Source organism: Flavobacterium sp. ZT3R18, assembly GCF_007097385.1.
In the GTDB taxonomy this organism is placed as follows: Bacteria; Bacteroidota; Bacteroidia; order Flavobacteriales; family Flavobacteriaceae; genus Flavobacterium.
Window position 1 is genome coordinate 1 of the sequence record NZ_VJZS01000008.1, and the last position, 57671, is coordinate 57671.

Genomic DNA, 57671 nt, shown 5'->3' on the forward strand with positions numbered 1-57671 from the left:
CGACCATTTGATATTTGAGAGGTATTCTCTACAATCTTGATCGCTAGTGAAGCGTTCAGTAAACTCTATGAGGTTTTAGACCTTTGAATATTTCCATTTTTCCTATGTTTTATAAGACTTTAAAGATATGAAATTAAATGCCTACCTCAAATCTTCTTTATTGTTACTTTTTGAAATTGCCCGTGCTTTAGCTCTTCTGTATGAACCCATTTGTCATTTTCATTCCAAATTTCTACGCCAGAATCTGTTTTATTTTCAAGAGTGAGATTTTTATTTTTTATATTTGAAATATCACTAAAAGTGGGTATTGTGTATGTGGAAATGAAGGCTTATTATTGCGCGTTTATATTATTGAAGTAATAACAATACAAAATTTAAGTTAATAGATCTATAATTTGGAAGATAAGACTTTGAAAAATTAAAAGATAGGTGTTTCTGTACTACTATTATTGGTTTCTTTTTACAGCATTAAAAATATTATTAATTAAACATTAAAGAGTAATTCTATTGCTTTTTAAATAAACTCCTTTCGATTGAAAATAAAATTACTTTTTTTATTAATTATTTCGTCCTCATTAGGTTATACTCAGACAAGCAGCGTAAAGGTAAATGCTAGAGCCCAGAAAGATAAAATTTTAATTCGTTGGGCAATAGATACACCAAGTGAGTGGAAAAAAGCTCATAAAACAGGTTTTATAGTCACTCGTTTTACTGTTCTGAGAAACGGGCAAATACTTCCTAAACCAGAAAAACTACTGTTAACACCAAAACCTTTGCTTCCAGAACCATTAGATTCTTGGATGGATTTAGCTCAAAAAGACAATTATGCTGCCATAATTGCGCAATCTATCTATGGAGAAAATTTTGAGGTAAGCGGGGCCAAAGAAGGAGCCTTGTCCAAAATAGTCAACATGGCGGAGGAATTGGATCAGCGTTATACTTTCGCGCTTTACGCTGCCGATATGAGTTTTGAGGGAGCCTTAAAAGCGGGTTGGGGCTTGGTGGATAACAATGTAAAACCAAATGAGGTTTATACGTACCAAGTTAGTGTTTTTGAAAATCCTAAAGTAAAGTCGGCTTCTTTTGCTATTGGGCTTAAAAATTATGGCGCTTTGCCAGAGCCAACGGATTTTGTAGCTGTTCCCGATGATAAAAAAATATTACTTTCTTGGGATTATGAAACTTTCAAAACTATTTATTCATCGTTTATGGTCGAAAAATCTTCGGATGGAGTAAATTTTACTCCAATATCCAAGACTCCGCTTGTCAATATGAATGATAAGGTAGATCATCCTTCTAGAACGATGTATTATATTGATACGTTGAGTGTAAATGACAAAATGTATCAGTATCGACTTTATGGTATAAGTTCTTTTGGCGAAAAAGGACAAATGACAAAACCCATAGCGGCAAAAGGGATTGCAGCTTTAGTTACCGCTGCTAGATTGATAGACTACCATATAGAAAATTCGAATAGTGTAAGTTTGGAATGGGAATACCCAAAAGAAGCAGAAGAACCTATTCAAAGTTTTGAAATCAATTTGGCCGAAAAAGACAAAGGACCTTATAAAGTGGTTTCGACAGGTTTACTTCCTTCGGATAGAAAATTTGAATGTAAGAAACTGTTTCCATCCAATTATTTTACAGTAACAGTGGTAGGCAAGAATAATCAGCGTCTAACTTCCCAAAGTATGTTGGTACAGCCTATCGATTCTATTGCGCCGTCTAAACCTATGGGATTAGAAGGAACAATAGACAGTTTAGGAGTAGTTCGATTAAAGTGGAAAGTAAATGAAGAACGGGATTTGTTGGGATATAGAATATTGAAAGCCAATAATAAAGACGAGGAGTTTGTAGATATTTACCAGAAATCGTATGTAGGGAATGACTACGTGGATAATACCATTAGTTTGAAGATGTCGAACAGCAAAGTGTATTACCGTATTGCTGCAGAAGACAAACGATTTAATATTTCAGAACCATCCGAAATACTGGTTTTAGAAAAGCCCGATAAAATACCACCAGCCGCTCCTATTTTTAAAGATTATGATACTAAAGATGGAAAAGTATTTCTGAAATGGATACGAAGTTATAGCGATGATGTAGTGAGCTACAGTTTGAGAAGAAGAGAAAAGGGGCAAGAAAAATGGGAAGAACTCAAACAGATAAACGACACTATACAAGAGTTTATTGATGACAAAACAGAAAATAGAAAGATTTACCAATATGCTATTTTGGCCAAAGACAAAAGTAATTTATGGTCTTCACTAGATCATTCTACGATTACGGTAACGGTTCTTGATTTTACTCCAGTAAAAACAATCCCTTTTTTACAAGGTTTACCAGACAGGGAAAATAAAAAAATTACTTTGAGTTGGGATTATATAAAAAACAAGGACAAAGTAGTTGGTTTGAGTATTTATAAAAATATAAAAGGAGAAGCTCCCGCTTTATGGAAAGAGCTTTCTGGAGATGTTTTTACACTGGAAGATCACGATTTAAAAATAAACATAGAATACGAATATCATTTTAGCCCAACACTACAAAGCAACAGTCCTGCCAAAGTGGAAAGCATAACCGTAATATATTAAGATTATGAGAAAAATTTACTTTTTGCTTTTATTGGTTTATGGTTTTGGTTTTGGACAGGCTAACCTGTCGGGTACAGCGCGTTATCATCTGAGTATTACAGGATATATGGGAAGGGGAAATGATGGATGTGGTGATATTGATGGATTACGAAATATAAGTTTTAAATATATAAACAATTCTGGTTTTTCTACCTTTTGGGATGGAAGAGTTATTGATAATTCTATTAATCATAGTATAGATTATTATGAGAACAATAAGATAACAGATATTTTAATCCATAAAATAATTCGATGGAAAAATTGGGCAGGAAATTGTGATGGAGGACCATCCGATAGGGATAATAATATAAGCATTACTCCTGATTTTTCTCATTTTTTTGGCGATGTCGGTGATGGTTTACGTGGTCTTAGCATCACATCAACGCCAATTATTGATTTAAAAAATTCTCAACTTGCAAATAACATTTTAGGAACTGATAGTCCATTAAAAATTTCTACAATTGATGGTGTTGCAGCTGAATTTTTTCAATGGGAATATTATATATTAGGAGATGATACCCCATATACTGTTTGGGTTCCTGATCCAGATTGTGAGGGAGGTTCTCCAATTCTTTTGAATGCTAGAATTATTGATCCGGATTATCCACCGATTGATTGTCCAGATATACCAGAAACGAGTTATAAACCCAATTGGCGTAAATTTCCAGCCCAATATCAAGGAATTAATAGTCTGTCAATTGATTTATGCAAAAATGTTTTTCCTACTTCAGCACTTGGGAAAACTATTACAATAAGAGCTAATAGTAATGCTAAAGGAACTAATTTAATTTTTAAATATAATACTTCGGCTCCACATATTGTTTCTGCAGATCCTGTTCAAACAAAATGTTTCGATAGTAAAGATGGAAGGCTTAAATTAAAAATTAGTAGAAAATTAGTTAGTGGAGAAACATTGACTTGTGCAATAAAGGAAATTCTTACTGATACTGAAGTCTATTCTACTCCTGATGGAGAATCAATTACAATAGGAGATGATTTAACTTATGAAGTTCCATTTGATTTTATGAAAGGAAATTATAATTTCAAACTATTAGGATGGTATAAAAATGCTGAAGGTTACGGAGCTAATACGTATGTGATGGATCCTGAACACCAAGCTAATTTCACAATTAGCTCTCCTACAGCTGTTGGTTTTTCTATTGCAAAGAAAAATGACATTCGTTGTTTTAATGGTAAAGATGGTGAAATTGAGGTTACTGCTTGGGGTGGAACTGATGGAGGAATTTATCAATATTCAACTGATCGTGGTACTACTTGGAGCAATTTCACTAATGGAACGAAGCATACTCTTTCTGGATTATCCCTAGGTTATTGTTATGTAAAAGTAAGAAAGTTAAGAGATGCAAATGATACGGCTGGTTGTATTGCTAAATTACCTAACGAAAGTGTAAAAGAACTCTCTGAAGAGATAAAGCAACCACCTGCTCTTGTTATAATCAGCTATACTTCCTCAGTTGAACCTACTTTTCACGGTGGTGCAAACGGAAAAATTGTTGCTTCTATAACTGGAGGTACCCTAATTAATGGAAACTCTTACACGTATCAATGGAAAAGAGACGATGTAATAGTGGATCAAAGTAAAAGCTCGACAGAATTTAGTGGAGGAATATATGCTATTACTTTAAATAATATTCCTGCAGGAACCTATACCTTGACCGTTCAAGATAATAATTACAGTACTGCAACTGATAAAGCGGGTTGTACTTTGAATCCTGACCCTCTTGTAACACCTTCTTTTAAAACTGTTTTGGGTGAACCTGATGCAATTGTTATAACATTAACAGAAACACAATCCATTTCATGTAATACCGGTAATTTAGATCCAATTACGGGAAATCCAAGTAAATTGTCGGACGGAGTTATAACAGCTTTAGTTAAGGGAGGAGTTCCATTGGCAATAAATGATAATAATGGACTACTATATTATTATACTTGGTCAAAGCTAAATGCAATTACAAATCAATGGGAAGTTTTGACAGATTTTACAGGAGTATCTGCTACTTCTCTTTCTAAAGGAAGTTATTCCTTGAATGTTAAAGATAAAAAAGGAATTACACAAGGAACTTATAATACTACAGAATTAGTAACTGCAATTCCTACTGAGAAAACCCTTGTAGAACCTATCCCATTAGGATTAACATTTGCAACAGAAAATATTTCTTGCCATAATGGAAATAACGGTACGGCTACGGCTAATGTTTCAGGGGGAACGGGAGGTTATCATTATAAATGGTCTACCGGTGCTACGACCCAAACAATTAATGGATTAAATGCTAATGATGGAAATGAGTATTATGTAACAATTACAGATGATAAAGGATGTAGTACACAAGGTGGCATATTAATAACAGAACCTGCATCACCAGTTTCTTTGAACTACACTACAGTTACAAACCCTACCTTTTCAGGGGCCACTAACGGAAGAATTGTGGTGGAAGTTATAGGTGGAACTCCAAAAGATGATAATTCTTATGGATATGTTTGGAAAAACAAAGCGAATGCAACCCTAGCAACTACTTCTCAATTTATTAATGGAAAATTTTCCATTACATTAAATGGTGTTCCTGCTGACGAGTATTTTTTAACCGTTTGGGACAAAAATTATGATGTTTTAAAGGCAGGTCAAGTTGTGAATTGTTCTGTGTTGAATTCAAGCAAAATATTAGAACAACCCAAACCGCTTGTAGTAACCTTTGAAGTGGTACGAACTATTTCGTGTAATGCAAGTAATGAATTTGGTAGCACAAAAGATACGGCTCCTGCAGACGGAAAACGCGATGAATCACAAGACGGAATTCTTGTTGCACACGTTACGGGAGGAATTCAACTATTAACGGGAGATAATAATGGATTGCCTTATTTTTTCTATTGGAAAAAACAACAACCCAACGGGATTTGGGTTGCTTGGGACGACCAAGATGAAACAGCAGAACATCTTTCTCAAGGGAATTATGCTTTGAATATAATAGACAGAAACGGAATTGTATTGGGTAGCTATGGTGTAAATAATGAATTAATTACTGCAAAAGATAGTATTCAATTCATGAAAGAACCTAGTCTTTTTGATGTAAGCATTGCCAAAGGAGATGTGTATTGCAACGGCGGAAATGACGGTTGGGCTACAGCTACTGTTGTTGGAGGCACTACTCCATATCAATATGATTGGTCTAATGGAGAAACGATTTCCGAAAATACGGTACTGAAAGCAGGCGACTATTCGATTGTAATTAATGACTATAAAAAATGTATTGCCAAAGATAAAGTTACCATATTAGAGCCTATAGATCCTATTACATTGAATTATACCGATGTTATCAACCCTACCTTCTACAAAGCAACCAACGGAAAAATTGTGGTTGAAGTAAAAGGAGGAACTCCATTTGCTAATAAATCCTACGGGTACGAATGGAAAAATAGTGCGGGCAACCTTCAAACTGCCACTTCTCAAGTTATAAATGGAGTTTATACACTCACTTTAAATGGTCTTGCAGAGGATGTTTATACCTTAACTATTAAAGATGCAAATTATAATCTAGCTACCAATAAAATAGGGTGTACTATCATAAACTCACAAAAAACACTAGACGATCCCGATCCTATTGTTGTAACATTTGAGGTAAAACGGACTATTTCCTGTAATGTTTCCAATGAATTTGGAAACGAAATAGACAGAACCCCAAAGGACGGACAACGAGACGAATCGCAAGACGGAATTCTAGTGGCGCATGTTTCAGGCGGAATACCTTTAACCGCTGATCAAAATAATGGACTGCCTTATTTCTATACTTGGAAAAAACAAGTAGTCAATAAATCTTGGATTTCTTGGAACGACCATGACGAAACTGCCGAAAATCTTTCGAACGGGATTTATGCCTTAAACATTGAAGATAAAAACGGAATAAAACTGGGTACTTATGTCAATAATCTACTGACTACAGAAATAGATGTTACTCAAGCTATGCCAGAACCACCGAAATTAGAGGTGACATTCACAAAGTTTGATGTGGGTTGCACTGTTGGAAACGATGGATGGGCCAAAGCCAATGTTACTGGAGGAACAGCTCCTTATACGTACCAATGGACCAACGAAGGGACTACCGATAAAATAGAGAACTTAACGACTAATAATTATTTTGTAATCATAACCGATGCAAAAGGTTGTAGTGTACAAGGCAGTGTTTTTGTAGGAGATCCAAACGGAATCATAGCTACCGAAACGACTAAAAACCCAACCTGTTTTCAAGGAAATGACGGAACGATCAACTTGGATGTAAAGGGAGGGAATTTACCCTATACCTATAAATGGAATACGGGTGCTACTACCAAAGATGTGAACCAACTCAAAGCGGGTAATTATGAGGTTGCCATTACTTGTCCGGATTGTTGTGTGTATAAAAAGTATTTTACCCTAAAAGATCCCGCCCCAATTGTTGTGAATCTTGGTTCCAACAGGACTTTGTGTAATGCGCAAAGTCTAGACTTAGATGCTACTATTCTAGATACAAAGGCGCAGTATAGTTGGACAGCGACCAATGGATTCACTGCCAATACGCCAAAAGTGAACTTGACCAAAGCGGGTATTTATCATGTGAAAGTAACTTCGGGACTGGGGTGTATTGGAGAAGATGATATTGAAATAAAAACCAATAATATCGACATTAACTCGGAGTTTTTCTTGAGTTCTCAAGCTTATCTCGATGAGGAAGTAATTCTGGTAAATGCCAGTAATCCTTTTGGCGAAAATACCCAATGGATCCTACCCGATAATGTGAATGTAGTTGAACAAAAGGAAAAATTCATAACACTAAAATTTAACAAAACAGGCGTTTATACTATTGCATTGAAGCAAACCCAAGGCGACTGTTATGCGCTTTATTCAAAAAATATAAGTGTAGAGCCTAGAAGTACTTTGCCTAATGCCACAACTACAAATACTCATTTTATATCTGATTTTATTGTTTCGCCAAATCCCAACGATGGTAATTTTAATGCTCTTATTAATCTAGAAAGCAATAGTCCTATAAATTTAAGATTGTTTTCCTATAATGGGCAATATACTTTGGTACAAAAAAAGGATTCCGGAAAGAAAAATTATGCAGTCGGGTTTAATGTAAAATTGGCATCAGGAGTGTATGTTTTGGTATTGGAAACAGCACAACAAACCTTAGTTAAAAAAATTAGCATCTATTAAAAAATGAAGAACTTTTTCAAAAATATAATTTTACTTATTTTACTCATCCAGTGCTCCCCCTTCGGGGGTTGGGGGAATGTCTACGCCCAGTTATACCCTGTGCAGTTAACTCCCGTATTTAATAGTCCGTACAGTGTCAAGCTATCCGATTATGCCACGAGTATGGATACCAAGATGCAACTTCTCATTAACCCAACGGATATTTCGATAAACAACAGACAGGTACGCCTAAAATTGTCTATTCAGGGCAATGGAATCAATGCACAAAGTAGTGCTTTTATACAAGGACAAAATCCGATTTTTATCAACGGAGGCGAATTGCAAACGCTTACCAATGTAGATATTGCGGCACTTTTTAGACTGGAGAATTTAGAGGGAATTTCGGCTGTACAATATTCCAATCCGTTGCCCGAAGGGATGTACAACTTTTGTTTTGAGATGTATGATTTTATAACCAATCAAAAAATATCCCAAAAGAGTTGTTCGATGTTGTATTTAATACTCAACGACCCTCCATTATTGAATACCCCACAGCGCAATGAACAGATTGCCGCCAATGATTTCCCTAATATTCTCTTTACCTGGACGCCTCGCCAAATCAATGCGACCAATGTGTCCTACACCTATGAATTAAAAGAATTACTAGATCCTAATTTAGACCCGCAATATGGATTCCTAATGGCACCGTTGTTGTATCAAGAAACCGATCTGCACAGTACGGCATTAGTTTACGATTTAGGCAAACCCAATTTGGTTCCCGGTAAACGGTATGCATGGCGTGTAAGAGCCGTTTCTACCAGTGGACTTTCTGAAAATTCAGTATTTAAGAACGATGGCTATAGTGAGGTCTTTCCTTTTAAATATACGGGCTATTGTTTAGCTCCCACTTTTTTATTAAGCGAAGCCCAAGGACCGAAAAGTGTTAAAATCAGTTGGCAAGGCGTTCCAGAACACACTCGTTATCAGTTGCAATACAAGAAACAGGATGTTGCCAATGCACAGTGGTTCTCGGTTTATAGCCAGAATACCCAGAGTTTGCTTACTGATTTAGAAGCAGGAGTAACCTATCAGTTTAGAGTGGGTTCGAGTTGTGATCCTGTAACAGGAGGGCGACAATCGTTTACCTATTCTGGAATCAATACGTTTATCACCCCCACACAGACTAATAGTGTAGCCGCCTATAATTGCGGAATCACGCCAAAGATTTCGATACAAAACCAAAAGCCGATAGACAACCTAATCGAAAGCGAAACGTTTACAGCTGGTGATTTTCCTGTAACGATTTTAGAATTAGAAGGTCACGGTCCTTATTCTGGAAAAGGGTATATCATCGTGCCTTATCTAGCGGACACTAAAATTGCGGTAGAGTTTAAGAATATAACCATCAACACTGATTATCAATTGATAAACGGGATTGTAGAAACGAGTTATAATCCGAATTGGAAGAATGTTACCGATATAGAAGATTTTACAGGAGAAGGTCAAGGCGGACAAATAGAGGAAACAGTTCCTTTTGGGATTGCTAGTGTTAGTATTGATAAAAATGGAGACATTGTAGTAAACGGTAAGAATAATGAACAAATTATAATACCAGGAGGTAAAGACACTGTTATTATTGGTAAAGTAGGCGAAAATGGAGAGCCTGCAAAAGTATATACAGTAGATAGTAATGGTACAATTAGTGGGCCTACTGATTTGGCAACAGGAGGAAAATCAACCCCTGAAAATACGGACGGTGTAGATAAAAGTGGTCAAGCTACGGCCTATACTGCCAAGGGTATAACTATTCAATTTACGGGTAATGGAAGCAAATACGCTTTTGATGTAATGCCTGAGAACGCACCAAAGGATGTTCAAAAATTATATGTAAAAGTTGGTTCAACACCCTTGCCGTATAAAGCTGTCCTTAACGGCGACAGTGATACTTTATTGGCCTCGGTAACCCTTACGGATACTGCTATAAAACGCGAAGACATAGTTTTTAAAACTCAAAATGGAGCATTAGTAGAGTCTAAGAAAGATGGCAGTGGTTTCGTTCTTACCGTAAAAGGAAATCAGACATATGCCGAAGAGCAAATACTAGCCACTATCAAACAAGGCGACAAGTGGAAAGTAATTGGCGCATTTATGTTGGTGCATATTTCTTCGAAAGAAGTTAATGTTTCATTAGTTCCAACAGATGTAGCTTCGCAAACAAAGCTTGATGATGTAATAAAAAATTCACAAGCAATTTACAACAAGGTCGGTGTAAAAGTAAACTTTAAAAAAGAGAACATTCTTGACATAAGCAGTGTAGTTTCTGGCAACAGCATTCAAACCGAAAAGAATACTCTTACCTCTACTTACAGCACGGATCAACAAAAAATAAATGGATTGTTTCAAGGAACTGGAGCATCAAGTTATGTGCTTTTTGTAACAGATAAGACCTCAAGTACAGGACAACAAGGGTATATGCGATTGAATGGTCAGTTTGGATATGTTTTTAAATCTGCAGTTCAAAAAACTCCTGCACATGAATTAGGTCACGGAATTTTTAAATTAGAACATCCTTTTGAACTTTACAAAACAGCTGAAAAAAGTACTGATTTATTAATGGATTATAATGATGGAACTGTTTTGAATCATCAGGATTGGAAACAAATTAATGATCCTGCTTTTAAATTGTATGCATTTCAGAGTCAATCTAGTGGGGAGTTTGCACTAGCTCAATTAACCCCTAATTGGGAACCATTCACTTATGAAGATTCAAATACTTATGTAAGCTTCAATAGAAGTAGTCCTTCATTGAATGGTACGGTACAGGGGATATATTTGAATGATATTGTATATAAATGGAATTCAACCAAAAATAATTATTTTAGAGAAGGTTCAATTGAACCATTAAAAATTAAAATAATTGATAAGCCAAATCCTGATTTAGTTGTACAATTATTTTGGATGAGAGATAAATGTGGATATGATGAAAGATACAGCTCTAAGTGGAGCTACCTTTCTGATAAAAAAGGATTTAATATAGATGATGTCAAAGAAAAGGGCTATGTGACTTTCAATGACAGAATTCCATGTAAAGTAGAGGGTGTTAATCAAGGAAGTGATTCAGCAGATACGAATTGCGATGGTAAAGATATTGCAATTTTAAATAAACAGAAAGAAGATATTGTTGCTCTTATAAAAACTGCTGATATTGACGTAGTAACTAAGAAAATAAATGAAGTTGATATTTGTGCTGTTAGAAAACTCACATATGACCAAATTGAGAGTTTGGTCATTAAAATTTCATCGTTAAAAGATATAGATGACGAACACGAAAAAGCTTTATTGAGGCTAATGAATAGTGTAAAAGAAGAGAAATATGGCTCTTTATATGATTTATTAGAAAATGGTAATAACAAATTAATAAAGCATTACATTGATGAATTTACTGATCACTCTATAAATCCTTTTGATGGTGATAATTATACATCATTAAATAGGATGTTATTAAAAATGTATCAGTCTAATCCTAAAGCATGGATTGACAGAATGCCTGCTAGTGATTTGCCAGAATATTTTGTAGACAAATATTTTACAAAGCCAACAGTAAAAATACTTTCCCTGAATGATTTGATTTCAGGTACCTCTGAAATATATGAGCAAGGTTTTCAATATAATCCAGATAGTGGAAAAATAAGAATAACTCACACCGCCACAGCAATTCAAGCCGTAGTGGGTAATGGTACTGGTGCATACTATGCTCCAGTAGGTATACCACGAATAATCAGTACAATAGAAGTGGATCCACTTACTCCTGTAATGATTGATTTTAATGATGATTTACAGGTGATAGAAATCGCTTTGAATAATGCAGGATATCAGAAAGGTCAGGAGATTGTTATACCAGCATTATTTTTAAAATTTGGTTTAGATAAATTGAAAAGTAATACTATTCAAAAGTCCTCTTTACTCGCATTAAATGGATTGACAATAGTAACGGGTGTGCCTACAATTATTCAAGGAGCAACTCTAACTAAACGTTTATGGGCACTTGCAGAAGTAGCAGGAGCGGCAGGAGATATAGCTGCAAATACAGAATATGTTCAAAAAAATTATCCTAAATTAACTACCGCTACCAATGTTTTTAATGGCGCTATGGGAGTTGTTGGGTTAAAAAATTTGATAACAAATACTGGAATTAGAAGTTTTGCAAAAAATTTACCCTCTCAGGTAAAACAAGCTTTTAATGATAGTAAAGAGATAAAATCAATACTTGCAGCTAAATATCTAGATTGGAAAATTGCCGTTACAGAGATTATAGACCTAAAACCTCTTGAACAAGAGCTTATTATTAAACAAGAAAAAGTTTGGAAAGTTCTTGGATTTGCTGACAAGCTGGGTGACATGATTTATAAAAATGTAAAATATGAAAATTTCACAAATACTGTTAGTGATTTTGCAAATGGAGCTAAATCAGAAATAGCACAACAAGCTTACATATTGTGGGGAGAAAATAAATGGGATGAACTCTACAATTTATTCAGGAATAATAAGCTAAACGATTGGAATGGTATTAACTGGCCTCCATACAGTGGTTTTGCAAAAATAAATGAAATAATTACCGCAAAAAATTACAAATTTAGAATAGATAGATTCCAAAAAGAATCGAGTTTAGGAGGAGGATTTGGAAGTCCTATTTTGAAAAATTCTGAAGGAATAGATAATTTGGCTTATACTTATGATTCAAGAATGTTAAGTGATAAAATTAGTGAAGGATCATATTATTTTATTTTCCAAATGACTGATAAGGCTGTTGATGTAGACCTTAAAATAGGTGATGTAGCACCTTGGTTCAACAAGCAAATGAATCTAGCGGGAGAACAAATCGAATTTTCAAAAAAACTGCATACTCTGGATCCCACCTACTTTAAAAATTTAGAAGCTAAAGTCTTTTTTAATGGTAAATGGAGAAACTGCGTTGTAGAAGGAAAAGGAGTAATAACTGAATTGCAGGTAGCGTTTAATAAATTACCAATTGATGTTTCTGATGATTTGGTAGATTATATAAATTCTTCTTCCAAGGTTCTTTCAGACTTCAAAGAAGCTCAAAAAGCTGGGAAATTAGATGAGATGGTAGCATCGTTTGAGATTTTCAGAAAAAATAATATTAAGAAACCATGTTTATGAAATTAGATAGTCAACACTCGTATAAAGCTTTAAAAAGTAACACGGAAATTCTTGCTACAGAATTAGAGGAACTTAATTATGGCAGAATGTTTTGGAAATTCGATTTTCTTATCGATAACCAAAAAATTAATAACCCATTATTAGAATGTGAATTCGAAGGACTTTTTGTAGATCTGACCCATTTTAAAATGGAATCGGAAAACGGAAAATATATTTACATACCAAAATATAATCCTGTAATATACAATATAGAGTCTAAAGATTTTAAGGAGTATAAATCCCCCATTGAACCACAAAATAATGGTTTTGTGAGAAATTATTTTTTTGATTCTAATTTAATTATACTTCATGAAAGAAGTGTTTATAAAATCAATTTAGAAAATGGGGATACTACAAATACTGCTTTTGAATTTGGAAGTGTTGTATTGAATAATATTCATTTATTAGATGGACGGTTTATGCTGGTATATAAAAATCTAAAAAACTATGAAGATGAAGAACAAGAAATTAAATTGTAGTATAATGAAAAGAATAATAACCTTATTTCTTGTTTTCTATTCACTTCTCTCTTTTGCGCAATGTCCTCTTAATTTATTGGCCGATGATTTATCAAAGACCAATAAAGAATTTAAAGAGTTCGTTAATGAGAGCTCTGGTTTCAGAGCTTGGCAAATTTTAGAAAAAGAAGCTCCAGCACTTCGCACAGACATTAGTGAGCTGAACTTGGTTTCTAAAAATTTAGACGCTATTGAAAAAGCTGGTGGATATACAAAGTGGAAAAGTTTACAAAGCGGAGCAAGACAAAGCTGGAATGGGGCTACTAATATATTTAAAGCAACGACAGATGAGATTGCAGAAGCTACTGCTAAAATTAAGAATCATAGATTGGCACAAAATGCAGGCACTAATGGGAACTATGGTTATCTAGAAGGAAAAATAGGAACCATTAATAAGAATGGAGAATTGATTAGAAGCGGAGAACCAGATAAAATTAATGAAATATTTGAAGCTTTAAAGGTTAACCCGCAACAAGAAATAGGCGGTACCAATTCTTGGCTAAGAAATACAGATAGTGAATATAAAATGCTAAATAGATTGGCAAATGAATTAAATGGTGTAAAAGGAAAAACATATAAGGAAATAACCGGAGAACTTAAAATTGCTTCTGAAAGACCTTATTGCCCTTCATGTCAAGGCGTCATTCAACAATTCAACGAGATGTATCCAAATGCAAAACTAATATTAATTGATGGAATCAAATAAAATAAAAATAGCTACAGGGAATCCTACTATAGTAAAAAACATTATAGGCGATTTTAATAAAAAATATAAAACTGATTTCACAATTGAATCAATTGAGGATTGGGATGGAGTTGAATTTGTATTTGTAAATATAAACTCTGCCTCATTAGATGAGATTTATCTTTTAGGTTTTTTTCATGGAATGGAAATTCAAGAGCTTCGTCAAAAAGGTGAAATAGATTGGTAAAATAATCTTATGAAACAATTATTAGAAAATTTAGAAAATATCAATTCGAGAGAAGCAAAACTCGGATATATATAATTTTGGTTCTTTCATAAACGATAGCCCGAATTAGCAATCCGTACCCACACAGTACATTGACAAAATGAGAAAATGAGAAAAAAGAATGATTAAAATATTGGACTTGATAATTGTAATTGACACTTATTGTAAATCCGCTATAGGAATACAAAAGGTTATAAAAAAGAAAGAACTTTTAAGAATGAATTATTAATAAAAAAATAATAAACCCCAAAATCGAATTTATATGAAAAGGATAGTATTGACAGCAGTAGCTGTATTAATTAGTATTTGCGCTTTTTCCCAAAAAATTAAGATAGATAAAGGGCAAGTTTTGTTGGATGGAATACCAATAGCAAAAGTTGAATCTCCAGTTATTAAAGAATATAAAATTTCAAATCTTGATGGTACTAATTCCATAATGGCTTATATGAGAATTGGAAACCCATATACTTTTATAGAACTCAATAATGAAGCTATAAACAAAAGCAACGAGATGAATTTTGTAAAATATTCGCCGTTCAATGTTGACAGGAGTATAATTCAAACTTTATTTTCGAAAGGATTAATGACCGCAAATGGAATTGACATAGAAAAAGTGAACGCTTTCCTGAACGAAGCGCCGTCGGGTTTGGCTGCAAAATATGGATATGTTAAAGAGGAGGTTCTTGATGCCGAAGCCCAAATTGCTAATAGCTACCAATTAAGCGTTGATGATAACGGTGCAATTTATAGTCAAAAGGTAATGAAAGAAAATCAAGCCTTGACAGCAAATAGTATCCCTGCAGTTCAGCAAATGGATAATGGTTCGAATGGGATTATTGGGTATGTAAAAGTGACTTTAAAAAACGGATCGATAGATAAATACGAAATCACCGATTTGGATAATTATCTAATAGGATCTTGGTTTGTGTATCAAGGTAGCGTATCAGGATATGATAAATTTTTGAATCAAGAATTAATCACATTTAACAAAAAAGTATTTGTCGTTAAGCTGGATAATAGTATTGTTCCAACAGATTATAGGATGAGTAAAGATGCCACGGCGATGAATGTAGTGAGAAAATTAATTGGGAACGGGTATACTTTACAACATCAAGGAAGCATTGCAGCAACGGAGATGAGAGCAGAACAAATTGAAAAATCTATAGCCAATAGAAAAGCGACTATATTGAATTCAAAAAATATTTATAATAAGAATGGTTATGTGATAAATGAAAAAGGTGAGAAAAGAATAGGCACAATAACAGCCGAATTTGAATCTACAAAAGATTATTCCAACCAAATTACAGATATTGGTGTCTATGGCAAAACTGTGGTTTTAAAATTTATCGACGAAAAAGGACAAGGCAAAACAGAAATTTTTAAATCAAAAAATGGAATTCGATTTTGTATTGAAAAGGAAGGTAAAGAGGAATGTTATTTCGGATTAAAAACCATCGGAAACAGTATGGCTGCAGCAGAAAGTATTGGTTCTTTAAGCTTTGATTCTACTAATTTTTATAAAATTCTATATGAGAATACGGGATATTTAGTTCTAGTAAACCCAATTGTTCCATCGGATTTTATTATAAAAATTCCAAATCAAGAAAAGGGATTGTATACCAATAATTCAAGTATTGAAAAAGTAAAGAAAAATGTAACTGAATATGCAAAGTGCGATGCATTCGTATTTGATAATTATGATTTTAAAACATTGGATGGTCTCATTAAAGTTTTAGAAGATTACAAAAAAAATTGCGTAAAATAAAAAATTAGTATAAACGAGATTGCACATGAGAAAAGTGTAATCTAAAATTGAAATTGAAATGAAAATAAAAAAAAGAATTGCCTTATTAATTGTTTTACAAATTACCCTTTTATTCAACAGTTGTAGCTCAGATTCAGGAGATGCCCAAGTTGTGGTTACACCTCAAGTACCTGTAGTGATAAATACCACTATAAAATCGTATTCAAAAGATTACGGAACCACAGGAGAAACAATAACCATGACAGGTGAGAATTTCTCTACCAAAATGAGCGAGATAAAAATAACCTTTGATGGAGTTGCGGCTACAATCCTTTCAGCTACAGCAACCGAGATAGCGTTTACCTTGCCCGCTACAGAAAAATTATTGCCCAAGTTGGTTGTAACCATAGAGAACAGAACAGTCACAAATGCTGTAAAAAACAATTATGACAAGTGCATTGGTATTTTGCCAATACCTACTGTTGGAGCTTGGTTTACTATTGATAATGGAATGAAAAGTGATTTAGGAATCCCTCATATTCAAATACTAAGTGATAAAATTTTGTATTATAATACAAATAATACTGGCGCTTCTGTTGTTAGAACATTGGATGGTGGGATTACTTGGAAAAGCTGGGCTCTAAACGGTTTTAAGGCTGGGTTTCATGCGACCATAAATGATGAGGGATGGAGTAATACAGGCTTTGGTTATTCAAAAATAGCGGTAGGAGGATATACAGGTATAGATACATTTACCAATTTTGGGAACGCTACAGTAGAAACTTCATATTGTATTTATGTAGATGCTAATATGAAAGACGGAACAATTGTCACGCAAGTTGGAAAGGTCTTTAGTACAACAAATGGAGCTGATTTTGCAAAAGTTTATGAGACAATAGGAGACAGAACTAATCTTTTTCAATCAACAGTAATTGACAATGACCATATTTGGGCAATTGGTTATAAAAGTATAAAAGATGTGGATGGCTTTACTGCAGATCGACCTTTTATTTTATTCAAAAATAATACAACGGATGGCTGGAAAGAATATCCTTTTATCAAAGAAGCTGGAGGAAATTTTGCAAGGGAAATTTGTTTTGTAGATGCGTCAACTGGTTTCCTTTTAATAAATAACTATTCAACTTTAGATGTTAAGCTATTTAAAACAAACAATGGAGGTGATTCTTGGTCGCAAATTTATAATGGAGAAAAGTTTACCAAATTTGCTTTCAAAGATGCTAACATAGGTTGGGCTATTTTGGATAATAAAATCTACAAAACCACAAATGGAGGTGTAGCTTGGACATTAGACTACACCCATGATCAACCTATTAGAAACATAGCGTACAAAAACAACGTAGTTTGGGCTATTTCTAATGATAAAATAATCAAACGCTATTTGTAATTATTTACCCTTAGAATAAAATGAAATTAAAAAACACTACATCCAAACAGGATGTAGTGTTCAAAAAAATATTGAATGAAGAAAATTTTACTTTTACTATTATCCATACTAATCACTTCTTGTTATAAGGAATCATTTATCCCCATTGAAGGCGACTTTACTACTTCGTTTGTAAGTGGAGATGAGTCGGTTCCAGTTACTATTAAAATTAAAAATAACGTCACAGGTGCAGATACTTACGCTTGGGAATTTGAAGGAGGAAGTCCAAGTACATCTTCTCAAAAAGCCCCAGGAGAGGTTTTATATACAACACAAGGAACGTTTGCTATAACACTAACGATGACCAATGCGGATGGAGAAAGTAAAAAAATCAGTAAAACGGTTATCATAAAAGAAGGCATTGCTATTCAATTTACGAATAAAATTATACAAAGTAATTATTCGCCTGTTGAAGTAGAAATAAACAATACCACACCTGGAGATGGACTCACTTTTGTATGGAGTTTTCAGGGCGGGAATCCCGCCGTTTTTACTGGTAATACACCACCAAATGTTGTCTTTAGTACGCCCGGGGATCATAGCATTAGCTTGACGGTTTCTAATGGATTCGAAAGTCAAACACAGACTCAAACGGTAAATGTGGCACCCCATTTGGTAAGCTTATTCTCTTATAGTCCCACTTTTGAAGACGATGATTATCAAGCGAGTGTAACAATCAATTTTGTGAACCAGTCAGTAAGTGCTACGCAATACAATTGGACTTTTCAAGGAGGTAATCCAGCTACATCAACCACAGAAAATCCTACGGTAACGTTCGCAAATACAGGAGCGCATCAAGTAACTTTGGTGGCTTCGAATGGGAAAACAAGCCAATCATTTTCTAGCACTATTACTGTAGCACCTGATACCAATCTAAGGATTTTTAAGGATGTAAAAATTGGAATTAATTCAGCTCATGCTACAGTTGGGGCAATGTTTTCGACCGCTACCAGACAAGTGTATAAAGCGAGCGAAATCAATGCTCAGAATAGTCCCCTAATAGATATAGCTTTTCAAGGACTCAATAGTAGTTTTACCTATAATAAATTTATTTCCCCCTCACAGGTTAGTAATTATGGTTTTTTGGCTTTGGCCAATGCACAAAATACGATATTCATTAATTCACAAGAATTATGCAACTGTGGATTGAATTTTACAGAGACACAGTTTGATGCAATGACAAATGATACCCCTTTGCAACCTTTGAATATAGTGTATAACGCAGCTGGGAATCAAGAATTTGGTATGTCATATCCTAGAATAGTTTTGTTTAAAACCCAAGATGGCAGAAAAGGAGCCATAAAAATTAAAAGCAGGATTCAGAGCGGAGTGAATTCCTATATTCTGTGTGATATTAAAGTACAAAAGCAGTAATGGAGATAGTCAAAAGGAATTATTTATTCGGATTAGCCATTGTTATTGTTTTTTTAATAAGCAGGAAGGGGTATGCTCAAAATGTAGATTTAGAGAATATTTACAAGCCTAATTTCAAAGTTACGGGAGGGATAAATGCCAATGCAATTTTTTATAATTCGAACCAGAATAGTTCTCGTAAACCCTTTACTTATATGCTTTCGGGGAATTTAAATGTGAGTGCTTTTACCTTTAGTATGCCTGTTTCTTACACTATAACGAATCAGGGGAATAATTTGGGGTATACGATGCCTCTTAATTTTAATCGTTTTTGTTTAATGCCCAAATACAAATGGGTAAAAGCCTATATAGGAGATGTGTCAATGAGTTTTTCGCCCTACACGCTTAATGGTTTGCCTTTCAGAGGGGCTGGGTTGGAGTTGACGCCAAGAGGTCCTTTTAAAATAAGTTTGATGGGTGGGCAGTTACTGAAGAAAGTATCTGCAAGTGATGGTTTAGACAGTATTCCAGTATATCAGCGAATGGGGTATGGAGTAAAAATTGGATATGATAAGGAGAAATATAAAATAGGTTGGATTGGATTTTATGCCAAAGATATTTATGGAGATGAAACGTTAACCTATGATAAAAAGGGAGTTATGCCAATGGAAAACTGGGTAAATAGTTTTTCTTTCAATACTTCTTTAGTCAAGAATCTAGATTTTAATCTTGAATATGCACTGTCTGTTTTTACAGATGATGCTAGAGCCAATCGCATTTTGGAAGGCGGATTTAGAAATAAAATGTTTTCGGTAAAAGAGACTACCAGTTTTCAAAAAGCCATTAATGCAGGTTTTACTTATTCGATTCAAAAAAGTAGGTTGGGTTTGGTATACGAACGAATTGATCCCAACTACAGAACTTTAGGTTCCTTATATTTTTCGAATGATTTAGAGAATATTGCGTTCACATTCTCTCGCCCTTTCTATAGAGATAATATAACTCTTGCCGCTAGTCTAGGATATCAAAGAGATGATTTAGCTGATCAAAAGAAGCAGAATACAAAAAGAATTGTTGGGTCGGTGAATCTGAACTATAAAATAAATGACCGAATCAATTTTTCGGGTACCTATTCTAATTTTTCGACGTACACCAATAAAAGTTTGAACCAATTTGATTTGATTAATAATTCCAATATAATGCCTGCGGATACTTTAAATTACAGGCAGTTGTCACAAAACGCAACTGCAAATTTAACGTACGCTTTTGGGAAAAGTAAAAATCAAAATTTGAATTTTAATTATAATATTTCCGGTCAAGCCAATGAACAAGCGGGAATTATCAGAAGAGGACAAGCCAGTATGATTCAGAATTATAATTTGGCACATTCGATAAATTTTATTGAAATGAAAATTGCCTTAAACAGCTCCCTAAATTACACCAATAATCAGGTGGGGCAAAATGATAATTCTTCGGCTGGGGCATCAGTTGGAGCATCTAAAAAGTTATTCAAAGATAAGTTGAATACTAATTTTGGAGTACTATATAATACCTCTCAAGGGAATATGAATTCGAGTTCTGTATTTGGCATTAAACTTAATAATAGTTATATGATTGAAAGGCATAATTTTAATATGAGTATTATTTCTATGTTTAGAAATAGTTCTAACAGTAAGAATTATAATGATTTAACTGCAACATTAAATTACTCTTATTCAATAGATAAAATAAAATTGCCATCAAAAAAAGAGTCTGAAAAAGTAAAAGAAGTTGTTTCTAATCCTGTTCTAAAAATAGATTATAAGGACAAAACATATGAAGGAACAAGAGATAACATTATAAAGCAATTACAAGAACTTCAACTTGATTTACGACCGATCCCAAAAGAAGATTCAGATGAATTAGAACATTTATTAACACTTGTTACTTTGACCCCTGATGATAAAAGGTTTAAAGAAAAAGCTTTAAATTATTTAAGCACTTATGAGTTATATAGTAATATGTTAAATAGATACAACGAATATATTCATAAAACAGTAAAAAGTCTGCAAAAAGAAATGATTCCAATGGATGAAGCATTTGAAAATGATTATGCAATGGCTCAGGGCAGAGTAAATAAACATAAGTTGAATGGAGTAGCCGTAAAAGAGATAACCAACAAAACGAGTTATAATTCTTATTTAAAATTGGTGGAAAGAAAAGATAAAAAATCACAGCGTTTATTAGTTCATAGATGGATGCTTAATGAAATTTCAAAACTTGCGAAAACATCCGCAGATGAAATTCATCAAAACGATAATCTTTCCAATTTTAATATACTAGAATTAGCTCATTTCTTTGAAATGATCAAAGAGAAAAAAAGGGAAGATAAAATAATTGAAGCATTAAAAATAAAATTAATCCCTTTTTATGACAATTTAGCGATTAAAAATGGTAAAGAGGATCAAGTAGAACTTAAGTATTTAAGGAATAATAAATGATTGAAAAAGGATGGTTATTTGTAATAAAATCAGGATTAGATGGCTGCTTTATTTACAAAAGGAACAATTATTTACTAATGATTTCACCATTAACACAAGTTTGTTTAGTAAAGGTTTATTTTGAAACATTTACTTAAGCAAAGATCAATATATAAAGAGTATAACATTATAGGGTTACTAAAAAATAAATTTTACGTGCATGAAAAATTTTTATAAAATACATTTGTCGGTTTTATTTATTATACTTTCGGTTGTTTTTTCTTACGGGCAAGATATTGCAGCTCCAAAAGAATTAGGTGCAGCTACAAGTGCGATCGAAAAGATTGAAGCATCTGATCGTTGGGTTGATAAATTCGGTAGTCAAGATTTGGTGGAATTGCCAATTGGCATACGTAAATCGGTAAGTAATGTGAGTTACTCCATTGGGATAACAAAGGCTACTTTTTCTCCAGAATATACTACATTAACGGTATTTTGTAGAGTTGACATTCCGCAAAAAGATAAAAATGGACTGCCAATGCAATTGTTTTTTGGAGCCGATGATGTCAAACTTTCCCATCAAGGAGGGATTATAGGAGAAGCAAAACTCGTATTGCTTGGTAATATTGATATTCCTTTTAGTGGTAATAAATGGCAACTGTCTTTGTATGGTGGTTTTGATATGGCAACTGGTGCAACCAAAGATTTGACTTATGTTACCATAGATTGTGATGGGTTTAAGGAAATGAAAATTTCGGGAGCTGTCGAGTTTTCCAGAGATTTAATATTGCCAATAGATCCCAAAACGAGGACGGTAGATGAAACAAAAACAAAAGTACCTAAGACCTACTACAACGGGAAAACCTATCAAATACCGAATAGAGTTAGAGGGGAATTTAATTTTATGGCCAGTAACTGGAATGATATTCTAGTAAATGTAATCTTGCAACCTTTTGTTTTGAAAGACAAACGAAATGGCAAAGATTATGATGGTAATTTTCAATTTTTGGTCAGTAATGCTGTTTTGGATTTAAGTGATTTAAAAAATAATCCAGGAGTTGTTTTTCCGGAATACTATACTAAAAACGCACTATTGGTCCCCAGCCCTGATGCTTGGAGAGGAGTGTATGTACAAACATTTGATGTTGGTTTACCCAAAGAGTTTAAAACAACTGATACGGCTGCAAAAAATGAAAGAATTCACATAGGAGCTCAGAATCTTATTATTGATAAGTATGGTGTTTCGGGCACTTTTTATGCTGATAATGTGTTCCCCTTGGATAGAGGAATTACGAGCGAAGAAAAATCTTGGGCCTATTCCTTAGATCATATAGATATTACCATTGCAGCCAATACTTTTGTAAAAGCCAATTTGAGTGGGCAAATACTGTTGCCAATTACTAAATATTCAGAACCAAAACCAGAAGGGATTTCAAATAATACTAAAGCTGCAACAATAGTAGATGTACAATCGAATGCTTCGGGTGTTGGAGTTTCTTCCACTGCTATTCCTGAATCAAAGCCAGTCACAGATACAGTTGCACCTAAGGTTGGTACTCCAGCTCCGCCACAAACCAAAAGAGTAGGTTTGGCCTATCAAGGATTTATCTCTTCAGAAGAACAGCGGTTAACAGTAACGAGTAAAGATTCAATTAGCTTTAGTTTCTGGAAAGCAAGAGCTCTTTTATTACCCAATAGTTCAATAGAATTAAAATTGGTCAATGGTAAGTTTTTACCAAAAGCCAATTTGTATGGTAGCTTGTGTATTGCTGCAAATCAAAGCAAAGACGAAGCAGACGATGCGAAAGGCAAAAAGGCAGTTGATTTTAAGGGAATTTCATTCCAAAACCTACAGTTGCAAACTGTATCTCCAATAATTTCGGTTGATGCGATGGGTTATTCAGGTAAAGTTGCTTTTTCTAATTTCCCTGTCTCTATCGCGAATATTGACGTAATGGTCAAGGATACTGATACCAAAATAAGTTTTGATTTGGGATTAAACTTGATGGAAAGTATTGGTGCAGGAGCCACAGCCCGAATAGGTATAAAAGGCAAAATGTATGAAGAGAATTTTAAACAAAAATGGAAATATGACGGAATAGATGTATCGGCGATAACAATAAAGTGTGAATTCAGTGGATTAAAAATAAATGGAAATTTAATTTTAATGAAAGAAGATCCACTCTATGGGGATGGATTTAGTGCTGACTTAGAAGTTGATGTTGCAGGTGTAGTGAATGTAAAGGCCAAAGCCATTTTTGGTAAATCAACATTTCGTTATTGGTATTTTGATGCTTCTGTCAAATGGCCACCAGCTCCTTCACCATTTATGATTAATGGTTTTGGAGGAGGAGCTTATTATAAAATGAGTCGAAGACCTGGCGTAGCTCTTTCTGAGTTTTCTCCATCTGGGTTAAGTTATATTCCTAATGAAAAAATTAGTCTCGGCGTTAAGGCTTTAATCTATTTCCATATTGGAAGCGAAACCATATGTGATGGAGAAGCAGGATTTGAAATCGCTTTTAATTCTAAGGGAGGTATTAATACATTAGCCGTATTTGGTAAAGCGGGTGTAATGGCAAAAATACCAGGATTAAAAAGTGTTTCAGGTTTAATGCAAAAAGTAGCTACTAATGCAAACGCTATGAAGGCTTTTTCAGCTCCAAAAGAAAATAATCAAGGGGAGTCAATTGAAAAAGAAAATTTAAAAAAAGCAAACGAAACAATTCCAGGTGATTTATCGGCACAAGTGGGTATAAATGTTGCCACAGCCATACAATATGATTTTGAAAATCATTCTCTGCATGGTACTTTGGATGTTTATATTAATACTCCTGGCAATTTTCTTTCCGGAATTGGACCAGGAGGAAGAGCAGGGTGGGCAGTTTTTCATAAAGATCCGAAAGATTGGTATATGTACATCGGTACCCCAGATGATAGATGTGGTGTAAAGATTGGTGTTGCAGGAATGTTTTTGCAGACGACCAGCTATTTTATGGCAGGAACGCTTTTGCCGGGAAGTCCTCCACCTCCACCAGTTGTTGCTCAAATTTTAGGTGTTGATGCCAAGGAGTTGGATTATATGCGAGATGAAAATGCATTGGCAAACGGAGGAGGATTAGCCTTTGGTGCCAGTTTGAATTTTGACACTGGAGACTTAAGCTTTTTATTATTTTATGCTCGTTTTCAAGCAGGAATGGGTTTTGATATCATGCTAAAAGATTATCAAGAAGCAAGATGTTCTAATACAGGAAAGCAAGTAGGTATTAATGGATGGTACGCTAATGGACAATCCTATGCCTACTTGCAGGGAGAGCTAGGAATACAGGTAAAACTGTCCTTTTTAAAACTTAAAGTTCCAATTATTTCTGGAGGTGCGGCCGTTTTGTTACAAGCAAAATTGCCCAATCCAGTTTGGATGAGAGGTTACGTAGGTGGAAATATGAATATTCTAGGCGGAATGATAAAAGGAAAATTCCGTTTTAAATTACTAATTGGGGAGGAATGCATGTTTGAAAATGCGTCTCCGCTCGGAGGTCTTAAACTAATTACGGATGTGACTCCTAAACAAAGTTCGAGTGAAGTAGATGTTTTTGCAGTACCGCAAGCCGCATTTTCTATGAAAGTTAATGAATCTTTTGTGATTCCAGAAGATCAGGGAGATGTTACCTATAAAGTGATTTTGGAACAATTCAAAGTTTTTGATGGCACAACCGAAATACCTGGAGTTTTAGAATGGAATTCTATGAAAGACAAAGCTGATTTTGTTTCAACAGATATATTACCTCCGCATAAATCACTAACAGTAAAAGTAGCGGTAAGCTTTCAAAAAATGGTTAATGGAGTTTTTCAAGCTATAAAAACAGATGGAAAAGTCGCTCAAGAATATGAAGAAAGAATCTTTAATACAGGGGGAGCTCCAAACCATATTCCACTAACCAATATAAAATATTCTTATCCTGTTGTTGAACAAAAGTATTTTCTAGAGGAAGAATATCCTAAAGGGTATATTCAACTCAAACGAGGTCAAGATTATCTATTTGATGATGTAAAATGGGAAACTAAAGTAAAATTGAATGAGAATGGAATCTCAAATTCCAAATCAACCGATTTTAGTTATGACACAAGTTCAAACGAAGTTTCGTACGAAATGGTAAACATTAGCCAAGAGAAAAAATATAACTTAGCCATTGTATCTAATTTAAAAGAAGAGCGACAAGTTAACGCTAGTCCTATCGTAAAAACAACCACAATTGATAATGATGGAAATAATATTCAGGTTAGCGAAAATCAAGCAAGTGAAGTTTCAAAAGCTGGAGAGATTGAACGTTTAACCTATGAGTTTAACACGGGTAAATACAAATCATTTACTTCAAAAATGAATGCAATAAGTACACAAAATTATAATTTTGGTGTATTGTATTCAGATGTTATTTATTTAACAAATACAATTTCTAGTGAGGAAGCTTTTGATTTGGTTGATTTGCAGGGTGTGAAATATACGGACAATACCCCTTTGATAACAGCACAATCGGCATTAAATGACACATATTATGCCGCCGATATTTATCCATTTTTGTATAAGGATTATCCTTTGAATGGAACATATTTCATAACCAATCGTGATGTCAAAGAACTAGGTGTTGTTCCAAACAAAGCCATTCCTCTGAATTCGTATTATATGACAAGCATAGAGAATGATGTTAACCAATCATGGACAAAAGGTAATTTTCCATTCAAATACAATTTACCTTTATTATATAAGCAAGATTGGGTCGATATTTATAATCAGATAATGAATGATTATGTTAATGGAAAAGTAAGCAGTACCTCCTTGGCAAAACAATTCCTTACTAGTGATTACCTATTTATGCGCTACGGTTCTTATGAAATTAAAGTGAAGTATTGTTTACCAGGGAATAAAAAAACTACTGAGTTTGTTTATAAATTCAAGAATAATAATAATTTTAGGTAGCCAGTTATTAAATCCATCTCAAGACTATTTTGAGATGGATTTTTTTAAATGAATTTTCTATTTTTCGTTAATGTGATGAATCACTCTTAATTATCAGGTGTTTGAGTTAATACTTAAGTAACCCAATGTCGGCGATTACAATTTATGACTGCTCATTTTTAAGCTTCTCAATGAAATATGTGGTCGGCATCCCGGCTCTGGAAAAAAAGCATTTGCGAAACGTTGTGTACTGCTAAATCCTTAAATTTGTAAAACATTCTCTTTCATAATCAAATGCACTAACTCCAAATTTTCATAGGTAAAATTTACCTATGATTGCAAAGCAATTTTTTCTTAATTAACTTCGTAGTAGACTGAAAGAAAATCTTGAAAAGAAAATCCCAATCCAAAACTATCATGGACATAATATGTCTATGATAGCAAAGTAACTTTTTCTTGATTAACTTCGTAGTTGACTGAATAATGAACTTGAAAAATGTGTGAGTATGGATCTCAAGATTGTGTAGAAAGATTTAAACTCAGATTGATTTACTTTTTCATGTCATTTGGCTAATTTTGAAAGTCCAATGAATTTATAGCTTGTTTTTTCAAAGAGAGTTCTCAAATCTCGAACTTAACCATAGGCTTTTTCAATGTCAGGATACAAGTCGATATCAAAAGGTGGGATCGGATCAAATAGGATCAATCCTAAAAGTGATTTTATATCTGTGCTGGTGTAAACGCTTAATTGAAGATTTGTACGTATATTTGGTAAGGTGGTTTTTATTAAGTATTTGCGCTTCTAATTCCCCACGTAGAAAAACCAAAATATTGTACACCCTTTTAGAATGAACTTTATGTACATCGAGAAAATAATAGAAACTATAAGTACTAGCTACGCCACATTAACAGAGGAATGTAAAGATGATTTGAAAAAAGCTTCAAAAATATTGACACTTGACAAAGAAGCAAAAATTGTAAAAGAAGGACAATTTGCAGATAAACTATATTTTGTAGTTCGTGGAGGTGCAAGAGCCTATTATTTAAAAAATGGTAAGGACATTACAGATTGGTTTGCATTTGAGGGTGAGTTTGTAAGTGCTATTGACAGCTTTTTCCAAGATAGCCCAACAATGTACACTATCGAGTTGCTTGAACCAACTACTTTATTGCAAATTTCGAGAGAAACCGTATTTGCATTGACCAATAAACATCATTGTTTTGAGAAATTAGGAAGAATTGCAGTAACCAAAACAATGCTTGAACTTCAAGAAAGGGTTGTTTCGATACAATTTGAGAGTGCTTTACAGAAATATACAAATCTAATAAATGCTCGACCCGATATTATCCAGCGTGTGCAATTAACACATATTGCCTCCTACATAGGTGTTACGCTTGAAACTTTGAGCCGAATTCGTAACCCGAAATATCGAATTTGATTTAAATCAAATGGATTTTGAAAACGTTAATTGAACTTTGTAGAAATCAAAAGAGATGAAACGAATTCATTATATGTCAGGACTAACGATTACAATTTTTATCGGACTGCATCTATTGAACCATTTTTATAGTATTTGGGGTGCAGTCAAGCATATAGAAATGATGCATGTTTTACGTCTTTTTTATCGGAACCTAATCGTAGAGACTGTTTTGTTGATTTCGGTACTCGTTCAGATTGTTTCGGGATTTGTACTTTTTAGAACAAATCGAAAAATAGCAACATCCAACTTTGAAAAACTGCATATTTGGACGGGGCTTTATTTAGCTATTTTCCTAGTTATTCATTTGATTGCCGTTTTTGTCGGACGCTTTTTTTTACAGCTCGATACCAATTTCTATTTTGGAGTGGCAGGACTGAATGTTTTTCCTTTTAATTTGTTTTTTATTCCCTATTATGGACTTGCGATTGTTTCTTTCTTTGGACACATTGCTTCAGTTCATAACAAAAAAATGAAAAGAAATATTTCAAATTTAACACCAAAACAACAAGCAAAAATAATTCTTATTTTAGGATTTATTTTGACAGTCTCAATATTTTATGGATTAACAAACCATTTTAACGGAGTAACAATACCCAAAGAGTATAGCATACTTGTGGGGAAATAAATGAAAAAATGATTGATAAAAAAAATATTTATTGGCTAATTGCAGGAATAATCAATTTGTTTACGGCAGTTCTTCATACCATTGGCGGACAAATTAGCTTAGTGAATCCACTATTAGGAAGCAATCTTATAATCCAAGCAAAAGCAGAGTGGATGGGTGCTTGGCATATGGTAACAATTATTTTATTCGCAACCTCCTACTTGTTGATTAAAAACGGATTGGGTAAAAAGGAGAATGAACAAACTGAATTTGTAAAATATATTGGATATTTATACATCCTATTCTCTGTGCCTTCTATCGTTACAAGTGTAATGTATAATCTTTTGGCTCCACAATGGATTATACTTTTGCCAATTGGTTTACTGGCTTATTTAGGAAAAAAATAGAATTATGCTAAAACTCGGCGGATATATCAATATTCTAATTGCAATTGGACACATTGTCGGATTAATTTGGGCTAACCAAATGTTTGAAATAACAGGAATTGGAAATGAAATGGCAACACTTGCTCTAAAGCATAGTGTTTTGCCTTATTTGTCGACCATTTTTGTCGCAATTGTGTTTTTTGTTTTTGGTCTTTATGGACTTTCGGCAGACCATAAATTTAGAAAATTACCATTCCTAAAAACAGTCCTATTTTTAATTGCTGGACTATATTTGTTGCGAGGACTTGGAGAATTAATAGCAGATCAAATACAAGGAACGAACACAATGGCGGAAACAATGTATTCATTATTTGCTTTAGCAATCGGACTTTTATTTCTAATTGGCGGGTTGGAAAAAAGGAAAATCAAAAACAATAATTACAATGAAAGTAATCAACCTACATACCAGAACAATTCATCAACAAAAAGTAAAAGTGGCTGAATTATTTAGAACCTTATCTTCTAAAAACGATAGGATGTTGGCAACAGACAAATGGTCGCCTATGCTATTAGACAATGGATTAAATGAAGGTTCAAAAGGGGGACACGGACCTATAAAATATACAGTTCAAGATTATAATCCTGATAATTATATTCAATTTCAATTTACAGAACCAAAAGGATTTAATGGGTTTCATCAATTTGAAATTACAGAATTAGGTACTGATGTAACGGAGATCAAACATAGTATTGTTATGAATACAACAGGTTTAGCAACATTAAAATGGACACTTGTCATTCGTTGGTTACACGATGCTTATATTGAAGATGCATTTGATAAAGTGGAGAACCATTTTGCAAATGACAAGAAAAATAGTAAATGGACAATGTGGGTCAAGTTTTTAAGAAGAATTTTGAAACCGAAAAAGTAATAAATTCATGAAGATTCTATTCATAGGCGACAGCATAACCAGAGGGGAATTAGGGGTTAGTTTTGTAGAATTGATTGCTAAAAGTCAACCGTCATTGCAAATAACAATTCTTGGCGAAAATGGAGAAACACTAAATGTTATTTGCAATCGACTTTTTAACCATTTAAAGTTTGAACAAGACTATGATTGTATTATTTTTCAAAGTGGTTACAATGATATTCTTCTTCCGTCTTTTTTAGAAAAAGGAAAATTGTTTAAATGGGCATACCAACAACAAATAAAAAATGGACTTATTCCATTACCAAATCCTTGTGAATTTTTGGTTTTTTTGAAAAAAAATATCAGAAGTATAAAGCAGTTGTTTAAAGGGAGAATAGTTCTATTAACAATTGGCTGTGTTGGCGAAAATTTAAACAGTGAACTAAATTCATTGAGAAATAGAATCAATGAAGCGATCAGAAAAGTAGCTTTAGACGAGGAGATTATTTTAGCTGACATTCAAAAGGAATTTGATGATGTCTTGGCAAAAGAAGTTCAATCCAATTATTGTTTAGGTAATTTTTGGGCAGTTACCTTGTGGGATAAGTTTAAAAAAGATTTTAAAAAATTAAGTGGAAGAAGAGGACTGTTTCTGACAATAGATGGAGTTCATCTTAATAATGCAGGAGCTGCAATTTTTACCGATTGTATCTTGAATGAGTTGGACATACAATAAGAATAAAGAAGCGTCCGAGCTTTGCTGCCATGCGATATTATGAATTGCCCTGTCTTGAAATAACGAGACAAAAAAATCAACTATCAACCAAACAAATCACAAAAGAGGTTTTTTCTTCCTCATTTCTATAGGCCAGATAACCGCTGTGTGCTTCGACAATGCTTTTGGACAACGTCAATCCAATTCCGGCGCCTTCTTTTCGGGTGGTAAAAAATGGCAGGAATATTTTGCTTTCTATTTCTTTTTCGATGCCGCTTCCATTATCGGTGATCATGATGAAAGTTCTCTTTTCTTTGACTTCGGCCGAAATAATGATTTGTTTTTTTTGAGTTTCTTTCAAAGAATAAATGCAGTTTGTCAAAAGATTAATCAACACTTGCTCCATTTGTTGTGGGTCAATATTTAGTTTGCGGTCGAAAGGGATCGTGTTTATAACTTCTATTTGTTCCTTTTTAAATAAGGGTGCCATGATTTGCAAACTATTTTCAATCCATTGCAACAATTCTATTTTTTCTTTTTTGGGAGAAGGCAACATAGCCAGTTTGCGGTAACTTTCTACAAATTGCTGCAAATGGTCGCTTCGTCTCAACATCGTGGCAACACTGCTTTTCATATCGTCTAGATCTTCTGCCGAAATGGTTTCTTGTTGAACCAAATCCTGTAGATTCTGGGAAAGTGATCGAATGGGAGTAATCGAATTTAAAAGTTCATGAGAAATCACTTTCATCAAATTGACCCAAGCTTCTTTCTCTTTTTTCTCGATTACATTTTGAATGGATTCCAATAAAACGATGCAATAATCCCGATTGTAAATTTCGCTTCTCGAAGTTTGCATTACAAATGTTTGAGTGTCTTGCTGATTCACACGTATCTCTAATGACGTTTTGATTTCCTGAAAACTCTGTTCTTCGATGATTTCACATAAGGAAGGCAAATGACTTTTTAGATAGTTCCATTTGGTAACTTTTGGCACATCAAAATGTTTGGAGAAATAATCATTCATCAAAAAAATATTCCAATCATTTCCTTCTTTTTGCAGAATAATAATGCCTGTTTCAATGTTATTTAAAATAGAACGGTAAATAATATCCTTTGAAACCTGCTCGTTTTCTTTGTTTTTCAACGTTTCATACAACTTGAATAAGTTGGAATAATTTTGATACGATTTATGCTTGGAAAAATCCGATGTGAAATCATTTTGCAAAATGGAAGTTATTGTTCTGTCGTAAAGCAAAAAGGCATTTTTGACGTAAAAATACATTTCAACAACGAGTAGAAAAATAATTAGGAGACCAAATATAGCTGTAAAAACCAATCCCTTTTGAAAAAGGAAGATTGAAATTCCGGAGCCGGAAAGGATGATAATCAATCGGATAAAAAGGAGTTGGTAGATTTTCAAGGATTTAAACATAAAAATTATTTAAGATTTTTGATTAACGATTTTTGATTTCAGAAGTATAAAACACATGAAATCAGTTCAAAGTTATTAATTGGCATTGATGTTATATTTCTCTAAACGACGGTATAATGAAGCTCTTGACAAACCCAATTCCTCAGCGGTTTTGCTGATATTGTTGTTGTTCTTGAATAGGATTTTTTCGATGGCTGTTTTTTCGACGGCCGACAGCTGAATGTCGTTTTGGTTTTCTTCGTAAGTGGTTATTTGTTCCAAATCCAAATCCGAAACGGTAATGTGATTGTTCTCACAAAGAATCACGGCACGTTCTATTCGGTTTTCCATTTCTCGGATGTTACCGTTCCAAGCGTGTTTTCCGATTTGTTCCAATGCTTTTTCGTTAAATGTGATTTCGTCTCGTCCGTATTTCGTCATCATTTTTTGCAAAAGATAATGTGCTAATGGGATTTTGTCATCGTTTCGTTCCCGCAATGGAGGCAAGACGATTTCCATGGTGTTGATGCGATAATACAAATCTTCCCGGAAGTTTTTATCGGTAACTTCCTGTTTCAAATTCAAATTGGTGGCTGTAATTATGCGAACATTCAATGGTCTCGCTTTCGATTCCCCCAATCGGGTTACTGTTTTGGTTTGGATAACCTGCAAGAGTTTTGACTGTAGATGCAATGGCACATTTCCAATTTCATCCAAAAAAATAGTTCCGTTTTGAGCCATTTCAAAACGTCCGGGAGTATCGACTTTGGCATCTGTAAAAGCTCCTTGGACATATCCAAACAATTCACTTTCGAAAATATTAGAATTCAGCGAACCCAAATCGAGATGAATAAAAGGACTGTTTTTTCGCTCCGACTGACGATGAATATGATGTGATAAAATAAATTTACCGGTTCCGTTCTCGCCCAGGATTAAAACATTGGCATCCGTTTTGGCTACTTTATCAGCTAGTGAATACGCCTTTTTTATAACATCTGAATTACCCACGAAAAAATCGTCTACACTTTCAATCGTATTTGGTTTCTTCTGTTCTTTCCGACTTTTATCGACAGCTTGCTTTACAACGCTAAGCAATTTTTCGTTTTCCCAGGGTTTTAAAATATAATCAAAAGCCCCCGCTTTTAGACCCTCCACAGCCGTTTCTACCTTGCCAAAAGCGGTCATCAAAATAACAACAGTCTTTGGCGAAAGCGTTTTTATTTCTTTTAATAAATACAAACCTTCTCTTCCGTCCTCAAAACCTATTCTGTAATTCATATCGAGCAAAACCACATCTATGGTGTTTTTCGCCAATAATTCAACTACATTTTTTGGATTATTGAGTGTAAAAATGTTTTCAAAATGCTTTTTGAGGAGCATCTTGGACGCAAAAAGAATATCTTCTTGGTCGTCTATGACTAATATTGAGGCGTTGGTCTTTTTCATTCGAGGCTTTTTTTGTGTTTAAAGGAGTCGGTAGCTATCGGACAAGATAATTGAGTTAGTATTTTTTTTTATTTAAGATTTTTGATTAACGATTTTTGATTGCAGAAGTACTAAACCTCTTTAATGAACTGTTTTTTTAATGCTCAATACGAAATCTGAAATCAGCAATCGTTAATCAGCAATCAAAAAATTCCTTGTCATCACTGTTCGGTTTCGGACAAAAGGTGTTCGATAATGAACACCTTGAAAATTTCATTAAAAATAAAATCTTAAAAATAAGGGTTTTACAATGTTTAAATTTTTGGCACGATTATCACAATAGGTTAAACAAATCATCAATAATGGACACCATAATCGTACGTAAAACTAACAAAAATAAGTATCTTTTAATCGCATTACCAATTATCTTACTCTTTGGGTATTTCGTTTTTACTTCGGCAACCAAGAAAAGAAGTCTTACCATAAAGGCAACTGAAATTACTATTAAGGTAGTTGAAAATGATTTTTTCGAAGATTTCATGTCTTTTCAGGCAAAAGCGGTTCCTTTAAATTCAATGTTAATTAATATCATTGAAGGAGGAGCCGTTCAGGAAATATTTGTAGAAAATGGAGATATGGTTATCAAAGGACAACCGCTGGCACGATTGTACAATCCTAATGCAGAACTGGCGTATATGCAACAGGAAACGGCCATCATTGAGCAAATTAATAATTTGAACAAAGCCAAACTCGACTTGAGAAATCAGGAATTGAATTTAGAAAAAGACTTGATTGCTATAGAACATGATTATTTGGATGCCAAAAATTTATACGATTTGAACAAGAAACTTTTTGAGCAAGAAATACTTTCTAAAAACGAATGGGAAAGGACGAATGAGAATTATCGTTTTCAAAAGGAACGCATGAACATCATCAAGCAAAGCGTCAAAAAGGAAAAACTGGCGAATCAAATTCAGATAGGTCAACTCAACCAATCGATTGCTATAATGGATAAAAGTCTGGACATATTAAGAGCCAACAAAAAGAATTTTTTAATAACCGCACCTATATCGGGAAGACTTTCTTCGTTTGAGCCGATACTGGGGAAAACCTATTCGCAAAATACGAGCATCGGTTTTATAGATGATAGGAAAGGCTATAAATTGGTAGCCGATGTGGATGAGTTTTATTTGGATAAAATTGCAGAGCGACAAAAAGGAACTGTAGATTTTGAGAACAAAGCCATTGGAGTTCAAATAACCAAAGTAATTCCAGAAATCAAAAGCGGAAGGTTTCAAGTAGAATTGGATTTTGTTTCGTCCGATAAACTAGATTTAAAACAAGGATTGAGTTTTGGCGTGAAATTAAATCTGTCTGAAAAAACTAAGACCTTAGTGCTTTCAAAAGGTAGTTTTTATGAAGAAACCAATGGGAAATGGATTTTTGTTGTCAACGGAAATAAAGCCGAAAGAAGAGCAATTAAACTGGGGAGAGAAAACCCATTATATTATGAAATACTTGGTGGATTGAAAGCAGACGAGAAGGTAATTACGTCGTCTTATAAAGATTATACTGGCGTAGAAATATTGAATTTGGAATAAAGAGAAAAGAATAAAGAGCAAAGAGAAAAGAATAGAGAGCAAAGAATAAAGAATAAAGAGAAAAATAAATAATTTATATAAAAGAACATCAATCAAAAAACGAATAATATTATGATAAAAATTAAAAATCTTTCAAGAGTGTTCAGAACAGAAGAAGTAGAAACCATGGCATTGAGTGAAATCTCATTAACCATCAAGCAAGGAGATTTTTTGTCCATTATGGGGCCTTCGGGAAGCGGAAAATCAACTTTGTTGAATATTGTTGGATTACTCGACAGCGCATCAGGAGGAAGTTATCAATTGCTGAATCAGGAAATGATTGGATTGAAAGAAAAAGAAAAGTCGAAAGCGAGAAAAGAAAATATTGGTTTTATTTTTCAGAATTTCAATTTGATTGACGAATTATCAGTTTATGACAATATTGAATTGCCGTTGATTTACAACAACGTTTCTTTGGGTGAAAGAAAGAAAAAGGTAGAGGAAATCGCTGATAAATTAGGGATTTCACACCGATTAAAACATTATCCGCAGCAACTTTCTGGAGGACAGCAACAACGTGTGGCAGTAGCAAGAGCATTAATCAACGACCCGAAAATCATCCTTGCCGATGAACCTACTGGAAATCTGGATAGTAAAAACGGAAATGAAGTAATGGAATTACTGACTGATTTGCATACCAATGGTGCAACAATATTAATGGTAACCCATTCTGATTATGATGCGTCTTTTTCGCAAAAAACCATTTTGATGAAAGATGGAGTTGTACTTTCAGAAAAAATGAATAGTCGTAATGTTGATGTGCTGATAAGCCAATAATTTCAAAATAACCATGCTAAAAAATTGGACAAATATATTTTTATACCACATCAAAAATAACAAGCTTTTTACGGCTTTGAATGTTTTGGGATTGAGTATTGGTATCGCGGGATTGGTTTTTGCTTTGCTGTATTGGAATGATGAACAGAGTTATGATGCTTGGAACCCTAATAAAGAAAAAGTCTTTTTATTAGTCAATCAAATGGATGAAAGTACTTTTTGGACTTCAACTTCGGCTCCAATAGGTTCTAATTTAATAAAAAAATCAAATGAAGTTGCATCCTATTGTTATATCAGTGGAGATTATAATAAAGATATAATCCGATATAAAAATAGTAAAAAGCAATTCGAAAAAATATTGATAGCTCAGGATAATTTCTTTGATTTTTTTCCTTTTGAGTTTGTTGAAGGCAATCAAAATACGGCATTACCGGACGAGAATAGTATCTGTTTGTCCCAAGAAACAGCTATGCAACTTTTTGGTAATGATAAGGCTTTGGGTAAAGAGGTGGTTTTTGAAAACAAAAAACTGGTTGTAAGAGGCGTTTATAAATTGGATAAAAAATCATCGTACAATCCTTCTTGTGTTGTTGATTTTATGGGTTTTAGAATAAAAAAGTGTATTGAAGAATGGGGAAACTTTCAATTTGTGTTATTAATTAAAGCAAAAAGTGCTAGTGCTAAAGAATCTATTGCGAAAACTTTAGAACAATTGTATTATGATAACATCACGGTTCGTATTGCAAAAGAACAAGGAATCAGCCCCGAAGAATTTATTAAAAAATTTGGAGCGGTAAAACCTTGTTTGGAACCTTTATCAGATGTTCGTTTGCATACAAAAACAAATGGTTTAGCTGAGGGTAAAGGCAATTATCAATTTCTGATGATAATGCTTGGTTTGTCTATTTTAATTTTAATACTCTCTATTGTAAATTATGTCAATTTGGCTACTGCCAATGCCATAAAACGCGCCAAAGAAGTAGGTGTTCGTAAAGTTATTGGAGCATCAAAAGCCAATATTATTCAGCAATTTATTTTTGAAACAATAATAATTTCGTTGTTTTCCATTTTACTTTCTCTTGTTATTGTAGAGCTATCATTACCTTATTATAACGAGTTTTTAGAGAAAAATATAATTATACAAGGAAGTCAATTTTACTTGCAACTAATTGCGATATTTATAATTACGGTTAGTATTGCAGGGATTTTTCCAGCAATTTATGTTTCCAATTTTGAAACTTTGAATGTGCTAAAAGGCAATTTTGGACGAAGCAAAAGCGGGGTTTGGCTGCGTAATGGAATGCTGATATTTCAATTTGCAATTGCTACTTTCTTTATTATTGGCTCTTATATTGTTTACCAACAAATAGATTATATGAGTACAAAAGATTTAGGTTTTAAAGCCAACCAAATTTTAAATATATCGTATCGAAATGTATATGGAGAACAAATATCAGACAAGTTTAGATTTGATCGTTATACGACAATCAAAAATGAATTATTAAAAATAAAAGGAGTAAAACAAGTTGCAGGCGGTGCTTTTGTGTTTGGTATTGGTGCACGATCAACAATATCGTATCATTATAAAGATATAAATATAGATGGGAATAATATCCCTATCGATTTTGGAATGCTTGAAATGATGCAAATCAAAATGGCAAAAGGAAGATACCTAAATCCAAAATTTGCTCAAGATACCATTAACAACATGCTAATTAATGAAACGGCATTGAAAATGTTAAAAGAAAAAAATCCAATAGGCAAAAAAGTAAATTGGGATGGAAAAGAAGTAATTATTGTTGGTGTTGTTAAAGATTTCAATTTAGGTAATCCAAGTGAAGCAATTAGGCCCATGTCCTTTTTTCATTTTAAAACAATTCCTTGGTTTACAGGTGGTTTAAATAATATTTATGTTGAAGCAAATCCGGAGACTATGTCGCAAACTCTTGCCGATATTGAGAGATTTTGGTTAAAAAAGGTGGACCCGGATTATCCATTCGCTTATGATTTTGTGGATAAGGATTACAAAAGATCGTATAGTAGTTATGTAAAACAAAAAAACCTGTTTTCAGTACTAAATATTGTGGTTATTCTGATTGCCTTGTTCGGATTATTTGCCTTAGCAACCTATTCGATACAAAGGCGAATGAAAGAAATCGCTATCCGAAAAACCCTTGGTGCCGAAACCAATGTTTTACTAAAAGAATTATCCAAGCAATATATTGTTTTCTGTGTAATTGGATTTCTGATGGCGGTATTCCCAGTGTATTATTTACTCTACAAATGGCTCGAGAACTTTGCCTTTAGAATTGATATTTCGATCTATCCATTTCTAATCGGATTTGTTGCCTTACTGTCATTAACGTTAGTTGTAGTGCTTTCAAGAGCCTATCAAGCCACAAGAGTAGACGTTTTGAAATATTTAAAATACGAATAACCATGCTAAAAAATTGGACAACTATATTTTTATACCACATCAAAAACAACAAGCTTTTTACGGCTTTGAATGTGTTGGGCTTGAGTATTGGTATTGCGGGATTGATTTTCGCCTTGCTGTATTGGAATGATGAACAGAGTTATAACGAATGGAATCTGAATAAGGATAATGTTTTTCAAGCTATAAGTAAATTTGGCCCAAAGGATTATTGGGCTAGTAATGTTGCTCCTTTGGAAGAATATTTAAAGACAGATTTTAAAGAAATTGAGTCTCATTGTTATTTTGATAATTGGTATTCTGAGGAAATTATTCGGTACAATAGCAAAAAAGGAATCTTTAAAATCACTAATGCACAAAAAACTTTTTTTGAAATGTTTCCGTTTAATTTCATAAAAGGAAATAGAGCAATGGCATTAAAAGACAACGCAAGTATTGCTATTTCAAGACAAACTGCAATAGAATTATTTGGTAGTGAAGAGGCATTGGGGAAGATAGTCACTTATTCTGAAAAAAAACTGGTTGTTAGAGGTGTTTATATTATTTCTGGAAAATCATCAATGCAACCAGATGCCGTTGTAAATCTTATAGATAATAGGATTTCTGAAGATAAAGTTAATTGGGGAGGTTTTTATTATGGATTGTTGTTAAAAATAAAACATCCTAATGAAAAAGATAAAGTAATTAAAAAAATTGAACATTTGATTTATCAGAATCGAGTGGTCAAAGAAGCAAAAAAAGAGGGGTTGAGCATCGAAGATTGGTCTGAAAAGAATGGAGTAAATGGCTTGAAAATTATTTTAGAACCTTTAAAAAATGCAAGATTACATTCGGTAGTAGAAGGATTTGCAGAACCTAGGGGTAATTACCAGTTTTTGATGATTATGGTTGGTTTGTCTATTTTAATTTTGATTCTTTCAATCGTAAATTATATCAACCTAGCAACCGCAACAGCAATAAAAAGAGCCAAAGAAGTTGGGGTTAGAAAGGTTATGGGAGCTACAAAATCAAATATAGTGATGCAATTTCTTTTTGAAACTATTTTAATTACAACATTTTCAATTCTTCTTTCTTTGGTTATTGTTGAGTTATCATTGCCGTATTATAATGATTTTTTAGGAAAAAAATTAATTATTTCTGGAAATCAGTTTTACTCATATTTATTTCTGGTTTTTGTCATTACAATTATAGTTGCTGGAATATTCCCCGCTATTTATGTTTCTAATTTTGAAACTTTGAAAGTTCTAAAAGGTGATTTTGAAAGAAGCAAAAGCGGTGTTTGGTTGCGCAACGGGATGCTCATCATTCAATTTGCAATAGCCACTTTCTTTATTATTGGTTCTTATATTGTGTATCAACAAGTAAAATTTATTAGCACAAAAGATTTAGGATTCAAAGGCGAGCAAATACTTTCTATAGCTTACAGGAATGACTACAACTGGAAAGAAGAAGGGTATAAGCAAAAATTGCACAACAGATACAACATGATAAAGCAGGAGATTATCAAAATTAAGGGTGTAGAGCAATTATCCACGGGTGCTTTTAGTTTTGGCTCTGAGAACGGTTCTACTTCCGTATTTGCATACAAAAACAACAAAAATATTTCAGCAAGAAATATGGGTGTCGATTTTGGGATGTTAGAAATGATGCAAATTAAAATTAAAGAGGGTAGATTTCTATCCGAAAAATTGGCTTCGGACACTATAAATTCAATGTTAGTAAATGAAACGGCTTTGAAAATGATGAACGAAAAATATCCTATCGGGAAAGTAGTAGATTGGAATGAACACAAATTCAAAATTGTTGGAGTTGTTAAAGATTTTAATTTATTTGGACCACAAGAAAAAATTCCTCCCATGGTATTTTTTCACTTCAAAACTGTGGATTGGATGCTTCAAAACGTGAGCAAAATCCATGTCAAAATAAATTCAGAAGACTCACAACAAACTATTGCTGAAATCGAAAAGTTTTGGATCAAAAACGTGGATGCCGAAAACCCTTTTAGCTATGATTTCGTAGATAAAGAATATGCCAGAACGTATGAATCTTACGTAAAACAAAAGAACCTCTTTTCATTGCTGAATGTGGTTGTGATAATTATAGCGCTTTTCGGTCTGTTCGCTTTGGCCTCTTATTCGATACAAAGACGGATGAAAGAAATTGCCATCAGGAAAACCCTTGGTGCAGAAACCAATGTTTTGTTGAGAGAATTATCCAAACAGTACATTTTGTATTGCATAATCGGTTTTTTAACAGCCTTGTTTCCGGTGTATTATTTATTGAACAAATGGCTGGAAAATTTTGCCTTTAGGATAGACATCACCGTATTACCTTTCGTTTTTGGTTTCGTGTTGTTATTGGTTTTAACATTGATAATTGTGCTATCAAGAGCCTATCATGCAACGAAAACTGACGTTTTGAAATATTTGAAATATGAATAATAAAATCGTTTTAACAGCAGTCTTTATACTATTTTGTGCTTTTGCTAGCGGCCAGGAAAATCCCTGGTCCCTTACAAAATGCATGGATATGGCTTTGCAGAATAATACCGAAATAAAAATTAGACAGCTGCAAATAAAAAGAACACAGCAATCACAGAATTCCGTTTTAAACCGAATGTTGCCTGTTGTCAATTTATACGGAGAACAAGGTTATAATTTTGGTTCAAGTATTGACCCTTCGACAAACGGAAGGGTAAGTTCTAATATTCAAAACGATAATTTCAATCTTAATGCCAGAACGAATCTGATTGATTTTAGTGCTTTTGCAAATGCCAAAAAAGATAAAATCAATATTGAACTCGCCAAAGCGGAGAAGGAAGTTATAGAAAACGAATATAAATTGCAGATTCTGGAAAGCTATTATCAGGCACTTTATACTCAGGAGTTATTGAAAATTCAAAAAGAGCAACTCAAGCAAGCTGTTTTCAACTTAGACAGAGTAACCAAAGAAGTCACCATTGGGAGTAAGCCCCAAAGCGATTTGTATGACATGCAATTGAGCTTTTCGGAGGAAGAAAATCGTAATCTAGAAACCGAACAGCTGTGTGGAATAAAAAAAACGCAATTGTTCCAGTTGATGAATGTGATGGATGTTGCAACCGATGAAGTGGTATTAGAACCTTATTTGAATGACAGAACAACGGAAGACTTAGAAAATGGGCTATACAATCCGAAAATAAAATTGGCCGAACTGAATCATCAAAGCAGTTTGAAAGCGATAGGCTTGGAAAGAGCCAGTAATTTGCCCACACTGTCCGCCTATTATGGGTTTTCGACTTTTTATTATAAAACGTTAAATCAGGAAAATGCAAACACAGTTAGTTTCAAGAATCAATTAGAGGACAATAAAAGCCAACAAATTGGCATGCAGTTGAACGTTCCTGTTTTTAATGGTTTTCGAAACAACAAAAAAATTGACGCATCGAAAATAGAAAGTGAAAAGGCGAAACTGTCCATAGAAAAAGAAAAACAAGAATTGGACAAGCAAGTCGTATTAGAAGAACAAAACAAAAAGAATTATTTGCAGCTTCAGCATAAATTGACGGAGAAACAAGGGTATGCCAAAGCTTCTCTAGCCACTACACAAGCTAAATTCACAAGCGGAAAAGTGGAAGCCATTTTATATTCTGCGGTAAAAAATCAATTGCTGTCGGCACAATATGAGGTGTTGAAAAATAATCTTCAACTGCAATATATTGGACTGAAAATAAATCTGTTGAAAAAGGATAGTTTGTAACGACATTGCAAAAAAAAACTCCATTAGAAATAATGAAGTTTTTTTGCTTTATCTTTTCTGCTATTTCACTTGAATGCTTAAAGAATCTACAATATTTTTAGAAGAAGTACCTAAATGAAGTACAAATTCACCCGATTCTACTTTCCAACCAGAAGTTTTCTCATCATAAAAAGCTAAATCCTTTACTTTCACTTTAAGTTCTACCGTTTTTTCTTCGCCAGATTTCAAGAACACTTTTTGAAATGCTTTTAATTCCTTTTTAGGTCTCATAACAGAACACTCAGGTTGGCTTGTATACAATTGAACTACCTCAGCACCATCTGATTTCCCACTGTTTTTGATGGTACATTTTACGACAATAGTGTCATTTTGATTGAATTCTTTTTTATCGGTAGAAGCATTTGCTATATCGAAATTAGTATAGGATAAACCGAATCCAAACGGGTAAAGCGGCTCTATTCCTTTAGTATCAAACCATCTGTAACCCACAAAAATGTCTTCCTCATAATTTACTTTTAAGTTTCTACCCGGATAATTACCCAATGCATGATCTGGCATTTGGTTTATTGAAACCGGTAAAGTAATTGGTAATTTTCCAGAAGGAAATTCTTTGCCACTTAATACATCAACAACTGCGTTTCCAGCTTCCATTCCGCCATACCAAGCCCAAACTATAGCAGGAACTCGACTTTGAATACCTGACAATTCTAATGGAGAACCTGCAATAATTACAACAATAGTTTTAGGATTAGCTTTAGCAACTTCTTGAATCAATGTTTCTTGACCATATGGCAAACGCATGTGAATTCTATCAAATGACTCCGTATCAAAATCATGGTTTAATCCTGCAAAAACAATCGCCACATCCGATTTTTTAGCTTGTACTACTGCTTCATCAATTAATTTCCAATCTACAAAATCAGAATTTAATTGCCCTTTATTACTCCCTTCTCCAGGAGAGGATTGTTTATTATACCCTTGTGCAAAATTAATCTGCAATTGTTTTCCGTATTTTGAGGTAATAGCTTCCAATGGAGTAATTTCATACAAAGGTTTTATTTCGGAACTTAATCCACCACTACAATGTTTGCGAGTGGCATTATCTCCTATTACTGCAACCGATTTTAAGGAATTTATTTGAAGAGGTAATACTTTGTTTTTATTTTTTAAAAGCACAATAGATTCAACCGCAGATTGGTACGCTACTTGTTGGTGTTCTTTTGTATTTACACTTCCTTTCTCTCTATTTTTAGGGTCTAATACTTTAGTTTTAATCATAACCCTTAGAATATTAGCTGCTTTTTCATCAACTAAACTTTCTTTTATTCGCCCTTCCTCAACCGCTTTAATTAATGGATTAGCAAAATACCATTCATTATAATCAATTTTTTCAGTGCCCATTTCCAGATCAAGACCTGCCAAAGCCGCTTTATCCGTACTATGAACTGCATTCCAATCCGACATATAAACACCATTAAATTTATATAAATCACGTAAAATAGTACGTCCTAAAAACATATTCTCTGTACAATATTCTCCACGAAATTTATTATAAGCTCCCATAACCGTTAATACATGGGCATCCATAACTGCAGCTTTAAACCCAGGCAAATAAATCTCTTGCAAGGCTCGGTCACTCATAGTCACATCTATAGCAAAACGATTGTCCTCTTGATTATTTGCTGCATAATGTTTTACACTAGCCGCAACATCTTTGCTTTGCAAGGCATTGATATAATTAACAGCAAATTGAGCGATCAAGTAGGGATCTTCACTTAAATATTCAAAATTCCTACCGCAAAGAGGACTTCGAATAATATTAATTCCTGGGCCAAGTAAAACATCTTTTTTACGAAAACGAGCCTCTTCACCCAATACATATCCTCTTTTGGAAGCCAAATCTAAATTCCAAGTTGCAGCCATTGCTGTTCCGGGAGGAAAACAAGTTACTGCATCATCCGTTAGTCCGGCATAATTCCAGTTGTCTCTATTCATTTCAGCTCTAACTCCATGAGGACCATCAGACAAAGCCCATTCAGGTATACCCAATCTTTTTATTTCAGAAACATAAAATTTGGAGTTACCGTGCAGCAAGCTGACTTTTTCTTTCAAAGTCATTTTTTTAATCAATCCTTGAATTCTTTTTTCTGTTGCAACATCCGTCTGCGAAAATGCAGCCGAGCAAATTAACAATACCATAAAGACTGTAGTTTTTTTCATAATCTCATTATTTAATTGAACTATCTTGTTTTTTGTTTTTAAATTTTACACACTACAATTAGGGTGTAGTAATTAATTTCTTAGGGCTAACTACTTTACTGCTAATTCAAAACCGTCTCTCAAACAAATGTCAACCGAAGACGAACCAATCATCAAATCAAAATCAGTCGGTTCTGAGACAAATTTTAATTTATTGTTGTAAAAAGACAATTTTTGGTCGTCAATCGTAAACTGGATTGTCTTAGTCTCTCCACGATTCAATGCTATTTTTTAAAAATCTTTCCATTTGATTATGGGGAGCACTTCAATTTTTTCAACTCGTATAGCGTTTGTTTTAGTATTATGTAATTGGTTAGTCTTATCGTTTGTTAAAAACGAATAATGCAACGACAATGCTAAAAATATACCTAAGTAAATGTTTCAAAATAAAGTGTCTAATTTTTCTCGTTCTTTTATCCTTTTTCTGCGTTAAAAAATAGTTCAATAGCCCAGCTATTACTTCACTTGTTTTCTATTTTTCATAGGAGTTCAGTGAACTTCGTTTCAAAGATTTTTTGCCTTGAAAAAGAACAAAATAACTTCGCCAAATTTCAGACACTTTATTTCAAAACCTTTACTAACAATCAAAATGTTGAAAAATTTGTTTATTTATTTTACAACAATTTTTTTAGTTATATTATTACTAAATTTCAATATATAAATACCTTTTGCGTAGTTTGTAAAGTCTAGCAAAGTTACAGGTTGGCTTATCAAGATTTCTTTAATTTGTTTTCCAGAAATATCAGTTAATATTGCTTTCGTATCCATTAGTTTAGGTTCTGTAATGTTGACCGTAATGATATCGGTACTTGGATTAGGATAGATACTAATAGTACCCACATTATTTACATAGTCATTATTTGAAAGAACAGTTTTGTATAGATCACTTTCCCAAACACCTCTTCCATAAAAAGAAACTCTTAATACACTATTATTAGTCCCATCAAAATATCCAAACAAATCGGTGATTTGAGCAATTAGAGGTAATCCTGTAGAAAAACTTTGCCAATCGCTCATCGTATTGTTTCTATAATACACTCCAAATACAGTCGTTAAGTAAAAACTTTCATCTGTTTTATAGGGGTCCTGAATTAAATTAAGAATGTTAGTATTTGATAATGCACCAGAAATATCATTCCAGTCAACGGCTTTGTTTTCGGATCGATACACTTTATTACCGCAGGTTGCATAAACGATATTTGTGTTACTTTTATTCACAACTATTGTACTATAAACATCGCTTGCCGAGGGTGTAGTTGAAACTTGCGTAAAAGTACTTCCGTTTGAGGTATAATGCACCTGATTATTTTTAAGTACAACATATATTTCATTTGTATTTGTTGGAGATACAGCAACACTTTTTATTTTATCATCAAATATTTTTACAGTTGTCCAAGTTGGAGAAGCCGCTAGAAGATTGGTAGTTTTTTTTAATATTGTTCCTTGGCTTACTAACGCAAAACTGGTATTTTGGTTTGTAAAAATATAATTATCATTATTATTCGGCGTTGTTAAGCCAAATTCTTCATCATTCTTATTTGCAACTATATCTCTTCTTTGGGCAGTCTCTTGGTAATAGGCTACATTTGGGTTTGCATAGTCAAAATTGGTTTTTGTTGCCCAATCTCCTGCACGATTACAAGTCCAAGAATTATTATTTAAATAAATTTCACCATTATCTTGTGTTCCAATACTAACAATATTTCTAGATAATTTACTTTGTCCCATATGATAGACTTCAGTTGCACTTAACCCATCCGAACTTGGTATCCACTTGTTTCCAGCATCTGTACTAGTGAATATACCTCCATCGTTAATGTTAAATAATTTACTATTATTATATGGGGAACTTAATATTTGATGCATATCTGTATGACAATTTTCATACCAATTTGTTAGTTTAGACCAAGTAGTCCCAGAATCGACACTTTTCCATACCACATGACCTATAGCGTATAATGTTTTAACACTGGCTCTATCAGCAAAAATATCCCAATTGTAATTACCTTGTCCACCTTCAGTAGGCTCATACCCATTTAAATTGGGTTTTACATCTCCTTTTTTCAGATTGAAAGTCACACCAGAATCTAACGATTGATATATAACCCCACCTGTTGATGCAGTTTCAGACGAACTGTTAGTCCCTACAAAGCCAACATAGACTATACCATTATCGGCTGCAGTAGTAGTAATTCTTCCTCCACCTCCAACACTTGGATTTACATCTGTAACTTGAGACCAAAATTCTCCATCATCTATACTTTTCCAAAATTGATTATCATTTACTGCATATACAGTGTTTGTAGATCCCGGTTTGTACTCCATATCTTTAAAAGCGCCACCGCTTTTTTTAACTTCCCAAGTGACGCCGCCATTTATACTTTTCCAAATTCCGTCCGTGGTTGCTGCTAAGATTATGTTGTGATCGTTTGGAGAAATTAAAATTTCTAATGCCATACGGTTTTCAATCCCCGTATTTGAAGCCGACCATGTCAGTCCACCATCAATACTTTTGTAAATACCATATCCATCTGAATAATAATTAGCATCTCCTGTAGACAAATAAAGGATGTTGTCATTTGCATAATCAATACATACTGCGGAACAACTTCCTTGTGGAATTTGTGTGTCTGTAGTTGTTTTATTCCAATTTGTTCCAGCATCATTACTTATCCAAAGTCCGCCAGAAGCACTAACTGCGTATATTTTTTGATTGTCTGTAGGGTGAAATTTTATTTGGCTCACACGCCCAATTCCTTCTATTTGCCCAGAAATATCGGCAGGAAAAGCAATTGGCCCTTTAATAGTCCAATTACCATTTGTGTTTTGAGAAAAAGCAATCGTTGTGAACGAAATTATTGCAAAGAATAGTATTTTTCTATATAAAGATGTCATAATTTAATTTCCTTGAGTAATTAATTTCTAGCTTTTTTTTCTTTTTCCCACATTTCCAATCTTTCTTTTTGGGTCAAAATAGTACCGTCTTTTTTTACAAAAGCCAAATTTATTTTCTGCCATAAAATAAATTTTTTGTATTCAAAAGTATAAGGAATAATTTCCTCATTTTTGGCATTCCTTATTTTAGAATCTTTTGCTTCAAATATTTCTTCTTCTCCTACAGGCTTTTCTTTATTTTTCCAATAGTTATCAAAATTAGATACTGCATCAAAGTAAACAACATTTGGATCGTTCATCATTTTTATCCATTCGGGAATATTTTCCTGAGTTTTTTGGCCTCTTACATTTTGGAAGAAACCGATAAGAAGGACTGATAGAATAATTTTAAAAAAAGTATTATTTCCTTTCATAATAGTCGAATTTGGTTAGATTAAGGTGTAATTATTTAGGGGCTGCTGATAAATTTATATAAAATTGAAGTTCAATTAGATATGATTGTATTTAAGAGGCTAAGTGCAAGGTATTATGCGAAACAGTCCAAAAAAGTGTGCGCCAGCAGCTGATTTTGCCAGTCATAATTTCTTGATGTGTTAAATCTTGCTTGTTGCTATTGCTCAATCGCTGTCATGTGTATTTTTTTTTTGAAATTACTGAAAAATTAATGGATATATCCGTGCTATTTTTTCGAATTTTATCCAAATGATCATCCTTTTAAAAGTATTTTATATATGTTTCAAACGTACGAATTTTCAAATGTTAAATAAATTATCTGATATGTTTTTTTCTATTTTACTGCATAATAAATTGCTTTTCAACCCTTTATTCGTAGTTGCTTATATGTTTTCTGAACTTTTAATTTTTTGAAAATATTTCAATTTGAAGATACCTCTTTGGACGTATTCCTGTTATTCAAAAGGAAAATTGCCTTTGCAAATTCTTTGCCCAAATCAATATATCCCTCACTTTTATAATGATATTTGTCTGAGTATTTATAACTACTTGTGGTTCGTATAATGGTTGCATTGGGTTCCGTTGCGGCAAATTTTTCTTGTCCATATTGTACCAATTCGCCATATCCCCAAACTTTTCCATCGGGATCATCTCCAGAATCGGATATTTTTCCAATTACAATAGGCAAATTATTGTTTCTAAAAGTGGCTCGCATGAGTTCCATCAACCTTTTCAAATTCGCATAATATTGATTTGCGATTCGTTCTGTTTTATCTGCATCGCTTTCGCCTTGCATCCAGACAATTCCACTTGGAATCAAAATATCTTCGATTCCATCACCGTTTATGTCTTTTACAGCCATGGCGTGATTGACTGTTTTTAGAAAATAATCGTATTGATTTATTCCTTTTCCTCCTTTAAAATCAGGGTCCCAAGCGCCAAAATAGGAAGTCCCAATGCTATCAATCGAGGATCCATTTCTAGCATATTTTATAAAAGCAAGTTTTTGGTTTGGATATAATTCTTGCAGCTTTTTGGCAAACGAAAGCTCAATACCAAATCTATCTGAAAGTTTGTTGGTCGTTCCATCCGACACAAAGCCAGTTCCGTTGCCAGGCAAAAGTACATCCCACTTTCCTAGCCCGCCGCTTGTATCATTATCTCCAACAGGATTTCCTTGATAAATAAAAGCATTTTTAATTTTTTTATTTAAAGAGTCCGGAAGCTCTTTTACATAACCATATCCTTGCATGTTTGACTGCCCTCCCAAATAAAATACTCTAATGGTATCTTTTTTTGATTGTGCCAAAAGCAAAAAGGGCATTAGAAAAAACAGTACTACATTTTTCATTTTATTATTTTTTATTTTCTAAAAATCAATTCACCAATTCAAAACTGTCTCTCAAACGAATATCTGCCGATGACGAACCAATCATCAAATCAAAATCACCCGGTTCTGAGACAAATTCTAAAGCATTGTTGTAAAAAGACAACTTTTGATTGTCAATGGTAAACTGAATGGTTTTGGTCTCTCCGCGATTCAATGCTATCTTTTGAAAATCTTTCAACTCGATTATGGGGCGTACTACAGAACCCACTTTATCTCTCAAATACAGCTGAACTACTTCTTCTCCTTTTACGCTTCCAGTATTTTTTATATTTAAGGAAACTGTAATCGTCTCACTATTTTTCATTGTTTTTTTAGACAATTTCAAATCCGAATATTCAAAAGTGGTATAACTTAAACCATATCCAAACGGAAATTTTGGAGAATTCGGCAAATCAATATAGGCTGATTTATACACTTTGTCTTCATTAATAGAAGGTCTTCCTGTATTGAAATGATTGTAGTAAATAGGAATTTGACCTTCCTCTCTCGGGAATGACATTGGTAATTTCCCAGACGGATTGTAATCCCCGAAAAGCACATCTGCAATGGCGTTACCCGCTTCAGAACCCAACCACCAAGTGTACACGATAGTTGGCATATTATCGGCAGTCCAATTAAAAATAAGTGGTCTTCCCGCATTTATCAAAATCACAATGGGCTTCCCTGTTTTTTGAAGTTCTTTGATCAAATCTTCCTGAACACCCGGCAAGTGGAGGTTGCTTTTACTTTTGGCTTCCCCGCTTTTATTCCAGTTTTCTCCAATACTCAAAATGATAACCTCGGCTTGGCTGGCAACATGCAAAGCATCTGCAAAACCTTCCTTGCTTTTGTCTTCAACGCCGCATCCTTTGGCATACAAAATTTTAGTTCTTTTGCCCACTTTATTCTCCAAACCTTCCCATTGGGAAACGATATAAGTAGAATCAACATCTTTTAAATCAACAGCCCAAAATCCGTGATTGTCTCTTTTTGATTTTACCATTGGTCCGATAAAAGCAATCGTTTTTAACCCTTTGGAAAGTGGCAATACATCTCTCTCATTCTTCAAAAGAACAATGCTTTTGGCGGCCATTTCTCTAGCAGCTTTGGTATGTTCTGGATTATTTAATGCCGCCTGCTCTCGTTCTGGATTGCAAAATTTGTACGGGTCGTCAAACAATCCCAATTCAAATTTCTTGCGCAAAATTCTTTTTACCGCATCATCAATTAAGGCTATTGGCACTTTGTTTTCTTTTACCAATTGCTCCAAATTATAGCGATAGGCGTTGCTTTCCATATCCATGTCACTTCCAGCAGTTATCGCTGCAAGAGCGGCTTCTTTGTTGTCTTTTACATAACCGTGATTGACCATTTCGCCTATTGAACCCCAATCTGAAACCACAAAACCTTGAAAATTCCATTTCCCTTTCAAGACATCCCTAAGCAAATACGTATTTCCGGTGGCCGGTATTCCGTTAAGGTCGTTAAATGAATTCATAAAAGTGGCAGCACCAGCATCGAGAGCCGCTTTGAAAGGGGGTAAGTATGTTTCCCAAAGCATTCTGTTGCTCATGTCAACCGAGTTGTAATCGCGTCCGCCAACGGCAGCTCCATAAGCAGCAAAATGTTTGACGCAAGCCATAACCGAATTCACATCGCCCAAGTTTCCTTGAAATCCTTTGACTCTCGCATACGCAATTTTGGAACCCAAGTATGTGTCTTCTCCAGCACCTTCCATCACTCTGCCCCAACGCGGGTCACGGGAAATATCGACCATAGGTGCAAATGTCCAATGAATTCCTGAGGCAGAAGCCTCAGTAGCGGCGATTCTAGCCGAAAGTTCCATTGCAGCTAAATCCCAACTGGCCGCTTCGGCTAGTGGAATGGGGAAGGTCGTTTTGTACCCATGAATTACGTCTAGGCCAAATAATAAGGGAATTTTTAATCGGGATTGTATCGCCAATTCTTGGTATTGTCGGGTGTGTTTTGTTCCCAAAACATTCAACATCGAACCAATTAACCCTTTCTTAATTTCGCTTTGTTTATTAGAATTAATGTTAATAGGTCCAGTGGCAGCATTGTCTCCAGTATATTGGTTGAGTTGCCCTATTTTCTCTTCAATTGTCATTTGCTTTAGTAAGTCTTCGACTTTTTCATCAATTGTTTTTTGCTGTGAAAAAGTAAAAAACGTGACGAATAGTAATGCAAGTGTTGTTGTTTTCTTCATAATTATAAATTTTATGTCCAAATCCTGAAACTATTATTTTGATTTTGTTGCCTTTTTACACTCAAATAAATTAAGATTGAAATTTTCTCCTTCAAAGTGAACGCTAATTTCATCCATTGCTTGCTTAAAAACGACATTTTTAAGTGTGTTTTTTTGCGTAGCTTGAACAATCCCTTGGCAAATAAACAGAAGATATTTTGCCATGACAGCTCACTTTATTTCTTTGCATTTGCTCCCAGAGTGATGGTTTTGACGCATCGTAATTAGATATTGCAGCATCTTTTTCTTGGTCTCCGGGAGTTTTATGCAAGTTTGATATTAAGTGTATTTTATTGGCAGCACACTAGTTAATTTAGAATACAACAATATACCTAAACACTTTTTTTATCGATTTTTCTTAATGACAAGTGCAGATTTAACTTCGAGGTTATTGTCCAAGCGTAAAATATAAACTCCATCAGGCAAATTATTCGTGTCTATCGAATTTATTGTTTCGTTTGAATCTATTTTTGTGTTTGAATATTGTTTTCCTGTTAGGTCAAAAATTTGAGCCGTGTATTTGGTAAAACTTTCTGGGACACCAAAATTCAATTTATCAGAAACAGGATTAGGATAGACTGCAAACTCATTAACCATTACTTGACTCTTTTCGATTGAAGGTTTTACAGTGGTTGAAGATTTTGCTGTGGTTGAAGTCCAATTGAAAGATTCCCAACCAGACACCGTTTCTCTATTGCAATTCATTCCTGAAGCTGCGCCTCCTTCTGAGCATAAAAATTTTCCGTTGAATCCTTTTAAGGCTATTTGTCCTCCTACATTCACCCAATCAAATGCCTCCCATCCGTTCACAGCAGTACTGTTGGACGTAACAGGCGAAGCTCCGTTTTGTGAATTAAAAAATTTTCCGTTACTGTCTTTCAGGGCAATTTTGTTGTCTCCTGCATTAACAATAGTAAATTTTTCCCAACCTTGAACGGCATTTCTATCTGCTGTTACCACTCCAATACTATTGTTTGAAGAAACATACTTACCACTATTTTGGAGTGATATGATACTTCCAATGGGAGCAGCAGGTCTGAGTCTGTCTTGCAAATTACTTACCAAATTACAATTGGACAGTATTGCTTTATTACAAATTTCATTAGTTCCCGTTACAGCATCGGCTATACTAGGTTTGGCACTTCCAAATTTCACATAATTACAAAGGGCATCCCATTTTGGAGTACCCGGAAAGGAGTAAATAGATCGATCTGTGTATTGTCTTTTCCAAGCCCAAAATGCCCACCCAACGTTGGCTGCATCATAGTCTATTCTGGCATCACGAATCCAATCCAAAGTGTTTTCACCAAACTCTCCTGCCCATACAGGAATATTCAATGCCGCACCTTGTCCTTTTATTAAATTCAAATCAGGATTAGGATCCGACTGACCTTGAGGACCATAATAGTGATTTTCGAATACTAGATTAGGATCCCATCGTTGTAACATATCATAAAAATCACTACCGTAATAATTTCCTTGTGCAAAAATAAGATGGTTTGTATCGACCTCTCTAATTCTGGCAGTCATTACTTTATAAGAAGCCATTAAACTACTTTTTTGACCATTACCATTCTCCAAAAGAGGTTCGTTAAGCAAATCATAACCTGCAATCCATTCATTACCAGTGTAATTGCGGTAATGATTTGCAATATGATTCCAAATTGTAGCAGCTATATTTACGTTATTCCAGTTGTTCCAGAAATTAGGTGTTCCTCCATCTGGATTGTCACAAGTGTAACTCGTACTTTGATAACCTGGGGCTGTATGCAAACAAAGTATTACGTGTATATTATTATTTTTGGCCCATGTTACAGCCTTATCTAGCCAAGTAAACCCATCGTTTTTGAGAGTTCCGCTATTTTGATCCCAAAACATATTGTAACCAAATGGGATTCTAATAACATTATAACCTAGCGCTTTTGCTTGCGCAAAGTCTGAATTTGTGATATACGAATTTCTCCAATTATTTTCAAAGCTCACTGTTTTTGCTTCATTATTTCCAAATAAATCTTTGAATATTCCTCTTATTTGAGTAGGCGATTTTTCTCTCACATTACCACCTGGTTCAATATTCATCATATATCCTTCCCACACGAGCCAATTTCCAAAATTCACACCTCGGAGCGTAATGGGGTTGCCATCTTTGAGTATCTTAGCCCCTGCGCTAGAAACTGTCAGTCTTTGAGAGTTTACTTGTAAACAAAGAAATAAAAGCATCGTGCAAAAAATGCTTTGTCGAAGTTTAAGTTTGTTGTTTTTCATAATTTTTGGTTAGTTAATAATAGATAGTGAATGTGAAAATGGATTTAGATTAAAAACAATTTACTTTTATACTAGGAATCTATAGATTCGTATTATAAAAATAATTCGTATTAATTAAGAATCATCTTTAGGCAATTAACCTTCAAGGTTTTCTTGATCTTGCAGGTTGAGTGTCAAATTTGTTTGAATTCTCAAAATTTCGTTCGTCCCCTTTTTTTGTTTTCTAGGTTGTTATTTGAATTTTTCGCTCATTATTCAATGGATTAAAATCCGTTGCTACAATATGTCCCGTTCCTACGGAACTATCACATTACGTAATAGAGCCATGGGCTCGGTACATTTTGTAAGGCTGGACTTTAGTCCAGTTTACAACACAAAGCACAAAAAACAGAGCCGTAGGCTCGGTGCATTTTGCGTTTTGCTCGTAGGAATACAAGTTTAGCAAACTAAAAAGAGAACGAAGTTTTAAATTTTATAGAACCAATAATTGACACGCCAGCTTACAGGTATTATTTTGCAATTAGTTTTATAGTTACAAAGTCTAAAGAGACCCTGTAGGAATTGAATATCATACCTAAATGGATACAACAAGAGATTAATCAATTAACTCAATACACCAAAGTTTGTATCGCATTAGGTAAAATAGTAATTTGGGTGGCTTGAGTTCCTACGCACAAATTATAAATTACAGTTGCATCACTTTCATTCATCACAACAGTGATCATTTTCCCGTCTTTATTCAAAAAGGAAGTACTCAACAAACTGCTTCTGCTCACGGCGGTACTCACTCTTTTCGCCTCAGGACGAATGAATTTTGAAAAATGTCCGATATAATAATACGAAGGGGTATAAATCAATTCCCCTGTTTTGGAATCGGCATGGATTGGCGCAAAACAAAAATTACCCGCATGATTAGGCCCCCCGTTTTCATCCAAAAGTATATTCCAATCCGTCCAACCCACCGTTCCGTTATTGAAATCATGTATCATAGAAGAGCCATAACGTTCCCCGTTCGCCCATAATTGGTAATTTTTGGCATCAAATTTTTCAATACAACCTTCGGTAAATAGTAGATTTTTATTGGGATATGCTGCATGAACTTTGCCTACATTTTCAAACATTTGGTTGCCTCCAGCCCAAGTTTCGTACCAATGGAATCCCATTCCCCAAGCATATTTTGCCGCTTCTGGATCAGAGAAAATAACATTGGCTCTTTGCAACATTAAATCGCGATTGTGATCCCAAACAATAATGTTTTTATCTCCCAATCCTTCTTTTTTCATAGTTGGCCCAAGATAATTTTTCAAGAAATCTCTTTCTGCTTCGGCAGTATATACGCAAGATTCCCATTTTTGTACCGCCATTGGTTCATTTTCTAAACTGATTCCCCATATCGGAATTCCTTCTTTTTCATACGCTTTTACAAACTTTGTATAATACGTTGCCCAAGGTTGAAAATAGTCAGGTAATAATGTTCCGCCTTTTAGTATATCGTTATTACTTTTCATAAAAGCAGGAGGGCTCCAAGGACTTGCAAAAAGAGTGATTTTTCCACCCGCAGCTGCAATTGCTTTTTTTAGTAACGGAATTCTATATTTTCTATCGTGTTCAATAGAAAAGGTTTTCAATGCAGTATCTCCTTCGTCTATATAAGTATAACTCGTCGAACTAAAATCGGAACTGTGAATAGTGGTTCGCATCAAGGTATAGCCAATTCCACTTTCTTTGTTATAATAAGCATTGAGGAATTCTTGTTGCTTTTCATTGGATAATTTGGCAAAAACTTCGGCAGTTGCATCTGTTATAGCTCCTCCTATTCCCAAAAAAGATTGAAAAGTTTTATCTGGATTTACAAAAACACAAATCTGTCTTTCTGTGGGTTGCTTCAGTTCTGAAAACGTAAGATTATCGGTTTTAGATAATCTTAAACTGCTGCTTTCAGCAGTAGTATAAACGGTAACTGATTTGTTTTTTGTAGAATATAAGCTGCTTTTTTGCTGTGAAAACACAAAAAAAGAGACTAACAATACTATAATAGAGGTTATTCTTTTCATAAGAAGATAATATTTGTTTTTTAATGGATCCCGATAGCTCCCGATAGTTATCGGGACGGGAGGTATCGCCAGATCTTCATCGGTGTAAGCGACAAATGCTGTCATGGCGATTTCATAATTTACAATGTATTTTTTTTAATTTTTTGACGGAAGCAGTTACCAAGAATACGTTCCTACTGCTCCTGCATCTAGAGCAGTAGTAATCCATTTTCCATTGTATTTGATATTAAATAATTCTGTAGCGTTTCCATCATTTACAACTAGCAAAACATTTTTTCCAGCTGGAGTTTTAAAAGCAACATTCTGCAAATTGCCGCTGATAGTACTAGCAATTCTAATAGACCCCATTGGAACAAATTTAGAAGCATGAGCAGCTACATAATACCCAACATTTCGATTTAATGATTCGCTACTGTTTACTGTTAGGGCACCTTTGCAAGTAGTGCATCCTCCTGAAGTATGTGGACCAAAAGAACCATCATTGGCGAGATTCCACTGCAAAGCATTTTTACTCCAATTGCGCATCGACCCTATAATTACATTTTTGACCATCCATCTTAAATCGCCATCAAATGATCCTGTAGAAGAAGTATATTGTTCTGTGAAATAAACGTCTTTATTCGGGTAGGCATTATGTACAGTAGAAAGCGCACTAATATCACCACCATACAAATGAAATGCTGAACCGGTTACAAAAGGGTAAGCTGCTGCATCTTTTAGTATCGTAATCGGATATTGGGGATTATCGCAATTATGATCGTAAGTAATTATTTTTGTAGCGATACCAGAAGATTTAAATGCGGGACCCAAATTGTTTTTTATGAAATCGGCTTGTTGCAAGGCAGTCATGACCATACTCGGATTGTTGCCACCATACAAAGGTTCGTTTTGTGGAGTAACGGCATCAATTACGATTCCTTCTGCTTTCATTTTTTGAATAAATTTCACAAAATACTGGGCGTAAGCTTCATAATATTGCGGTTGCAAACTTCCTCCCACAAAATTATTGTTGTCTTTCATCCAAAGAGGTGCAGACCAAGGAGAACCCATTATTTTAATGTTAGGATTAATCGCCAGAATTTCTTTCAATAGCGGAATTACGTCTGTCATATCGGGAGCCAAGCTAAAGTTGGTCAAACTAACATCTGTTTGTCCAGTTGGCATATCGTCATAGGTAAAGGGAGTAGCATTCAAATCGGATGCTCCAATACTAATTCTGAGGTAGCTCAGTCCTATTGAATTGACTTCAGAGCCAAATAATTCTTGTAATAAATCTTTCTTTTTTTGAGGGGTCAATTGATTGATTACATGTGCACTCCCGCCAGTTAAGGTAAATCCAAAACCATCAACGGTTTGGTAGGTCTTAGTGCCGTCAACTTCTATATTGGGATATATATTTACGGAATTCCCAAAAGCTAAAATGCCTGTTTGTTTTTGTAATAGTGTTGTTTGATCCCCTTTGGTCAACCAAAAATCGACTTCATTTTTTGCTTCAGGTGGCTTTGGTGTTGATGGATCAACAACATCATTTGTAGAGGAACAACTGATAGGTAGGGCTGAAAAGATTATTGCGAAAAACAGCTTTGTTAATTGATGAATTTTTTTCATTATTTAGTTATAATTAATTTATGAAACCACTATTATTTCTTAATTGTAGACTCTTATATAATCCACCTCCAAAGTCGAAGAGGTAAAATTCGGGTCTACGGGACCTCCCCAAACACCTCCCATTGCTAAATTTATAATTAAGTAAAAGTTTTTGTTGAATGGAAATTTATCTGAATTTATAAAAGTATAATACAAAATATCATCAACATAAAACTTTATAAAAGAAGCAGTCCAATCTGCCGTATAAATATGAAATTCGGTATTGCTATTTGGTACTTTTATAATGCCTGTATCAGGAGTAGCTCCGGAACGTCCTTCCGAGTGTAAAGAAGAGTGATTTTGGTTCAAATTTTTTCCAACAGACTCTAAAATATCTATCTCGCCACATTTAGGCCATCCTACACTACCAATATTACTGCCAAGCATCCAGACTGCAGGCCAAGTCCCAACTCCAGTAGGCACTTTTGCTCTGATCACTATTTTGCCATAAGTAAAA

35 protein-coding genes and 1 pseudogene (1 of these 36 running past the window's edge) are annotated in these 57671 nt (G+C 34.1%); 22 read left to right on the forward strand and 14 right to left on the reverse strand.

The window, feature by feature from the left end; genetic code table 11:
* Window positions 1-97 (reverse strand): annotated as a pseudogene (locus FNW52_RS10360) (IS1595 family transposase); the annotation flags it as partial.
* Window positions 98-533: 436 nt separating this feature from the next.
* On the opposite strand from FNW52_RS10360, the gene FNW52_RS10365 reads away from it, so the two are divergent.
* The 17 genes from FNW52_RS10365 (at window position 534) to FNW52_RS10445 (ending at window position 30602) form a co-directional block, all read left to right on the forward strand.
* Window positions 534-2591, forward strand: a complete 2058-nt coding sequence (locus FNW52_RS10365) for a fibronectin type III domain-containing protein (protein WP_143377400.1) — start codon at window positions 534-536, stop codon at window positions 2589-2591.
* A gap of 4 nt (window positions 2592-2595) precedes the next feature.
* Window positions 2596-7842, forward strand: coding sequence for a T9SS type A sorting domain-containing protein (locus FNW52_RS10370; RefSeq protein ID WP_143377401.1), 5247 nt, complete (start codon window positions 2596-2598; stop codon window positions 7840-7842).
* A 3-nt stretch (window positions 7843-7845) separates the two neighbouring features.
* Window positions 7846-13002: a fibronectin type III domain-containing protein gene (locus FNW52_RS10375; RefSeq protein ID WP_143377402.1), complete on the forward strand. Its 5157-nt coding sequence runs from the start codon at window positions 7846-7848 to the stop codon at window positions 13000-13002.
* Window positions 12999-13520, forward strand: a complete 522-nt coding sequence (locus tag FNW52_RS10380; RefSeq protein WP_143377403.1) for a hypothetical protein — start codon at window positions 12999-13001, stop codon at window positions 13518-13520. Before FNW52_RS10375 ends, FNW52_RS10380 begins: the two co-directional genes overlap by 4 nt.
* Before the next feature lie 4 nt (window positions 13521-13524).
* Entirely contained in the window at window positions 13525-14265 is a 741-nt protein-coding gene (locus tag FNW52_RS10385; protein WP_143377404.1) for a deaminase domain-containing protein, read from the forward strand.
* Window positions 14252-14491: a hypothetical protein gene (locus tag FNW52_RS10390; RefSeq protein ID WP_143377405.1), complete on the forward strand. Its 240-nt coding sequence runs from the start codon at window positions 14252-14254 to the stop codon at window positions 14489-14491. The genes FNW52_RS10385 and FNW52_RS10390 overlap by 14 nt, the downstream gene beginning before the upstream one ends.
* A gap of 301 nt (window positions 14492-14792) precedes the next feature.
* A complete protein-coding gene (locus FNW52_RS10395; protein ID WP_143377406.1) occupies window positions 14793-16295 on the forward strand; it encodes a hypothetical protein in 1503 nt (500 codons plus the stop codon).
* Window positions 16296-16353: 58 nt separating this feature from the next.
* Entirely contained in the window at window positions 16354-17679 is a 1326-nt protein-coding gene (locus FNW52_RS10400) for an IPT/TIG domain-containing protein (RefSeq protein ID WP_143377407.1), read from the forward strand.
* 75 nt (window positions 17680-17754) lie between these two features.
* The gene (locus FNW52_RS10405; RefSeq protein ID WP_143377408.1) at window positions 17755-19092 is read left to right on the forward strand and encodes a PKD domain-containing protein; all 1338 of its coding nucleotides are present in this window, start codon (window positions 17755-17757) and stop codon (window positions 19090-19092) included.
* Window positions 19092-21551 (forward strand): hypothetical protein, encoded by a 2460-nt coding sequence (locus tag FNW52_RS10410; RefSeq protein WP_185965954.1) that lies wholly within the window; start codon window positions 19092-19094, stop codon window positions 21549-21551. The genes FNW52_RS10405 and FNW52_RS10410 overlap by 1 nt, the downstream gene beginning before the upstream one ends.
* 199 nt (window positions 21552-21750) lie before the next feature.
* Window positions 21751-26505, forward strand: coding sequence for a hypothetical protein (locus FNW52_RS10415; RefSeq protein WP_143377409.1), 4755 nt, complete (start codon window positions 21751-21753; stop codon window positions 26503-26505).
* A gap of 836 nt (window positions 26506-27341) precedes the next feature.
* Window positions 27342-27923, forward strand: coding sequence for a Crp/Fnr family transcriptional regulator (locus FNW52_RS10420; RefSeq protein WP_143377410.1), 582 nt, complete (start codon window positions 27342-27344; stop codon window positions 27921-27923).
* A gap of 55 nt (window positions 27924-27978) precedes the next feature.
* The gene (locus FNW52_RS10425) at window positions 27979-28590 is read left to right on the forward strand and encodes a DUF4405 domain-containing protein (RefSeq protein WP_143377411.1); all 612 of its coding nucleotides are present in this window, start codon (window positions 27979-27981) and stop codon (window positions 28588-28590) included.
* Between the two features lie 8 nt (window positions 28591-28598).
* A complete protein-coding gene (locus tag FNW52_RS10430) occupies window positions 28599-28976 on the forward strand; it encodes a hypothetical protein (RefSeq protein WP_143377412.1) in 378 nt (125 codons plus the stop codon).
* Between the two features lie 4 nt (window positions 28977-28980).
* Window positions 28981-29457 (forward strand): hypothetical protein, encoded by a 477-nt coding sequence (locus tag FNW52_RS10435; protein WP_185965955.1) that lies wholly within the window; start codon window positions 28981-28983, stop codon window positions 29455-29457.
* Complete coding sequence (locus tag FNW52_RS10440) at window positions 29399-29887, forward strand: hypothetical protein (RefSeq protein WP_143377413.1); 489 nt, start codon at window positions 29399-29401, stop codon at window positions 29885-29887. Before FNW52_RS10435 ends, FNW52_RS10440 begins: the two co-directional genes overlap by 59 nt.
* Before the next feature lie 7 nt (window positions 29888-29894).
* Window positions 29895-30602, forward strand: coding sequence for a GDSL-type esterase/lipase family protein (locus tag FNW52_RS10445; RefSeq protein WP_143377414.1), 708 nt, complete (start codon window positions 29895-29897; stop codon window positions 30600-30602).
* 76 nt (window positions 30603-30678) lie between these two features.
* Here the strand turns inward: FNW52_RS10445 and FNW52_RS10450 are convergent, their stop codons facing one another.
* Complete coding sequence (locus FNW52_RS10450) at window positions 30679-32013, reverse strand: PAS domain-containing sensor histidine kinase (RefSeq protein ID WP_143377415.1); 1335 nt, start codon at window positions 32011-32013, stop codon at window positions 30679-30681.
* Between the two features lie 75 nt (window positions 32014-32088).
* Window positions 32089-33438: a sigma-54 dependent transcriptional regulator gene (locus FNW52_RS10455; RefSeq protein WP_143377416.1), complete on the reverse strand. Its 1350-nt coding sequence runs from the start codon at window positions 33436-33438 to the stop codon at window positions 32089-32091.
* Between the two features lie 341 nt (window positions 33439-33779).
* On the opposite strand from FNW52_RS10455, the gene FNW52_RS10460 reads away from it, so the two are divergent.
* The 5 genes from FNW52_RS10460 to FNW52_RS10480 all read left to right on the forward strand — a co-directional run bounded on the left by FNW52_RS10460 (window position 33780) and on the right by FNW52_RS10480 (window position 42006).
* Window positions 33780-35018: an efflux RND transporter periplasmic adaptor subunit gene (locus tag FNW52_RS10460; protein ID WP_185965956.1), complete on the forward strand. Its 1239-nt coding sequence runs from the start codon at window positions 33780-33782 to the stop codon at window positions 35016-35018.
* A 111-nt stretch (window positions 35019-35129) separates the two neighbouring features.
* Window positions 35130-35834 (forward strand): ABC transporter ATP-binding protein, encoded by a 705-nt coding sequence (locus FNW52_RS10465; RefSeq protein ID WP_143377417.1) that lies wholly within the window; start codon window positions 35130-35132, stop codon window positions 35832-35834.
* A 13-nt stretch (window positions 35835-35847) separates the two neighbouring features.
* A complete protein-coding gene (locus tag FNW52_RS10470; RefSeq protein ID WP_143377418.1) occupies window positions 35848-38271 on the forward strand; it encodes an ABC transporter permease in 2424 nt (807 codons plus the stop codon).
* Between the two features lie 2 nt (window positions 38272-38273).
* A complete protein-coding gene (locus tag FNW52_RS10475; protein WP_143377419.1) occupies window positions 38274-40709 on the forward strand; it encodes an ABC transporter permease in 2436 nt (811 codons plus the stop codon).
* On the forward strand, window positions 40702-42006 hold the full coding sequence (locus FNW52_RS10480; RefSeq protein ID WP_143377420.1) for a TolC family protein: 1305 nt from the start codon (window positions 40702-40704) through the stop codon (window positions 42004-42006). The genes FNW52_RS10475 and FNW52_RS10480 overlap by 8 nt, the downstream gene beginning before the upstream one ends.
* 60 nt (window positions 42007-42066) lie before the next feature.
* On the opposite strand, the gene FNW52_RS10485 is transcribed toward FNW52_RS10480, so the two are convergent.
* The 11 genes from FNW52_RS10485 to FNW52_RS10530 form a co-directional block, all read right to left on the reverse strand.
* Window positions 42067-44226, reverse strand: coding sequence for a glycoside hydrolase family 3 protein (locus FNW52_RS10485; RefSeq protein ID WP_143377421.1), 2160 nt, complete (start codon window positions 44224-44226; stop codon window positions 42067-42069).
* Window positions 44227-44316: 90 nt separating this feature from the next.
* Window positions 44317-44487, reverse strand: coding sequence for a fibronectin type III-like domain-contianing protein (locus tag FNW52_RS10490; RefSeq protein ID WP_185965957.1), 171 nt, complete (start codon window positions 44485-44487; stop codon window positions 44317-44319).
* 387 nt (window positions 44488-44874) lie between these two features.
* Window positions 44875-47160 (reverse strand): T9SS type A sorting domain-containing protein, encoded by a 2286-nt coding sequence (locus FNW52_RS10495; RefSeq protein WP_143377423.1) that lies wholly within the window; start codon window positions 47158-47160, stop codon window positions 44875-44877.
* Between the two features lie 20 nt (window positions 47161-47180).
* Entirely contained in the window at window positions 47181-47573 is a 393-nt protein-coding gene (locus tag FNW52_RS10500) for a hypothetical protein (protein ID WP_143377424.1), read from the reverse strand.
* A 461-nt stretch (window positions 47574-48034) separates the two neighbouring features.
* The gene (locus tag FNW52_RS10505) at window positions 48035-48964 is read right to left on the reverse strand and encodes a sialate O-acetylesterase (RefSeq protein WP_143377425.1); all 930 of its coding nucleotides are present in this window, start codon (window positions 48962-48964) and stop codon (window positions 48035-48037) included.
* A 25-nt stretch (window positions 48965-48989) separates the two neighbouring features.
* The gene (gene bglX, locus FNW52_RS10510) at window positions 48990-51209 is read right to left on the reverse strand and encodes a beta-glucosidase BglX (protein WP_143377426.1); all 2220 of its coding nucleotides are present in this window, start codon (window positions 51207-51209) and stop codon (window positions 48990-48992) included.
* A 33-nt stretch (window positions 51210-51242) separates the two neighbouring features.
* The gene (locus FNW52_RS20730; RefSeq protein WP_185965958.1) at window positions 51243-51413 is read right to left on the reverse strand and encodes a hypothetical protein; all 171 of its coding nucleotides are present in this window, start codon (window positions 51411-51413) and stop codon (window positions 51243-51245) included.
* Between the two features lie 180 nt (window positions 51414-51593).
* Window positions 51594-53513, reverse strand: a complete 1920-nt coding sequence (locus tag FNW52_RS10515) for a cellulase family glycosylhydrolase (protein ID WP_143377427.1) — start codon at window positions 53511-53513, stop codon at window positions 51594-51596.
* A 608-nt stretch (window positions 53514-54121) separates the two neighbouring features.
* Entirely contained in the window at window positions 54122-55567 is a 1446-nt protein-coding gene (locus FNW52_RS10520; protein WP_143377541.1) for a glycoside hydrolase family 30 beta sandwich domain-containing protein, read from the reverse strand.
* A gap of 156 nt (window positions 55568-55723) precedes the next feature.
* Complete coding sequence (locus tag FNW52_RS10525) at window positions 55724-57175, reverse strand: glycoside hydrolase family 30 beta sandwich domain-containing protein (RefSeq protein WP_143377428.1); 1452 nt, start codon at window positions 57173-57175, stop codon at window positions 55724-55726.
* Window positions 57176-57214: 39 nt separating this feature from the next.
* Window positions 57215-57671 carry the 3' portion of a glycoside hydrolase family 16 protein gene (locus FNW52_RS10530; RefSeq protein WP_143377429.1) on the reverse strand. It continues 608 nt past the right edge of the window, so only the last 457 of its 1065 coding nucleotides appear in the window; its start codon lies beyond the right edge, outside the window; its stop codon occupies window positions 57215-57217.

Bases quoted from the DNA above. Each gene is read 5' to 3' on its own strand.
- FNW52_RS10370 (WP_143377401.1), top strand. From the start codon at position 2,596: ATGAGAAAAATTTACTTTTTGCTTTTATTGGTTTATGGTTTTGGTTTT.
- FNW52_RS10375 (WP_143377402.1), top strand. From the start codon at position 7,846: ATGAAGAACTTTTTCAAAAATATAATTTTACTTATTTTACTCATCCAG.
- FNW52_RS10380 (WP_143377403.1), top strand. From the start codon at position 12,999: ATGAAATTAGATAGTCAACACTCGTATAAAGCTTTAAAAAGTAACACG.
- FNW52_RS10385 (WP_143377404.1), top strand. From the start codon at position 13,525: ATGAAAAGAATAATAACCTTATTTCTTGTTTTCTATTCACTTCTCTCT.
- FNW52_RS10390 (WP_143377405.1), top strand. From the start codon at position 14,252: ATGGAATCAAATAAAATAAAAATAGCTACAGGGAATCCTACTATAGTA.
- FNW52_RS10395 (WP_143377406.1), top strand. From the start codon at position 14,793: ATGAAAAGGATAGTATTGACAGCAGTAGCTGTATTAATTAGTATTTGC.
- FNW52_RS10400 (WP_143377407.1), top strand. From the start codon at position 16,354: ATGAAAATAAAAAAAAGAATTGCCTTATTAATTGTTTTACAAATTACC.
- FNW52_RS10405 (WP_143377408.1), top strand. From the start codon at position 17,755: ATGAAGAAAATTTTACTTTTACTATTATCCATACTAATCACTTCTTGT.
- FNW52_RS10410 (WP_185965954.1), top strand. From the start codon at position 19,092: ATGGAGATAGTCAAAAGGAATTATTTATTCGGATTAGCCATTGTTATT.
- FNW52_RS10415 (WP_143377409.1), top strand. From the start codon at position 21,751: ATGAAAAATTTTTATAAAATACATTTGTCGGTTTTATTTATTATACTT.
- FNW52_RS10420 (WP_143377410.1), top strand. From the start codon at position 27,342: ATGTACATCGAGAAAATAATAGAAACTATAAGTACTAGCTACGCCACA.
- FNW52_RS10425 (WP_143377411.1), top strand. From the start codon at position 27,979: ATGAAACGAATTCATTATATGTCAGGACTAACGATTACAATTTTTATC.
- FNW52_RS10430 (WP_143377412.1), top strand. From the start codon at position 28,599: ATGATTGATAAAAAAAATATTTATTGGCTAATTGCAGGAATAATCAAT.
- FNW52_RS10435 (WP_185965955.1), top strand. From the start codon at position 28,981: ATGCTAAAACTCGGCGGATATATCAATATTCTAATTGCAATTGGACAC.
- FNW52_RS10440 (WP_143377413.1), top strand. From the start codon at position 29,399: ATGAAAGTAATCAACCTACATACCAGAACAATTCATCAACAAAAAGTA.
- FNW52_RS10445 (WP_143377414.1), top strand. From the start codon at position 29,895: ATGAAGATTCTATTCATAGGCGACAGCATAACCAGAGGGGAATTAGGG.
- FNW52_RS10450 (WP_143377415.1), bottom strand. From the start codon at position 32,013: ATGTTTAAATCCTTGAAAATCTACCAACTCCTTTTTATCCGATTGATT.
- FNW52_RS10455 (WP_143377416.1), bottom strand. From the start codon at position 33,438: ATGAAAAAGACCAACGCCTCAATATTAGTCATAGACGACCAAGAAGAT.
- FNW52_RS10460 (WP_185965956.1), top strand. From the start codon at position 33,780: ATGGACACCATAATCGTACGTAAAACTAACAAAAATAAGTATCTTTTA.
- FNW52_RS10465 (WP_143377417.1), top strand. From the start codon at position 35,130: ATGATAAAAATTAAAAATCTTTCAAGAGTGTTCAGAACAGAAGAAGTA.
- FNW52_RS10470 (WP_143377418.1), top strand. From the start codon at position 35,848: ATGCTAAAAAATTGGACAAATATATTTTTATACCACATCAAAAATAAC.
- FNW52_RS10475 (WP_143377419.1), top strand. From the start codon at position 38,274: ATGCTAAAAAATTGGACAACTATATTTTTATACCACATCAAAAACAAC.
- FNW52_RS10480 (WP_143377420.1), top strand. From the start codon at position 40,702: ATGAATAATAAAATCGTTTTAACAGCAGTCTTTATACTATTTTGTGCT.
- FNW52_RS10485 (WP_143377421.1), bottom strand. From the start codon at position 44,226: ATGAAAAAAACTACAGTCTTTATGGTATTGTTAATTTGCTCGGCTGCA.
- FNW52_RS10495 (WP_143377423.1), bottom strand. From the start codon at position 47,160: ATGACATCTTTATATAGAAAAATACTATTCTTTGCAATAATTTCGTTC.
- FNW52_RS10500 (WP_143377424.1), bottom strand. From the start codon at position 47,573: ATGAAAGGAAATAATACTTTTTTTAAAATTATTCTATCAGTCCTTCTT.
- FNW52_RS10505 (WP_143377425.1), bottom strand. From the start codon at position 48,964: ATGAAAAATGTAGTACTGTTTTTTCTAATGCCCTTTTTGCTTTTGGCA.
- bglX (WP_143377426.1), bottom strand. From the start codon at position 51,209: ATGAAGAAAACAACAACACTTGCATTACTATTCGTCACGTTTTTTACT.
- FNW52_RS20730 (WP_185965958.1), bottom strand. From the start codon at position 51,413: ATGGCAAAATATCTTCTGTTTATTTGCCAAGGGATTGTTCAAGCTACG.
- FNW52_RS10515 (WP_143377427.1), bottom strand. From the start codon at position 53,513: ATGAAAAACAACAAACTTAAACTTCGACAAAGCATTTTTTGCACGATG.
- FNW52_RS10520 (WP_143377541.1), bottom strand. From the start codon at position 55,567: ATGAAAAGAATAACCTCTATTATAGTATTGTTAGTCTCTTTTTTTGTG.
- FNW52_RS10525 (WP_143377428.1), bottom strand. From the start codon at position 57,175: ATGAAAAAAATTCATCAATTAACAAAGCTGTTTTTCGCAATAATCTTT.